Origin of the sequence: Bacillus cereus group sp. BfR-BA-01380, from assembly GCF_022663535.1 — a bacterium.
Classification (GTDB): Bacteria; Bacillota; Bacilli; order Bacillales; family Bacillaceae_G; genus Bacillus_A; species Bacillus_A cereus_BB.
The window spans coordinates 1-57,671 of sequence record NZ_JAKUFS010000007.1; the positions used below are offsets into that span (position 1 = coordinate 1).

The following is a 57,671-nucleotide window of genomic DNA, read 5'->3' on the forward strand; positions in this document are numbered from 1 at the left end:
AAATGAGCCGTGAAATTCCAAAGGAATTATTAAAATCATTAGAAGAGCTAGAACTAAATGAAAACACAACAACAGAAGATGAAATTGAAGCAGCATTGGTAGTAGCAGAGTGGTAAAAAAGAGAATGAATTTATCAATGTTAATTTAATATACATATGGCAGGGGAGCTGCAACTCTTCTGCCATAAATATACAGGAGGAAAATATGGCTAATAATACAAAACAATTAGATTATATCAATTTATTAAAAGAAAGTGAATTTTTATGGATAATTGATAAAAATTTCGAAAATCCTAACAATAACCATGATGATATGTATATAATTTCAACTGAAATTAAAAATCATTCTCTTGGATCATATCAGGGAATAGAGAATATTATGAAAAAAATAATTGAAGAGTTTTATGAAGAATTTCCTATAGAAACTAAACAAGTTGAGAATAGCTATAAAGAATTGGAGGAGAATTGGAAGAATACAGATATATCTGCAGATTCTGTTCTGTATAGTATTATTCGTCGGATAAGTCGTGAATCGAAAGCGGCTATGAGATTAATCGATAATTTGTGCGTGGAGATATCCAATTTATTTGAATCTGTATACCATAAAAAAAATAAAAAAGTAGCTATTATAGTTAATGAAGCAGAATGGTTAGATAGAGCTTCAATAAGAATATTATATAGACTATGTAAGATATCTAATAGAAATTCTCTCTCTATATTATGGGCTTTTGCGGAATTTGTAAATAATGTGGAAGAGGACAAGGTTGAATATGATGATATTAGAGCTTGTATCAGCTTAGCAAGATATAAAATATTCAGTAAAGTGCTATTGGATTTAAACCCTAAAGTGATACGGATTACTCACGATGTTACTTCTTATCAAAATGTAGATTATACCTTATTTGAAGACAATCTTTTAGGAAATGCAGCTTTAGCACTAGTCACGCAAAATTATGAAAGTGCTTATGTGGCATGTTATGCTCAACTTTTATCAGGTAAGGAAGAGGAAGTATTTAGAATATTAGGATTGGTACATGCTAACTTAGGGATGATAGAGAAATCATATAAAGCGCTACAAAAAGCAATAGTAGCCACTCATGACAAGGAGACGAAAGCACACTTAGAATATTTAAGTGCTTTATTAGCAACAAAAAGACTTTATAAATTTGATCTTGCTCACTCTCATTACAACAAAGGAATGAAATATGTAGAGAATGAAGAAAATTCACAAAGTAAATTGGAAAAAAGTTGGATTTATAATGGGTTAAGTTTTCTTAATGTAGTGGAGAATAGAAATAATACGGAAGAAGAAAAAAATACAATTTTTGTACAGGTATTAGAAAGAGAGTTAAAAGCTTTAGAAATAATAAAAAATGAAAAAGGAATAGGTCCAGCTTATTTAAGATTTAACTTGATTTCTAATATAACTTTTTTATTAGAAATCAAAAAAGATTATAAACTAGCAATGAATTTATGGCATAAAGAGTTCGGTAAATTTTTTGAAAAATACAACAATAAAGCGACTTTGAGTGCAGCTTATTATTATCGTCTTGGAATGCTAGCATGGAAAGCTAGAAATATATCTTTTGCACTAGAGAATCTTAATGTAGCAGTTGAAATTGCTAAAGGTAATAAAGATAGATTTAATTTAGAAAGAATTTATTATGGATTAGGTTGTGTATTACTAGAAGAAAGAATGTATAAAGAGTCTGCGGAAGTATTTTCGAAAGCATTGTTCTTAGCTATTGAAATGTGTGAATGGCAGAATTTAAAGGATCATATGGTTGGGTATGTTCTAGCATATGATGGAATCGAAAAGTCTGGTAAGTCGTTGGAACATATTTTATTTGAAATTAAAAATTGTTGTTCTATGGAAGAGATTTTCAAACAGCTTAATGTAGAAAATATATCATCTTTAATCTATAACATTAACAATTCAACATTAACTAAACCGAAAACTAAGTTGTCTTCATATCATCCGTCTATTGATTTAGAAGATACTCCAAATATTGATATGAATGAATATCTTATTTCATAATTTTTCGAATTATATAGGAGGTATGAAATGAATCGTACATTATTAATTTGTGGTAGCTTAAAACCCGCACCCGAACTAAATATTAAATCTGCGACTAGGGAGTTTTTGAAATTAATTCGTCGAGGTTTTGAAGAAGAGAGCAAAAATCGTGTGGACTATATTGATATTAGGGATCTAGATTTACCGTTTTATGATGGTAGAAAGCCTCTGGAATACAATCATGCTGGAGTAAATGCAATGTATAACTCCATTAATGATAATGATTATATTGTAGTTGCTGCACCAGCCTATTGGCGTAGTGTGGCTGGTGGCATAATTAATGCTATAAATCTTTATGCAGGACCATTATATGATTATCAAGATGAATTTAAGCCTTTAAAAGGAAAAACAGTATTTTTATTAATTACAGGAGCGAGTTATGAAGATGCAGTACATGGTGCTAAACAATTAAAAGAAGTATTTCATTCTTTAGGTGCTACTGTAGTAGAAAAAGAATTTATTATAGGAAATCTAAAGAAGATGAGTTATGAAGAAAAGAAAGATATATCTTCCAAAATATATAAGTTCGGTAAGGTTTTAGGGAAATTCATGAGGTGAAGGAGCAAGTAAATGAGCATCTTAAAGAGAAATAAAAGTGTCGAACATTTAATTAACTGGTTAGTAAAAGAAAAGATTGTACAGGACGATACTAAATTTGATGAGCAGTCGTTTCATGATATAAAAAAAACAATAAAAAACAATATTGATTTACCTAGTACTACTATTACACCGATAATGGAAAGATTTTTATATGCTATAACGTCAAGTAGAAATATAAAGAATGTCGTAGTACTAGGAAGTTATTATGGATATGCACAATTATGGTTAGGGGCAGGAATGTTACATAAAAGTCTTACCACTATAACAGGATTTGATATTAATTCAAACGCCTGTATGGCTGCTAGGGAAAATTTGATGTTTTTGAAAAATAAAGTTGACGTAAGGATAGAATGCAAGGATGCATTTGATGGAGTTGAATTAATTAAAGATGATAGCGTCGATTTATTATTTATAGATGTGGAGCTAAATGGTTCTAAAAGGGAATACACTAATTTGTTAAAAACATGGCAGCCTAAATTGAGCAATAATGCAATTGTATTAGCACATGATGTGTGTGTTGAAAAATTTATGTCTGATTTTGAAGAGTATAAATTCTTTTTAAATATAGATAAAAAAATTGAATTTAATATAGATTTACCGATTGATAGCTGCGGAGTTAATTTATGTAAAGTTTCTAATGTTTGATTGTATATAAAAATAATAGAAAGGGGGATAAGAATGAGTGTAGATTTAAAGGAAGAGGTAATTAATGTCGCTTTAGGAGATATTCCAATGTTTCCACCGGCGTCTGTAAGAGAATTTGGTGCGGTTTCATTATTGAAAAATTGGAAGGGGTATCAAGCTCCACAAGGTATCGAAGGTTTAAAAAAAACGATTAGTAAATGGCTTCAGCCAAGCTTGGATATACAGATTTCACCAGAACAGATTTTAATAACAGTGGGCTCTACGATGGGGTTAATGCTAAGTTATAGATTAATAGGAAAGTCAGGAATTGCTATACCAAATCCAGGTTTTCCTTTGTATAAAAAATCAATTAGTAATCTGGGAATCCGTATTTCATCCTATGAAGTAGGGAAAGGGAATTCGTGGGAAGATACATTGAAAAGTATTGAGGAGAGTTTACAACAAGGAATAAAATGTGTTGTTTGGAATAATCCTAATAATCCATTAGGTATTATTGCCCCTGCTAAAGTAGTAAAAGAATTTTGTGATCTAGTTGAAAAATATGATGCCTGGTGTATCACTGATGAAGTATACAAAGATTTTGCATACAATGAGGAAATTGTAAGTCCGTATAATTATATACCAGATAGAACATTATATATTTATAGTTTTTCAAAATCTTTTTTATTATCGGGTCTAAGGATAGGTTTTATCTTAGGGCCAATCTCTCAAATGAAAGAATTAACAGAATTACAATGGGGAACGAGTATGTCTGTTCCATGGATTAGTCAAGATATTACTAAGTTTTTTTTAGAAAATTATCCTTTGTTTCCTAGTGAGGTATCACAGGAAGTTTCGCAAAGGTTAAACAAAGGGTGTGAAGAACTATTGAGAGAAAGCATCCCTTTTTATAGACCAGCTGGTGGTATATATATATGTATTGATACTTCAAGTTTACATATTACATCAAGAGAGTTTAGGGATTTATGTTTTGAGCAAGAAAATGTATTAATTATGCCATGTGAAGAATTTGGAAGCCAAGGAAAATATTTATCTCGAATTAATGTGGGAGTATCTGATGCAGTGTTCTTTAAGGCTGTGAAAAAAATAATTAAGTGTTACAAAGTAGTTCAAAGGAGTTGACTACAATGCCTGTATTAATTATTGGTAGCGGTATGATCGGAAGCCATATTGCCAAAGAAATAAAGCGAACTGAGAAAAATGTTTATATTTTAGGCTACAATCCAGAGATATCCTATATTCAACATATAAGTGGCGTTGAAGAGGATGAAATTTTTAATAGATTCATTGGTGGTTGGGGAGATTTAGATATATATTTAGAAAAATTTAATATAGATACATTAATTATAGCAGCTGGCTCTATGATGCCGAGTTTTCAAAACAGTATAACTAAATCGATGATAAATGAATCTAACTTAGTTATGGCGATATCATCAGGTGTGCGAAAATATGTTGTGAAAAAAATAATTTATATTAGTAGTTTTGCTGTCTATGGAGGGTCTTCCCTAAATAGAGAAGATATAGAACCAGCTCCCCGTTCACCGTATGGGATGGTAAAGTTGTATAATGAACAATTATTAAAACAGCTCTCAGAAAATGGACGAGAAGTCGTAATATTGCGACCAGCTGGAGTCATTGGACCAACAGCAGAAAAAAGTGGTAATTGGATGAGTAAGCAATTTAGAAAAATATTTTTAGAGATAAATAAAGATTTTAAAGTCCCAAAGTTTTTATTAACAGAAAGGGAATATTTAGATGTTAGAGACTTAAGTCGTTTCATTGTTACATTATTAAATCGGGATATTAAGTACGATGTTATTAATATTGGGACAGGGAAATTGATTGAACCAAATGATATGCTCGATTTATTGAAGAGATTTTCAGGAAATAAATTAGAATATAATGGTGTTTTTAAAAGCGGGGCAGAATTAAAACGAAGTCCTCTATGTATTGAAAAAGCTAAGAATAAATATAATTATACACCTGTATTTGATATGAAAGATTCCTTGAATTATTTAAATGATTTTCATATTAATTATGTCGAAAAGGAATCTAATTATGTATAGAAATATAAAGGTTCAAACAATAAGTGGAATAAGTTTAGGGATTCTAGGCTTAAAATACCCTATAGGATCAGCTACAACTGGATTAAAAGTTGGAGTAGCACATTTTTTAGAGCATTTAATATCACAAAAACAATCCTCATGTCACGCTCAAACATTTGAGGCAAAAACAAGTCGGGATTCAACGTTATATTGGACAATAGTAGAAGAAGAAAATATAAGTATTATTTCTTCTATTTTAGATGTTATGAGGAACTTTTCTATAGATAGGTTCTCGATGGAAAAAGAAAAAGAGATAATAATTCGAGAAATTGCTCAAAAAAAGTTAGATGAAAGGTATGAAATATTAGAACAAGTACAGTCTAGTCTTTTTGGAGAACATGACTATGCTAATTCCATTATTGGGAATGAAGCAGAAGTCAATGATATTAGTTTGCAGGATTTGGAAGATGGTATGAGATATTATGAATGTATACCTGAACTGTATATAATCGGTCCATGGGAAAAGAAAGATTTGCAATCAAAGATAGTAAATAGTTTTTATGATGTTAATAAAGATTTAAATTCTAGTATCCATCCTCCTAAATTTTATAGTAAAGGCGAGGTGTATATTGAAGGGGGGCTTAATAACTTTCTTGGGGTGGGATGGATACTACCTGGATATAATACTTTGAATGAGCAAGAAGTTTTTATATTAAATAATATTTTGAAGAGAAGGTTGAAAGCTATTACGATAACAAAAACTTTGTTTTTTAGAATGAATATCTATGAAAAAGCAGGGTTATTAACAATAGATACGGCGGAGTACGATTTAAATCGTATTGCGTTAGCAATAGACATTATGAAAGTACCAATAACTGAACGAGAGTTACTAAAAGCAAGGATGGACCTCAATTTATTTAAAATGAGAAGTAGTGAAGATCTAAGGCTACGATTTAGTAAGTTTAATATGTTAAATTTAACAGAAAATAATATGAAACTAAAAGAAATAAGAAAGCTACAATGTAAGTTAGTTGGAAATCTAAGAATAGAAAATGGATTAGTATTGTCCAGTGAAAATAAAAATGTGAACATACACAGAAAAGAAATTGTTAATAACGATTTAGATTATCAAGAAAAAAAACATCAGAATATGGAAAAAGAGATAATTAAAAGTAAGGATAGTAGAGAAGAGGTTAATGTGACATTGTTTCAGGATTCCAATCGCTATTGTATACTCTCGACTTCACCATTGACAAGGAGATTTCATGTTTTGATTCGATATGATTGTCAGAGTAGTACACGTTTGATGACGAGTTATGATGTTAGGAATTATATGATGGATGGAATGTATATAGAGAATATACGTTATGAAGGTTTAGATACGATAATTCATTATGCCTTTTCAAATATAAAAAATGCTATAAAATTCTTATTAAATCATAATTCATTCATAAAAATTGAACAATTGAATGAAGTAGATTTAGAGAAAAAATTTTATAATAATGTGGAAAAATATATTAAATGGAAGATGTTCCGTTTAATTAACAATATAGAGGAAAAAGAGGTGGGGGTGTGTAAGGGAATTACAATTATTGCTCCTTCCAATATAAAACAAGAGGATATAAATAGAATAAAGAAAATAGTTCCGCCGCTTTTTCAAAGTGATTTTAAGTCGGAATTTTTGTTCGAATCAGGTGATAAACAATTTATAAAGGGGAAGCTCAACGGAGCGGGTCTAATAATAAAGTTGCCGAAAAAAGGAATACAATCCCTTGCATTACAAGAAGCTGCTTTTGGTTTAGGCGCACCTTTTCCTACACTTTTATCAATTCTACGTAAAAATAGAGTATCTTATCATTTTATTCAGAGTTTGTTTTTAGATGATAGGCAAACCTATATATACTGGGCAAGTCAATGTAAAGAAGATCGTAGAGTAGATTTTTATAAAAGTATTAAAGAATGGCTAGAACAAATATATAATTATGCCGATGAAGTTGAAGCATGGTTTCAGAAATATTGGATTGCTAATAATAGATCTAGATACTATTCTTTACATCAAATGTTAAGAGATACAGATCGCTGTATGTACTATACCGGAAGTTTTGAATTTAATTCTTTGAGCTTAAGAGAATATGTGTTGGAAATATTAGAAGAACCGTTTAATTACATTACATTTGAAAAAGAGGGGGCGAATGAATGAATCGCAATTTAACACTTTTATGGTTAGCACATACTACTTCTATTTTTGGGACCTCAATATATGCGTTAGCATTGACCTTAATGTCTTTAAAACTTAGTGATAGTGTTTTTGGTGCAGGTACAGTATTGTTTGCTACAACTGTTCCGTATTTTTTTCTAGGAATTTTAGGAGGAGTAATTGCAGATAGGGTTGATAGAAAGAAATTAATGGTGACTTGTGATCTTGTAAGAGGCATTATAATTTTAACTCTTCCCGTTATGGAATATTTTAATTATTTAAGCTTGGAATACGTAGTAATTGTAGGGTTTTTTATGACTATTTTTAGAGCGTTCTTTTTTCCAGCAAATCAAGCGAGTGTCCCTTTACTGATTAATGATAAAAAAGAATTGAACAAAATTAACTCCTATATGAACTTTACAAATAACTTAAGCCTTATGTTAGGACCAGCTTTGGGTGGAATGTTATTAATATTTAACTTAACACCTGCTCAATTGTTAATCATTGATGCTATGACGTACTTTGTTTCAGCATTATGTGTGGTATCAATAGAATTTCCTAATTATAAAGAGGGTAAAGATAAATTTGCAAAGCCTTCAATTTTAACGGATGCTTTTAATGGGATAAAATTTGTAACAATTAATAATCGTGATGTGGCTATTATGTTAACAGCCTTTGCTACACAACTATTAATAGGGGCTGGAATTATACAATTAGGTATTCCAAAAATATTAAAAAGTATTAATTTAGAAGATGTAGATAGTCTCTTTGGGTTCTTTATATCGACCATAACTTTTTCTTCGGCAATTGTTTCAATTGTGTTTACAAAAATAAAGGTGAAGAATCATTCCTACTGGATATTCTCTGGCTATGCTCTCAGGGGAATTGTATTTTTACTACTAGTTTTTGCTCACTCGTATTGGATGTTAATAGTTATTGCTGTATTATTTGGGATTAGCTATGTAATTAGTGGAACAACATTTACCACCCTACTACAATTAAGTACTCCAAATCATATGATGGGGAAAGTAATGGCACTAAGATCTACAATTGGTAATGTTGCAGATTCCTTTGCATATCTCATTGTAGGCGGAATTTTATCATTATTTTCATTAAAATTATCCTTTATAATGTTTGGGATTTTCTCTATTTTTTCTACTTTCTTATTTTTTGTATTGTGGAAACATTCTGTTGATAAGAAGGAGAAAAATGAGATTGTTGGTGAATCTATTATTTTGAAAGGTTAGAAAAGGAGTGATAAATATGAAAGCTTTAATAATTTCAGGTAGTTTGGCTATTCCCTCACACACATATTCTCTATTAAAAGAAACAGAAAAATACTTGAAGGAGAAAGGATGTAGTGTGGTTTTCTATGATTTGAAAACAAATAAGCTTCCGGAATGTGATCCAAAGTATCATCACAATCCAAAAGCTAACCCAGATGAAAAAGTGGTTGAATTTATAAAATTGGCTGAAGAGGCAGACTTTATTATATGGGGTACTCCTAATTATCATAATTCTTATTCAGGGGTTTTAAAAAGCGCATTAGATCATCTGAATTTTGATCAATTATCTAATAAGCCTATAGGGCTAATGTGCAATAGTGGTGGAATCCGAAACGTGCAACCATTAGACCATCTTCGAATTGTTGCTAGGGGATTTTTAGGAATTGCTATACCGATACAAGTCGCAACGCGTAATGCTGATTATCAGTTAATCAATGACGAATACCATTTAATTGATGAAGGAATTAGACAACGTTTGGAGGCATTTGTAGAACAATTAATAGATTTTAATGCTATGTTGAAGTTGAAAAGTTTATCTTAAAGAAGTTTGAATAATATTCTCTGGTTTATTTATAAAAGTATTTTCATATAAAAAATTTTATAGTATAGGATGTCACTGGAAAAGTTTACTTCATAAGAAAAAGGAGTCTATTACCTACTATATACTGAAGGTGGACTCCTTTTTGTTTTTAATATATTGATAAAAAGCGTGTTATTGTTTCAAAGTAATCACTTTTTCAGTACTTTCGAGTATAGTCTTTTTTTTGAAAAAAATGTTGATGCGAATCGTTCTGGAACTTGAAAGGTTGTAGTATCAAGGATACGAATGCGCTCAAAGTAAGCAGAAAGAGAATATATATCGATATAACTCTTCGGCAAATAAAGATAATTCTTGTTTTTGGTTCATATTCATAAAAAGCACGTCACCCTTTTTAACATAAGAGAATAGTAACGTGCTTTTAACTTCAAAAATAGTCTAAATCCTTAAGTTGATGGATGTATGGCGGTACCCCTTAATATAAATCAAAGCAAACTTGTTCGTATTCAAAATGAAAGTGTGATGACCTTATTATGAAACGGAAAAACGTACAATATTAAATAATTCGCCAATTGAAGAAGCGAAAAAAGTAAGTGGAAAATAAATGAAAGATATCTACGGGAATAAGGTTATTGTTAATCCACCAAATATTAGTCAAGAAACGATGGAGAAAGGGCAGATCATTCGGGATGAAAATGGATATGTAGTAAAACTAATACCAACAAAAAAACAGTTGGAAAGCTTTTTAGCAACATTAATACCAGCTACACGAGAGTTAATTTAAAAAAGAAGATTGGAGCAGAGAAAAAAAGAAGTGAATGATAAGGATCATTAAAATATCATAATTCATTTAATTATTCTGTTTACACTTACCCATTCCTATACACACGCCAGCCTTTTATAATTTTTTATGCCCCAAACTAGCCCCAGGTACATTCTTTTTCATTGTTAATGATAAATAAAAAAAGCCCAGAAACCTTGATTTAACAAGATTTCTAAGGCTTTTAATACTACTCTTTGCAGAGCATCGAGATTAACGAGAGTAGAACTCTACGATTAACGCTTCGTTGATTTCAGCAGCTAACTCAGCGCGCTCTGGTGTGCGAGTGAAAGTAGCTTCTAATTTGTCAGCATCGAAAGTTAAGTACTCAGGTACGAAGTTGTTAACTTCAACTGCTTCTTTAACTACAGCTAGGCTCTGAGATTTTTCGCGAAGGCTGATTGTTTGGCCTGGTTTAACGCGGTAAGATGGGATATCTACGCGAGCGCCATCTACCATGATGTGACCGTGGTTTACTAATTGACGAGCAGCGCGACGAGTGCGAGCTAAGCCCATGCGGTAAACTAGGTTGTCAAGGCGAGCTTCAAGAAGGATCATGAAGTTTTCACCGTGTTTACCCATCATTTTACCAGCTTGGTCAAATGTGCGACGGAATTGACGCTCAGTCATGCCGTACATGTGACGAAGTTTTTGTTTTTCTTGTAATTGTAAACCGTATTCTGAAAGTTTCTTACGTTGGTTAGGGCCGTGTGGACCTGGTGCGTAAGGGCGTTTTTCTAATTCTTTACCTGTGCCGCTTAGAGAGATTCCAAGACGACGAGAAAGTTTCCAAGATGGACCTGTATAACGAGCCATGAATGACTCCTCCTTTAAATGTTTTTATTTTTGTAAAATAAAAACAGACGTAATTGACATTTATGCGCATTTCATTTTCATGTATCCTCGCTCCAGCAGCAGGGAGTTACACGATACACCTCATCGTGAGGAACAAAATACAAACAATAAACTCACATTACAAGGCTGCCTTTTTATTTTACACAAAGGCTATTATATCTGTTTATTAGGAGGGAGTCAAGAATATCAAATTTCATTTTATACATTTAAATTTTGGAAAAGTGCAAGAAGGAATTTTGTGAACGCACATGGAAAGGATAGCAACAGATAGAAAACGCTTACATAAGATGAGGTATAAGGGGGATGTTTGTATGAAAAAGAAACATATCGAAACGACATTAGTTCATCACGGGTATGATGCAGCGCAGCATAAAGGAAGTTTAACGCCGCCGTTATTTCAAACATCTACGTATACATTTGAAACAGCGCAGCAAGGAGAAGCAAGCTTTGCTGGGTATGATTCAGCATATATTTATTCTAGACTTGGAAATCCGACAGTTGAGTTATTTGAGGAAAGAATGGCAGCCTTAGAAGAAGGGGAAGCGGCACTTGCGTTTGGCTCTGGTATGGCAGCTATTTCAGGAACACTTTTCGCTTTTTTAAAGGCGGGAGATCATATTGTTTGTTCGAATGGCTTATACGGTTGTACGTATGGTTTTTTAGAAGTGTTAGAAGAGAAATTTGCAATTTCGCATACATTATGCGAAATGGAAACAGAAGCGGAGATTGAAAGTAGTATTGGGCCGAATACAAAAATCATTTTTGTAGAAACACCGATTAATCCAACGATGAAATTAATTGATTTAGAACTTGTTGTCAAAGTAGCTAAGCAGCACGGACTGCTCGTTATTGTTGATAATACATTTTGTTCACCGTACTTACAAAGACCGCTTACGATAGGTTGCGATATTGTTTTGCATAGTGCGACAAAATATATTGGCGGTCATGGTGATGTTGTAGCCGGTGTTACAATTTGTAAAACAAAGGAGCTTGCCGAAAAAATTCGTCCTATTCGTAAAGATGTTGGCGGGATTATGGCACCGTTTGATGCATGGTTACTTTTACGAGGGTTAAAAACATTAGCAGTGCGGATGGATCGCCATTCTGATAATGCGGAAAAAATTGCTGCTTTTCTCCGAAATCATGAACTAGTAGAAGATGTTTGGTATCCGGAAGGACTGCTTGCAAATAAACAAATGAAACGCGGAGGCGGTGTGCTGTCGTTTACAGTAAAGGGTGGAAAAGCGGAAGCGCAAGCTGTAATGGACAACTTAAAATTAATTGCAATTGCAGTGAGTCTTGGTGATACGGAAACGTTAATTCAGCACCCAGCAACGATGACACATGCGGTGATTCCAAAGCATGTTCGTGAGCAGATGGGGATTTCTGATAATTTATTACGCTTATCTGCAGGGCTTGAGGCATGGGAAGATATTGTAGTGGATTTAGCGCAAGCGCTGCAAAAAGAAAAAACGGTTCTATCTTAAGAGAAACGCTGTCTACCAATATATCGACCGTTTTTTAGAATATATCGGCCAATATAAAGACCCCTCGACGATGTTCGACACCACAAGTGCACTAAGAAGGAGCTGGCCTTAAGTCAGCTCCTTTGCATTATATATGCTTTAATAAAGTTGCGACAAATTTCTCTAAATATGTTTGATCGATTTCATCGAAGCGCCCTTTATTTGGACTATCGATGTCTAGTACGCCGATTACTTCATCATTTTTGATAAGCGGTACAACAATTTCTGAATTAGAGGCTGCATCGCAGGCGATATGTCCAGGAAATTCGTGAACATCAGCGATAAGTTGTGTTGTTTTCGTTTCTGCTGCTGTGCCGCATACACCGCGGCCAAATGGAATACGAACACAAGCTGGCAATCCTTGAAATGGACCAAGTACAAGCTGATTTCCTTCTGTTACATAAAAGCCTACCCAGTTAATATCTTGTAAAAACACATTGAGCAAAGCAGATGCATTTGCTAAGTTAGCTACTACATTTGACTCACCTGTTAATAAAGCATCGAGTTGTTTAATTACTGTCCTGTATTGCTCTTCACGTGTACCTGTATATCCTTCTGCTGTAAACATGGAAACGCCGCCCTTTCTGTAGGTAAATGTAAATTTATCCCGCTATTCGTGGGCAGTAATACTCCCACCTCAAAATTCAGCAAAAGCATTGTCCAGCTCTAGCGGCTAGAATCTCCGGCCGTTTCGCCCCCTCGGACGAGGCAAAAAGCGCCTCTCTGTCAGGGGCGTGGGCGTCCTGCGATTCTGAACGAGCCGCTTCCGCTTTTCTTAAGAAGTTAGGCGGGAGATAAACTGCCCGTAAAAGCCCGATTGGTGAGGGCTGATAATCAGTGGGGGATGAAGAAACCCCCCACTGATTAAAGTTTCACTTTATTGCAAAATAAGCTATAATTCGCAAGACTTTGTCGATAGAAAAATAAAGGAATTTGTCTTAAAAGTCAAGAAATTTACATCGAGTTGAATTAATCGTGCTTTTACTGCTTGTTAAAAGGGAGTGATTGTGTGACACAGGCGAGACAGAAGATTATTGATGCGGCAATTTCACTGTTTTATGCGAAAGGCTATAATGGGACATCAGTGCGTGATATAGCGAAACAAGCAGATGTCAATGCTGCGAATATCTCGTATTATTTTGCCGGAAAACAAGGATTACTGGAACAGTTGGTGTCAGACTTTTTAGAGGGCTACTTACGCACTATTGAAATGACATTTGAACAGCGAAATTTTTTGTCTGCAAAAGAAGTATTATTTCAGATGGTGAGAAATATTTTACAATATCAATTCGAACGAAGAGAACTTACTCGTTTTTTCTACAGAGAGCTTTCGTTAGATAGCACGCTAATTCGCGAAATTATGACGGTCTACTTTTCAAAAGAGAGATACTATATAGAACAACTCATTAGACAAGGACAAGAAAACAAAGAATTTCAAAATGTATCATTCACGATGTTTATGACGCAGTTAAAGGGAATGATCAGTATGCCGTATTTATATCCGCAGTATATATCAGAAGTGCTGCATTCCTTTCCGTCAGAAATCTTTTTTATTGAAATGTATATGAAGGAAGTAGAGAAGTGGATGGAGCAAGCACTTTGTACAGCGCATTTACAATATCCTCTGCCGAGAGTGGCGTATGTATGAAGAAAATAAAAAAACGTAAAACAGCTTGTTACCAATATGTATGGGAATAAGCTGTTTTTATTTGCTTTTCATGAAGCAGCATCTTCTTTTTTAATCCTTATATAGTGGTATAACCATGATGTGATAATGGTGGTTTTTGCAAATAAAATACAGACTTTTCATGATTATAATTAGGGGTCAGAGGTGTATACGGGATCGACTTGGAAGTAGTAAATTCTTTCATGAATTTTTTCGAAAAACTAGGCCAAAAACATATAATTACATGGTATGATTAATACATTGCAAGTTGTTAAATACAGGGGATTTCCCTTTTTTTACATAACGCCTTCCATTTTAAAAAACGGAACGGACAAAAAAACAGATAAATAGGAGGCATTTTGAATGGATTCAATCTTAACGATCGTTGTCATCATCGTGAGTGCTATCTTGCTCTTCCTTATCGTAGAGCTTGTGATGAGAAATCGTTTATATAAAGATATCGAAGCACTAGAGCAATGGAAGAAAGAGATTAAGGATAAGCCTGTAGCGGATGAACTGAAACGGGTGAAAGAGTTACAGATGACCGGACAAACAGAAGAGCTATTTGGAAAATGGCGAGATGAATGGGATGAAATTGTTGCTAATATTCTTCCGAAAGCTGAAAAAGAATTAGAAAACGCTCAAAAATTTGCCGCGCAATTTTCCTTCCGAAAAGCAAAACATACAATTAAGGAATCCGTTAGCAGTTTAGATGAAGCGGATCATCGAATTATGAATATTTTAAATGAACTGCAAGAATTGTTGGAAAGCTATGAGAAAAACAATTCAGAAATTGAGCAGTTGCGTGATACATATCGCAATTTGAAAAAGAGTGTGCTTGCTCATCGTCATATGTTCGGCTCAGCCGAGAAGAAGATTGAAGGGCTACTTGATGCAGAGTCAAAGAATTTTCAAACGTTTGAAGAAGCAACACAAAATGGAGATTACTTAAAAGCGCGTGAAATTGTGGGGAGTTTAGAAGAAGGACTAACACATTTGGAAGTAATTGTGCATGAAGTACCAGAGCTCTTAGTAGAATGTCAAACGACATTACCAGTGCAATTAGAAGATTTATCACAAGGTCACGACGATATGAAAAAACAAGGCTATGTATTAAATCATTTGGAAATCCCAAAAGAAGTAAGAGAGATGAACAAACAACTGCAAACATGCCTTACTGATTTAGAATCTTTACACGTAGTGGAAGCACAAGAAAAAGTAGAAATCTTAAAAGAGCATCTTGATACATTATATGAACAATTAGAATTAGAAGTAAGAGCCAAACATTATATTGAACAGCAGACGGTAGCTGTGTACGAAGATTTAGAAACAATTCAAGAACAAGCGCTGGAAACGAAAGCAGAAACACAATTTGTGAAGCAAAGCTATCAATTACAGGAGAAAGATATTGAATCTCAAAAAGTGATTGAAAAACAGATGCACATCTTAATGAAGCGTTTTGAAGTGTTGCAACTTCGTATTGCAGAGCAAGATATCGCATTTTCTGTGATTCGAGAAGAGTTAGAAGAAATTTATGAGCAATGTGAAACATTAAAAGTACTTCATGCTGAGTACAAAGACATGTTGCAAACGATGCGTAAAGATGAGTTTGAAGCGCGTGAGGCGTTAAGGGAAATGCGTCATACGATGATGGAAGCAAAGCGCATGATGCAAAAGTCGAATTTACCTGGGTTGCCAAATCATATCATGGCTGACCTGCAAAATGGACAACAGGCGATACAAAGTGTGTATGAACACCTAGAATTGAAGCCGCTTGATATGGGTGCGGTGAATCGTACACTAGAAGAAGCGGTAGCTATTGTAAATGGTGTTTACGAAGCAACGCAAGAGTTAATCGAACAAGCATATTTAGTAGAGAAATTGATTCAGTATGGTAATCGTTACCGTAGTGATGATGAAATGTTGGCGAAAAGCTTAAATAACGCAGAGCAATTATTCCGTGAATATGAATATGATGCGGCTTTAGAACAAGCAGCTTCTGTATTAGAGCAAATTGAACCAGGTATTGTCCAAAAGATTGCTGAATTTGTTGACTTAGAACAAACTCCTTAATTGATTAAGGGGTTTGTTTTTTGTTCAAATAACTTTTATATGCATGATCATGTAATATTGCTATAATGAATAGCGGAATATGGAACGTTTTTTAGTTAAAAGTAGACATACTTCCGCTTTAATAACGGAAACTATGAGCGAGTTTAGCGGAAATACATGAATGTATGATATGATTATCCCGCTACGAAGATCTTTCCCGTAAAGTAAAGAAGTTTCACTTTAGGGGTTTTCGATATCGGTGAAAGGGGAATAACAATGATTTACTTTGATAATAGTGCGACGACAAAGCCGTACCCGGAAGCCTTGCAATCTTATGTGACAGTTGCAGGAAAATACTTTGGAAATCCTTCTTCTATTCATTCCCTTGGAGGAGAATCAGAGCGTTTATTAACGCAATCACGGACGATTGCAGCTCAGCTTCTTCGTGTAAAGCCTTCAGAAATTGTCTTTACGTCTGGAGGAACAGAAGGAAATAACCTTGCAATTAAGGGGATTGCGATGAGAAATCGCTCCCGTGGTAAGCATATGATTACAACAGACATTGAACACGCTTCTGTGTTTGAAGCATATAAACAATTAGAAAATCTTGGTTTTGACGTTACATATTTGCCGGTAAATGAAAATGGTGTTGTATCAGTAGAAGATGTAAAACGAGCTCTTCGAGATGATACCATTCTTGTTTCCATGATTCACGTCAATAACGAAACAGGAGCGATTCAGCCTGTTGGTGAAGTTGGTAAGTTATTAGCGAACTATCCGAAAGTACGATTTCATGTCGATCATGTGCAAGGAATTGGAAAAGTGCCGCTTGATTTGTATAAAAACCATATTGACCTTTGCACGATTTCGGGACATAAGTTCCATAGTGTAAAAGGAACAGGAATTCTATATGTTCGTGATGGTGTTAGGCTCGATTCGGTTTTATCGGGTGGTGGACAAGAGCAGCGTTACCGTTCTGGTACAGAAAACTTGCCAGGAATTGTTGCGATGATAAAAGCTTTGCGAATGACTTTAGAAAAACAGTCAGAAAATACGGAGCATCTTCGAGCGTTAAAGGAAGAACTTATTCGTATGTTTAAGGGCATGAAGGATGTTACCATTAATACACCGAAAGAACATACGGCACCGCATATTTTAAACGTATCATTTGTGGGATTAAAGCCAGAAGTTGTTGTGCATGCTTTGGAAGAACGTGGTGTGTATGTTTCAACGAAATCTGCTTGTTCTTCAAGAGTAAACGAAGTAAGCCACGTTTTACTAGCGATGGGCTTGCCGCATGCGGTAGCAGAAAGTGCGATTCGCATAAGTTTAACTGCGGAAAATACGATGGAAGAAGTAAAACAATTCGAAGGAATTATAAAAGAAACATTGCCAAAATTATATGAAGTGATGAGGTAAAGAAAGATGATGACATACGAATATATTTTAGTTCGCTACGGCGAAATGACAACAAAAGGAAAGAACCGTTCGAAGTTTGTAAGTACATTAAAAGATAATGTGAAACATAAATTAAAAAAATTTCCAAACTTAAAAATTGATGCGACGCATGACCGCATGTATATTCAGTTAAATGGTGAAGATCATGAAGCGGTTGCGGATAAATTAAAAGACGTGTTTGGTATTCATAAGTTTAACTTAGCAATGAAAGTGCCAACAGATTTAGAAGAAATTAAAAAAGGAGCCCTTGCTGCTTTTCTGCAAGTAAAGCGTGATGTAAAAACATTTAAAATTACAGTTCACCGTTCTTACAAACATTTCCCGATGCAAACGATGGAACTGCTTCCAGAAATCGGCGGGTATATTTTACAAAATACAGAGGATATTACAGTAGATGTTCATAATCCAGATGTAAATATCCGCGTTGAAATTCGAAGCGGTTATAGCTATATTATGTGTGATGAGCGCATGGGAGCTGGCGGTCTTCCAGTTGGTGTTGGTGGAAAGGTAATGCTTCTTCTTTCTGGTGGTATTGATAGCCCAGTTGCAGCTTACTTAACAATGAAGCGCGGCGTATCAGTGGAAGCTGTTCATTTTCATAGTCCACCGTTTACGAGCGAGCGTGCAAAGCAGAAAGTAATTGACTTAGCACAGGAGCTAACGAAGTATTGTAAACGAGTGACACTTCATCTTGTACCGTTTACAGAGGTTCAAAAAACAATTAATAAAGAAATTCCATCTAGCTATTCGATGACAATTATGCGCCGTATGATGATGCGCATTGCAGAGCGTATTGCAGAAGAGCGTAACGCGCTTGCTCTTTCGACAGGTGAGAGCCTTGGACAAGTAGCGAGTCAAACGTTAGATAGTATGCACACGATTAACGAAGTGACAAATTACCCAATTATCCGTCCGCTTATTGCAATGGATAAGCTAGAAATTATTAAGATTGCAAACGAAATCGGTACGTACGACATTTCAATTCGTCCGTATGAAGATTGCTGCACAGTCTTTACGCCAGCAAGTCCAACAACAAAACCGAAACGTGAAAAAGCGAATAAATTTGAGTCATACTATGATTTTACACCGCTTATTGAATCCGCTGTTGCGAATACAGAAAAAATGGTATTGCAAACAGTAGAAGTAGCAGAAGAAGAAAAATTCGAAGATTTATTTTAAAACCATAAATTACCATCAAAAGATATGTATGAAGCTATATAGTTTATCACACTCTATACTCACAAGGAGGTGATACCATATGGCAAACACAAGTAAATTAGCAGTTGCTGGTGCACAAGCTGCTTTAGATCAAATGAAATACGAAATTGCTCAAGAGTTTGGTGTACAACTTGGACCAGATGCAACATCTCGTGCTAACGGATCTGTTGGTGGTGAAATTACAAAACGTTTAGTTGCAATGGCTGAACAACAATTAGGCGGTTTCCAACGATAACAACTATATATAATGGCTTAGAGAGAGCGGGATTTCCCGCTCTTTCTTTTTGTTGTTTTATGTCAAAAATAAGAGAAAACATCTACTATTGTAGCCAACTAGTCAAAATATAAACCAATTTGTCAAAAGAAGGGGGTTTTAAATTTACAGAAAATTCTTTATTATTAAAGAGAAGATGGACATAATAAAGGGGGAAGAGTATGAATCGGGAAGAGCTATTAGCGCCGCCGATGTATAATTTAGTCGAAGAAATGGAGCGTTATGCACATGAGCCAAATAAGCTTGCGCTTATTTGGCAAGATGATCAAGGGAATAAAAGGAAAGTCACATATGGGGAATTGTTAGAAGGAGCAAATAAAATTGGAAACGCTTTTATAAAAAGCGGTCTGCAAAAAGGGGACAAGCTTCTTATTATGATGCCGCGTCTTATTGAAACATATATGACGTATATTGCCGCAATTAAAGCGGGATTTGTTGTCATTCCAAGTTCAGAAATGCTGCGTAAAAAAGATATTGAATACCGCATTGAGCATGGGGAAGTAAAAGCGATTGTGAGTTATGAACCGTATGTGGGCCAATTCGACGGAATCGAAGCAGTACATTCCCTTCGTAAATTTGTATTAAGTGAAAAATCGCTAGAAGGCTGGAATAACATAGGGGAAGCACTTAAAGCAGAGAGCGCAGTATTAGAAATGGCAGAGACAAAGTGTGATGATATGGTTTTCTTATCGTATACATCTGGAACGACAGGCAATCCAAAGGGCGTTGTACATACACATGCTTGGGCGTATGCTCATCTTCGTACGAGCGCTGCAAATTGGTTAGCAATCGAAGAGAATGATGTTGTATGGGCAACAGCAAGTCCAGGGTGGCAAAAGTGGGTGTGGAGTCCGTTTCTTGCGACGCTCGGTTCAGGTGCAACTGGATTTGTATATCACGGGAAATTTGATCCAGAAACATATTTACAATTATTAAGTGATAACAAAGTGAATGTACTGTGCTGTACGCCGACTGAATATCGTTTAATGGCGAAAGTGGAGAACTTGCAGCGATATGACTTATCTTCCTTGCATAGTGCAGTTTCGGCAGGAGAGCCATTGAACAGAGAGGTTATTGATACGTTTCAAAATTATTTTCAAGTAACGGTTCGTGATGGATATGGTCAAACAGAAAATACATTACTTGTTGGCGTATTAAAAGGAATGGAAATAAAACCTGGTTCGATGGGGAAACCAACGCCGGGCAATCAAGTTGATATTGTAGATGAGGATGGTAAGCCAGTTCTTCCGGGGGAAGTAGGAGATATTGCTGTGCATGTGAAAACACCGGCATTATTTAAACAGTACTATAAAGATCCGGAGCGTACGGCTATGCAATTTCACGGCGATTATTATATTACAGGTGATCAAGCCAAAAAGGATGAAGATGGCTACTTTTGGTTTGAAGGACGAGGCGACGATATTATTATTAGCTCCGGCTATACAATCGGGCCATTCGAGGTGGAAGATGCACTGGTCAAACATCCATATGTCAGAGAGTGTGCGGTTGTGGCAAGTCCAGATGAAATACGAGGAAATATCGTAAAAGCCTTTATCGTGTTAAAAGAAAATGTCGATGAGCAAGACAGCACGTTAATTCCGCTTCTGCAAGACCATGTAAAGGAATTAACGGCGCCTTATAAATACCCGCGTAAAATTGAGTTTGTGAAAGAATTGCCAAAAACAATTTCCGGTAAAATTCGTCGCGTAGAGCTGCGAAAACGTGAAATGGAATTAGCTTCGAAGTAATGTTGTACACTTCACTCTTCCCGATTCTATCCGAATAGAATTGGGTTTTTTTGTTTAATCAGAGGGGTGTTTTATAATAACATTGTGAGAAGATTGAAATAACAAAAATGATTATAAGGGTAAAATTTAGGAGGGAGAAAAAATGGGAGAACTTTGGCACGGCGGAAAGATTTATACGATGGAAGCAGAAGGAGCAGCCGTAGAAGCAGTTTATTTAGAAAACGATAAAATTATTGCTGCTGGAAGGAAAGAAGAACTAGAGGCACGGTATCAGCCGAAACAGTCCTTCAATTTAGAAGGGAAAACAATACTCCCTGGTTTTGTCGATAGCCATATGCATCTTATTGGACACGGAGAACGATTACTTCGCTTAGATTTATCAGCATGCACATCTTATCAGGAAGTACTAAACCTTGTTGCTGAGCGAGTGAAGGCAACGAAGCAAGGAGAATGGATTATTGGTGAGGGTTGGAATGAAAATAATTTTACAGATCGAAAAGATGTACATAAACGTGATTTAGATAATTTGTCACTTCATCATCCTATTTTATTGAAACGCATTTGCCGTCATGTAACGTTGGTGAACTCTTATATTCTTGAGAAAGCTGAGATTATGCAAGATAGAGAAGACCCGAAAGGCGGAAAAATTGGCCGCGATCAACATGGTGAATTCACAGGTTTATTGTATGAACAAGCGCAGGACTTAATCGCTCCTATTCTACCGGAAATCGATGCAGTTTATTTAACGAAGGCACTGCAAACCGCAATTCACGATTGTTGGAAATATGGATTAGTTGGCGGTCATACAGAAGATTTAAACTATTATGGCGGTTTTCAAAAAACGTACAATGCCTTTACGGAAGTAATTCGAGAATTACCGTTTAAAGCGCATCTTCTTGTCCATCATGAAGTAGCACACGAACGTGAGCAATATGAGAATACGCATTATATTGAGTTCGGAGCAATAAAGATCTTTTCAGACGGTTCCTTTGGCGGGCGGACAGCGCTACTTACTGAACCATATGCAGATGCAAAGGAAACGAACGGTGTTGCTATTTTTTCTCGTGAAGAGCTTGCGGAACTCGTCAAACAAGCACGAGAATTTCATATGCCTGTCGCCATTCATACAATTGGTGATCTATCGCTTGAATATGTGATTGATGCGCTTGAAATGCATCCGCCAAAAGAAGGACAGCGTGATCGTATTATTCACTGTCAGCTTGCGCGTGAAGAGTTAATACGGCGCATGAAGAAGCTCCCAGCGATTTTAGATATTCAACCTGTCTTTGTCTCTTCTGACTTTCCATCTGTGATTGAAAAGCTAGGGGAGCGGCGACTTCGGTATGCGTATGCATGGAAAACACTTCTTTCTGCTGGTTTACACTGCGCGGGTGGTTCGGATGCACCAATCGAGCAGGTCAATCCGCTTTTAGGTATATACAGCGCCGTAACAAGAAAGAGCTTTGTGGATGGAAACTGTTACATGCCAGAAGAAAGATTAACAGTATTCGAAGCTGTTTCGCTGTTCACAACAGGAAGCGCATATGCGATTGGAAAAGAAGAAAGACGCGGGAAAATTGCAGCGGGGTATGAGGCGGATTTTACTGTATTAGATAGAGATATATTTAACGTGCAGGAAGAGGAAATAAAAGAGATAGACGTTATGATGACGGTTGTGGATGGTGAAGTTGTATATAAGAAATAAAGGCTGGATAAGAGCAGGGAAGAAAACTGCTGGCATGCGCCCGATTGGTGGGGCTAACCTTTTGGAGAAGAACACTCCAAAAGGAAGTTTCACTTTATAAAAACGTTCTTTGTACTTTTTCCCAGAACGAATTATTTTTTAGTTTCACTGTTTTGATTTGCTTATCGCTTAAACGAACAACAGCTTTTTCGACTTGTTTAATACTCAATGCTTCGTTATCCATACCCATGACAGGATAATGTTTTTCATTATGAGTTAATTTGAATGTTAACGTACGATTGTTGCCTAAGATGAATGGAGAACCAAGGGTCCGGTACGTATTGTTATTTAAAGAAGCAAGTTCACTTACTTGGAAACATGGAATTAATGGATCTACGACAGCTCCGCTTAGTGATTTATTATATGCAGTGCTTCCTGTTGGGGTAGAAACGACTAAGCCATCCCCTCTGAATGTTTCAAAATATAAATCATCGATGTACACATCTAATACAAATGTTTTAATTACGCTAGAGCGTAGTGAGAATTCATTTAGGCAATGAAAAGATGTGTCATGATCGACAGTTACTTGAATTGTTGGATATCTTCTTACTTCAATTTCATTTTTTGTGATTTCTTGAAGGGCGCTATCCACATGGTCGATGTGGAAGTCACAGTAAAAGGAAATATCATCTGTTGCTGAAACCCCTGCGTATAAACAATCCTCACGAAATCCTGTTTTGTTAACAGCCTGTAAAAATGTACCGTCGTCGCCAACACTAACGATAGCATTTGCGTGTTTTGGATGGTCTAATATGGTAAATCCGTTTTCTTTTAAAATGTCGTATACTGGTTTCATTTTTTTGATAAGCGTTGCTTTATCATCACCGTAAAAGAAAAATAAATTGCGACGATCTTCCATTTTGTATCCCTCCATGCAGTAAATAATATGTTCAAATAGTATATTTCGATAAAAATATGAAAAACCCTTCTGTTTTTAGAAAAATCTATATTTTCAATTTTGTTTATTTTTTTCATGCCGTGTCGATAATGAATACGGAATGAAAGGATGGTACGATGAAGTGGCTTGCGATTGGAATTGGAATACTTATTTTGTTTGTCTTACTTATTTTATTATCGAAATTATCGCTAAAAATTAGTTTGTTATATACAGAAACAGAAAAACAATGTTTGTTTCAAGTGAAGATATGGATGATTCATTATACGTTTGATGTGCTAGAACGTATTGAAAAGCAGCAAAGGAAAACAGGTCAAAAAATTGACAAAGCAGGGGAGGAAGGCGGAACCGAGGATAAATTTGTGGCATTGCTTGACAGCGCAGCTGAGATTATAAAAAGGCTGCAAGAAATCCATACTATGTTTAAAGATTTTCTTCAAAAAGTGAAAATCAACAATTGGAGATGGTATTCGCAAATTGGAACAGGTGATGCAGCGAGTACTGGAGTTATTACAGGCTATGTATGGTCGGTAAAAGGAATCATTGTTGGCGTTACTGGTCAATATGTAGAAATTATTGGTGCACCGCAGCTTGAAATTACTCCAATTTTTCAAGGGAAAACGGTGGCATCCCATTGTGAATTAACGGCTTCGTTTCGTATATATCGTGCAGTTAAGACGGGGATTCAGTTGTTTATGTTTCTGAAGAAGCAAGGAGTTATTACGACAGATAATGCGATGCAGCAATAAAGTGAAACTTTAATCAGTGGGGATTTTTTTCATCCCCCACTGATTATTAGTTGAACCAATCGGGCTTTTACGGGCAGCTTTCTTCCCTGCTCTTCTCAAGCCTTTACTGCCCGTTAATAGCGGGATAAATATAGGGGGGATTATATGGAACATCCAATTCAAGGATTAATGACAACAGCGATGCAGCATTTAAATCATATGATTGATGTAAATACAATCATCGGTGATCCCATTCAGTCACCTGATGGAAGTGTTATCTTAACGGTTTCTAAAGTAAGCTTTGGCTTTGCGGCAGGTGGTAGTGAATTTGGGAAACTTCAAAATAATAATCATCATCCATTTGGCGGCGGTAGCGGCGGCGGTGTTTCCATTAATCCGGTTGCTTTTCTCATTGTAAATAGTGAAGGTGTGAAAGTGCTTCATTTAGATAAACAGACACATATACTTGATAAAATAATGGAATTGGCACCGCAGGCAGTTGATAAAGTGAAAGAAATGATGAACAAACAAAAGGATGAACAGCCGGAGTATGAAATATAAGAAAAAGAAGCTAATCGAGCGATTAGCTTCTTTTTTCTAAAAACAGAGCGATTCAGTTGCATTCTGTTTACTGAACATCTATCATTTACACTGTACATACTTTGTTTTTTAGAAAAGGGAGGATTTTCAAATGGCAAACGTAACGTTTAAAGGAAACCCAATCACTTTAGTTGGCACAGAAGTTAAAGTAGGCGACCAAGCACCAAACTTCCAAGTGTTAGCAAATGATTTATCTCCGGTAACTTTAGAAACATATAAAGGCGCAGTGAAATTGATTAGTGTTGTACCATCTATTGATACTGGTGTATGTGATGCGCAAACTCGTCGTTTCAACGAAGATGCAGCTAGCATTGAAAATGCAAAAGTATTAACAATTAGCGTTGATTTACCATTTGCTCAAAAGCGCTGGTGTGCAGCTAACGGTTTAGAAAACGTTGTAACGCTTTCTGATCACCGCGATCTTTCTTTTGGTGAGGCATACGGTGTTGTAATGAAAGAACTTCGTTTACTTGCACGTGCAGTATTCGTAGTAGATAGCAACGACAAAGTTGTTTACGTAGAATACGTAAGCGAAGGAACAAGCCATCCAAATTACGAAGCAGCATTAGAAGCAGCAAAAGCTGCAAAGTAATATAGGCAACAAAAAGCGACCTCTTAATAAAGAGGTCGTTTTTTTATGATAGTAAGTATCGATGTATAAATCCATTTTGATTTTTTAACATGAGTCACTGCTATGCAGAACAAAAAGTGATCGACACTCGTTTTCTCTCCCTTTGTTTTCATATTGCATGTGGCAGGAAAGGGGTCTAACCGTTTCTGTGCATGGCCAGATGCTCTCGTCCATCTAAAAAAAGTGGTTTTTACGTCTGTTTTTTAAAAAAAATTGAGAATATGGTATGATATAAGTTATGTGTATTTTAGTTTGAAGGAGGAATTTTCGTGAGTTCAACAGTAGAAACATTATTTTCTATTTTTGATTCTTCTGCCGTAATTTTACGTAAAGAATTAGATATAACGTATTTAGAAGCACTTGTAGAAACAGGTGATAATTTATTTGAAGGAACAATTTTACAAGAAGGCTTAGAACAACCAACAATTGAACGGTTAGAGCGTGAATATAGCAAGTTTAATGAAGAAAACTATAAAGGCGAAGAAATTCGCAAAGCGTTCCAACTTGCCATCTTAAAAGGGATGAAAGACGGCGTACAAGCAAATCATGAAATGACGCCTGATGCAGTTGGGATGTTTATGAGTTATTTATTCCATAAATTTATGAAGGATCAAAAGGAAATAATTGTACTAGATCCTGCAGTCGGAACGGGCAATTTATTGACGACAATCTTGAATGGTTGCCCAGAAGGTACAACGATGAGTGGCTTTGGAGTAGATGTGGATGACTTGCTTGTTAAACTTGCATTAGTCAATGCAAATTTACAAAAACAATCGGTCGAGTTTTTTAATCAAGATGGACTAGCTTCTCTTTATATTGATCCAGTTGATGCAGTTGTGTGTGATTTACCAGTCGGTTATTATCCAAACGAAATCGGTGCAAGTGAATATACGTTAAAAGCAGACGCAGGGATGTCTTATGCACATCATTTGTTTGTTGAACAAAGTGTAAAACATATAAAAGAAGGCGGCTATTTATTTTTCTTAGTACCAAACTTCATTTTTGAAAGCGATCAAGCACCAAAGCTTCATGCGTTTATTAAAGAAACATGTTTTGTGCAAGGATTACTACAGTTACCTGTATCCATGTTTAAGAATGAAAAAAATGCAAAAAGTATATTTGTTCTCCAAAAGAAGGGGCAAAACGTAAAAATGCCAAAACAAGCGCTATTGGTAGAATTACCGAAATTCTCTAATATGCAAGCGATGGAGAATATTATGCAGCAAATTAATGGTTGGTTTATTGCAGAGCAGTAAAACGGATTACTGTGTAACAGATTTGTGTAGATATATAATACAGTTTTTTGTTTTGGAAAAGATTAAGTAATATATACAAGATGAAAAATAAAAAAAGATAAATCTGTAATATAAAAAAAAATGTTGTGTTACAATTTTTTCACTTGAAATATATGTCGTACGATGTTTAAATAAAAATCGTGAGTATTAAATTTTATCAGTGAAACAGTTTTGTTAGCTGACAAAAATTGAAGACATAAAATTGAGCGGTTTGTGGAAGTATTCCACACGGCTAACAAAAGAAAAAGGGGCGAAAGACTAGATGTCAAAAATCATCGCGATTAATGCTGGAAGTTCTTCTTTGAAGTTCCAATTATTTGAAATGCCAAGTGAAACAGTATTAACAAAAGGTTTAGTAGAGCGTATCGGCTTAGAAGATAGCATATTTACAATTACTGTGAACGGTGAGAAACAAACAGAAGTAACAGATATCGCAGACCATGGAGTTGCGGTTAATATGCTTTTAAACAAATTAACTGAAACTGGTATTATTAAATCTCTTGATGAGATTAGCGGGACTGGTCACCGCATTGTACACGGCGGTGAAAAATTTGATGATTCTGCTTTAATTACTGACGAAGTATTAGCAGAGATCGATGCTTTAAGTGAATTAGCGCCACTTCATAATCCAGCGCACGTTATTGGGATTAAAGCGTTCCAAGCGGTACTTCCGAACGTACCATCAGTTGCAGTATTCGATACAGCATTCCATCAAACAATGCCGGAAGAATCTTTCTTATACAGCTTACCATATGAATACTACGAGAAATATGGCGTTCGTAAATACGGTTTCCACGGTACTTCTCATAAGTATGTAACAGAGCGCGCAGCTGAATTATTAGGCCGTCCACTTGAAAGCTTACGTTTACTTTCTTGTCACTTAGGTAACGGTGCAAGTATCGCAGCTGTTGAGGGCGGAAAATCTATCGATACTTCTATGGGCTTCACTCCACTTGCTGGTGTAACAATGGGTACACGTTCTGGTAACCTTGATCCTGCGTTAATTCCATATATCATGAAGAAAACAGGACAAACTGTAGATGAAGTTCTTAACGTATTAAATAAGAAAAGTGGTATGTTAGGTCTTTCTGGATTCTCAAGTGACTTACGTGACATTGAAAAGGCTGAAGAAGAAGGAAACCACCGTGCAGAAGTAGCAATGGATGTATTTGTAGGCCGTATTCACAAATATATCGGTTCTTATGCAGCTCGTATGAAAGGTGTAGACGCAATCATCTTTACAGCTGGTATTGGTGAGAACAGTGCACTAATTCGTGAGCGTGTATTAGAAGGTCTTGAGTTTATGGGCGTATACTTCGATCCAAAACGCAACGATATTCGCGGTGAAGAAGCATTCATTAACTTCCCACATTCTCCAGTAAAAGTAATCGTAATTCCAACAGACGAAGAAGTTATGATTGCTCGTGACGTAGTACGTATTGGAAATATTGGTTAATATATAAAAAAGACGGGATGATTCCCGTCTTTTTTTATGTTGTTTTTTGGGAAAGAAGCTCAGTTAATCCGTTTGGGTATAATGTTTTTTTCCCTTGTAAAAACGTTTCAATTGGGATCCATACAGCATAAGATAGGTTATCTCCTTCTGTTTATAAAGTTCTTTGTTTGAAAAGCAGACAGAATATAATTGGACTATTTCATGGCCAATTGTGTTGTCTATTTGAAAGATGTTTTCTAAACAGCCTACGTATGTAATGATTTCTACAGTGACGCCAAGTTCTTCTTCAAATTCTCGGATAACAGTTTGCGCCGCGTATTCTCCAAATTCAATCGTTCCTCCAAGCGGTCGGTAATAACATCCCTCACCACTTTCATGTTTTTCGTTATATTCTTCAACAAGGATACAATCATTGTATGTAATAATACCTAAGGCTTTCGCACGTGGATACATAATATATCTCCCTTTTTTATCCCGCTATTTGTGGGCAGTAATACTCCCACCTCAAAATTCGGCGAAAGCATTGTCCAGTTCCAGTGGCTAGAATGTTCGGTGGCTTCGCTTCTTCCTGCGAGGTAAAAAACACCTCTACGTCAGAAGCTCCATCCCCCTCACATTCTGGACGAGCCACTTCCACATTTCTTTGTTGTCCAGCTCTAGCGGCTAGAATCTCCGGCCGTTTCGCCCCCTCGGACGAGGCAAAAAGCGCCTCTCTGTCAGGGGCGTGGGCGTCCTGCGATTCTGAACGAGCCGCTTCCGCTTTTCTTAAGAAGTTAGGTGGGAGATAAACTGCCCGTAAAAGCCCGATTGGTGAGGGCTGATAATCAGTGGGGGATGAAGAAAACCCCCACTGATTAAAGTTTCACTTTATCCCGATTTATTTGAAAATAACATATCTTTCAGAAAAAAGCAGGGCGTACAGCCTCTCGCAGCAAATATGTTACAATATAGAAAAAATCCAAGGGGTTGTTTGTATGCTGTCAAAGGGTGAGGAACGAATTTTACATGATCTAAAAAGCTGGGAGCAGCAACTAGCGCAACATGAATCAACGGATTTTCAGCAAATATTTGATAAATGGTTAAATCGTACATTTTCGAAGTTGCCAGATAAGAAACGAAATGAATTTTTTTCAAAAGTAGATGGATGGCTCTTTCATTTACATGCGTTCATTCAAAGTTCGCAGTCACAGCTCGATGCACGGGGGCGGATTTTGGGAACGGCACGTTTATTCGATGATTCCATTGAACATATTGAAGAAATGAAAGGATTATCTATTCATCAATTAACATACATAGCAGAACAGCAAACAGCTCGTCATCGTTTATATTCTTTCGTGCAAGGAGGAGCAACAGGAATTGGCGGCTTTTTATTATTAAGCGCAGATTTTCCTGTATTGATTGGTTTAAATGTGAAAGCTGTGCAGCTTATCGCCACATCATTTGGCCATGATGTGAATAAACCGTATGAAATGATGTTAGCGTTAAAAGTGTTTCATGCGGCTATATTGCCAGCGCATTTGCAGCAGTATGCTTGGTATAACTTACTGCAAGAGTTAGAACAAGAAGAACCAGCTCCATTCTTTTATGAGGGAGAAGAGGAAGTAGTAAATCCAGCATCTGTACAAGTACTACTAAAACAAATTTTGAAAACGTTCATTATTTATTCACTGCGCCGCAAGTTGTTTCAAGGCGTACCAGTACTTGGGATTGCGGTTGGATCAACGGTGAATTATCGGTTAACGCGGAGTGTAACAGAATTTGCGAATCGATTTTATCAAATGCGTTATTTACGCCAAAAGTAAAAAGCGAAAGGCAGTTGCCTTTCGCTTCTAATTTGTTGCATGTTGTTTTGATAATGGAATTGCCACTGTTTTCTTTTCCTCTGCTGGATAATAGATTAAATCTAGTGCTTTCGCTTGCACAGCAAGGGAAAGAATCGTAAAGGCAATCTCAGTCCATGTTAAATAGTATAATGAAAGTGCAATGACAATTACGTCAAAAACGAAGAAAATTTGCCCAACTGTAAAGCGCGTTTTTTTGCTTAATACAATTGTTAAAATATCATCTCCGCCTGTTGCACCGCCGAATCGTAAAATAAAACCAAGTCCAACTCCAGCTAAAGCTCCGCCTAGTACTGCAGCTACAAATAAATGATTAGATAAATCGACCGTAAACGGAGAATAATTTTCCATTAAAGAATAAAACACTCCGAATGAAATCGAACCGATAAATGAATAGCCGACCATTTTTTTACCTAAAAATGCAGCGCATAGTAAAATGACTGGAATATCCATTAAAACAGTTGAAATGGATGGTGAAATATCAAAAAAGTTTTGTATAAACAGTGCGATTCCGACAAAGCCACCTTCAGTTAAGTGGTTTTGAAAATGAATGTGATATAGCGCGGTAGCTAAAATAAATGAACCAAGTAAAACCATAAAAATTTCTTTAATAATTCGTCGACTTTGGATGTTCTCCATCGTTATTCCTTCTCTCCGTAGTTAGTAGTTTTCTGTTTTTCGTAAACTAACTACGCCTATATAGCAGCAGTTAGTTTACATACGTCTAACTACGCTATATATCACTGAAGAAATAACGAATAATCCTCTCGTCCATCAATTCTCCCTACTTTCGTTTTAGTTTAGGCCTAAAGTAGACTAAACAAAACTTAGAGTAGGATTTTTTTATTTAGCAATCCTATTCTCTTCTAGGTTTTGTTTAGTAAGTGTCATACAACCTAAACAGAACGCTATGTGTAAGAAGAGTCTTTTCGTTGCCAAATTATCCTTCGGGCAATCATAATTTCCCCACTTTCGTATTTTTTTCGCTAGACAAAATATCTAAGCAAAAAAATACGCTACGTGTAAGATTCGTCTTTTCGATGCCACATGCTCCTTCGAGCGATCATGATATCTAAATCCTTTCTGTAAAAGATTTTATACTATTATATCATACTCTTAAAAAATGTATGTTGTTGGAACTTGAAAATGGGCAAAGAAAAACCTACATACTTCGTAAATATGAGGGTTTAAGGTGAAATTTAGTTAAAGTTTGAGGGGAAATGGTGTAATAAACTAATATTTTCTGTCGAAAGTTTTTTTGTTATGAAAAATGAATTTTTGTTCGCGCTCTCCCTTTTATTTAACCCTTGTACGTGGCAGGAAAAGGCCCTGACCGCTTCTATGCATGGCCAGATGCTCTTACCCGCTTAAAAAGAAAGGGGTTTTTATGTTTGTTTTTCAACCTGTATTTCTCCAGAAATGTACTTTAATTAATTACATAATATTCGTTTTAAGGTGAATATTCTCTATAATTCGAGTCATATTAGCGATGACTGGAGAGATTCGTATGAAGATGATAGATATACAAGCAAGTATAGAGAAAAAAAGGGAGGAACTAATTGAACTTGTAAGAATGCACGGGTTTAACCATGAAAAGGTAGTTGTGTGTAGCCAAGAGTTAGATGAGTTAGTCTATCGTTTGATGGAAAACATTACTTACCAAGAAAGTATGCTTTCTATTTCTGCAAAGAAAAATACGAATAATAGTATACATTCACCGTAGCTAAAAGAATATTTCATCATGATGCTAATATATTTAGTGTATGGGAAAGCATTCTTTTTTATTTATTCACATTCGAAAACGTTTACATTTCCTCGTGATAGAAAAAAGAAGATAGTCGTCCATAATAACTTAATTGGTCAAAAATTTCCATCAGTAGGGCTCCACTGATGGAAGTTTCAACATATAAGTCGAAGCTATGCAGAATAACACATGACCTGCATTCGCTCATCTAAAAAGAAAGAGGTTTTTAATTTGTATTTATATAGCTTATTTTCTTTACTGATGCGCCTTCCCTTCAGAAACATTTTGAGTGAGACGATACCAAAGCCAAAGGTCGTTAATGATGGAAGCAAGATCGGCAATTTCTGTATTCAATTTACAGGAAAGCTCAAAGTTTTCTTCATTATTTAATTTATGTTGTTTCGTGTTAATAGTATGTTCAAGTTCTTGAATCCGATCAGGTATTTTCCCGCGAATTTGTTCCCACTTTAATAAAATGGCATGCTGCATAGCTGTAGGAATCTCTTCCCATTCTTCTTGTAAATCAGGTATTTCAATTCCTAGATGCTCATTATATGTGAAATATCGTTTCATGCCTCTTCCCTCCATTTTCTGTTTCTATTGTATCGAAAAAGAGAACGAACTTCGATGAAATTGTTTGAAAAATATTTGCAAATATCCCTTGCGCCATTTTTTAAAAGATGATAAATTATGAATTAATATTAATAATAATGAATAAATATTCTTTTTAGGGGGATATAAAATGGAGAACAAAAAAGTTGTATTAGCATATTCCGGAGGCCTTGATACTTCCGTTGCAATTAAGTGGTTACAAGAAAAAGGATACGATATTATTGCACTTTGTTTAGATTTAGGAGAAGGAAAAGATTTAGAATTTGTGAAAGAAAAGGCATTATCCGTTGGAGCTATTAAATCGTATATGATTGACGTGCAAGAAGAATTTGCGAATGAATATGCATTAAAAGCACTGCAAGCTCACACGTTATACGAAGGGAAATATCCACTTGTATCTGCATTATCTCGTCCATTAATTGCGAAGAAATTGGTAGAAATCGCAGAGGCGGAAGGAGCAAGTGCAGTTGCACATGGATGTACTGGAAAAGGAAACGACCAAGTACGTTTTGAAGTTTCTATTCAAGCGTTAAATCCGTATTTAGAAGTGATTGCACCGGTACGTGAATGGAAATGGTCACGTGAAGAGGAAATTGCGTATGCAAAAGAAAATGATGTACCAATTCCGATTAACTTAGACAGTCCGTTTTCAATTGATCAAAATTTATGGGGACGAAGCAATGAGTGTGGAATTTTAGAAGATCCATGGGCAGCGCCACCAGAAGAAGCATATGAAATGACACTAGCACTGGAGAATACACCAAACAAACCAGAATTTGTAGAAATTGGGTTTGAAGCAGGGGTGCCAACAACATTAAATGGTGTATCTTATTCTTTGTCAGAGTTAATTAAATCGTTAAATTCTCTTGCTGGTAAGCATGGGGTTGGTCGCATTGACCATGTAGAAAATCGTCTTGTCGGTATTAAGTCGCGTGAAGTGTATGAATGCCCAGCAGCGATGACGTTAATTACTGCACATAAGGAATTAGAAGATTTAACGCTTGTAAAAGAAGTAGCGCATTTTAAACCGATGATTGAACAAAAATTAACAGAGTTAATTTATAACGGCTTATGGTTCTCACCTTTAAAAGATGCTCTTGTTGCCTTTTTACAAGAAACGCAAAAACATGTAACAGGTACAGTACGTGTGAAACTATTTAAAGGACATGCAATTGTAGAAGGGCGTAAATCAAAGTATTCTTTATACGATGAAAAATTAGCGACGTATACAGTAGAAGATGAATTTAATCACGATGCAGCTGTTGGTTTCATTTCATTATTTGGTTTACCGACAAAAGTATACAGCCAAGTGAATCAGAAGAAGGTGGAGGCATGAGTAAACTTTGGGGAGGACGTTTTACTGAGCAGGCTGAACAGTGGGTCGAGGAGTTTGGAGCTTCCATCTCCTTTGACCAACAGTTAGCGGTAGAAGATATAGAAGGAAGTATTGCGCATGTTACGATGCTCGTGAAATGCGGCATCGTAACAGCGGAAGAAGGAGAAAAAATTAAAAACGGCCTTCAGTATTTACTGGAAAAAGCAAAGAAGCAGGAGCTTACGTTTTCTGTTGAAGCAGAAGATATTCATTTAAATATTGAAAAGATGTTAATTCAGCATATTGGGGAAGTTGGCGGTAAGCTGCATACAGGAAGAAGTCGTAATGATCAAGTAGCAACCGACATGCATTTGTATTTGCGAAATGAAGTACAGTATATTATCGAGGCAGTGAAGCAAGTGCAGACTGTACTTACAGTGCAAGCAGAGAAACATATTGAAACAATTATGCCAGGATATACGCATTTACAGCGCGCACAGCCAATTTCTTTTGCGCATCATCTTCTTGCATACTTTTGGATGTTAGAGCGAGATGCAAATCGTTTTACAGATTCACTAGGTCGTATTAACATTTCTCCGCTCGGAGCTGGTGCACTTGCTGGGACAACATTCCCGATTGATCGTGAATATAGTGCCCAGTTGCTCGGGTTTGATGGGATATATGAGAATAGTTTAGACGCAGTAAGCGACCGCGATTTCATTCTTGAATTTTTAAGTAATGCTTCTATATTAATGATGCATTTATCGCGTTTTTGTGAAGAACTGATTTTATGGAGCAGTCAAGAATTTCAGTTTATTGAAATGAGCGATAGTTATGCAACGGGCAGCAGCATTATGCCGCAAAAGAAAAATCCGGATATGGCTGAACTCATTCGCGGTAAAACAGGGAGAGTATATGGTAACTTATTTAGCCTATTAACCGTAATGAAAGGATTGCCGCTTGCTTATAATAAAGATTTGCAAGAGGATAAAGAAGGTATGTTTGATACAGTTAATACAGTAAAAGGGTGTTTACATGTAATGGCCGGTATGCTTGAGACGATGACGGTGAAAAAAGATATTATGTCGAAAGCTGTTACGCAAGACTTTTCAAATGCGACCGAGATCGCAGATTATTTAGCGAGTAAAGGTTTACCGTTTCGTCAGGCACATGAAATTGTAGGGAAGCTTGTTCTTCTTTGCATTAATAAAGGTGTATATTTACTAGATTTACCGTTAGCAACCTATCAAGAGATGAGCCCATTATTTGAGGAGGATTTATATGAAGTACTTTCGCCATACGCGGCAGTAAAAAGAAGAAACAGTGCAGGCGGTACAGGATTCGAACAAATTGGGCAAGCACTTCAAAAGGCGAAAGAGCGAGTAGAAACCCCCGTGAACATGTAATATTTCACGGGGGTTTTCATAATGGTTACCTATATTTAATTAATGTACTTTCTAATGCTTTCGTTCTTTGCAGGGATGTTGTTTGCCTTTTACGGGTTGTGGCAGTTCCAAACATAATATTTTTAGAATCTAGACTATGTGTTCGATACGAGTTTGTATCTGGATTTTTTCCTTGTAGTTTTCGATGAGAGTAGAATAAAATATGTCCGAGTTCATGCGCAAGTGTATTTTCTAATGAAGATTTTGTGAGAATAATATGATTAAAACGGCTTTTTGTCATAAGGGAAGAGAACGATCGTCCCGTTGTATTATTTGAGAGGTGTCTTGCATTTGTATAAAAGATTGAAATGCTATTTGGATTTGGAAAGAGATATTTTCTTTCGCTAAATAATTGTTTTATATTTTTACTTTGTTTTTTCCGAAATGAAGTATCATTCGTTCGAATAGAAAAATCTTTCAGCATTGTGATGCTAGTAATAACAAATTCTATCTTCCATATTTTTGTTGCTAATTCAACTTGCTTCTTAATTTCTTTTTCTGATACATTACAGCCGGAAAGAGTAAAGATGCATAAGTTTATAAACGGAGTAGTGCGTTTGCTTTTAACTGTGGTTTCGCTGTTTGTTTTCTTTTCATTATTCAAAAAAAATCACACCTTTATGCTTGGACATATATATATAGTGTATGCATAAAGGAAAAGGTTGCTTGTATCATATAAGCAACCTACCGTCTATATTTTTATTCGTATTTGTGCTTTCCTTCTGTAATACGAATATATTCGATGTCCATTAAGTCGCGAAATAGTGCGCCATGACTTAATTCTACACCGTGTTTTTCTTTAAAGTGGGCACAAATTGTTTCTACCATGTCGATTTCTTGCCTATTTAAATCAAGTATAATACGTTCAGAACTTTCCATGTTATCTCTCCCATTTCTTTTTTCTTATCATAACCGCAGAGGAGAATTTTATCCCGCTATTTGCGGGCAGTAATACTCCCGCCTCAAAATTCAGCGGAAGCATTGTCCAGTTCCAGTGGCTAGAATGTTCGGTGGCTTCGCTTCTTCCTGCGAGGTAAAAAGCACCTCTACGTCAGAAGCTCCATCCCCCTCACATTCTGGACGAGCCGCTTCCGCTTTTCTTAAGAAGTTTAGGCGGGAGATAAACTGCCCGTAAAAGTCCGATTGGTGAGGGCTGATAATCAGTGGGGGATGAAGAAAACCCCCATTGATTAAAGTTTCACTTTATTTAACAGGAATGAAAAAACACCAAGCCTATTACATAGAGGCTTGGTGCGAATTTATTAAAGTTATTAAATTTCACCTTGTTCTTCTTCGCCGCGAACAACAAGGACATCGCAGTTCGCATAGCGAATAATATGTTCAGAGACGCTACCGATTAAGAAACGTTCTACTGCATTTAAACCAGTTGCACCGCAAATAATTAAATCAACTTTGTGCTTCGGTGCAATATCTTTTGAGATTTTTGATTTTGGATTTCCAAACTCTAATACAGTTTCTACTTTTGTAACACCTGCTTCTAGTGCAACCTTTTTGTAGTCTTCTAATAAATCTTCTGCAAATAAATTTGCGCGTTCTGCGATGGCACGGCTATATGCTTCTACCGCAGAGTAAGCCTTAACGTCAACGATATGAGTGATTGTTAATGTAGCATCGTTACGTTTTGCTACTTGAATTGCTTTTTTAAATGCTTTTTCAGCTTCCTTAGAGCCGTCGACTGCAATTAAAATATTTGTATATGTATTATTCATGAACAATTCCTCCCCATTTTATAAGCGTTATAACTCTTTACATCTTTATTATAAAGGAAATTATGGAAAATTGTTTGACAGAAACGTTACAGAATTTTGAAAACTCTGTAACGTTTCTGTCAAACATTTTAGTTGTAATTAAATGAAGAAGTTGTTACATATGAATTATAGCAAGAAAAAAGGAGGCTTATGTTTGTGAGACATGCGCTCATTACAGCCGGTACAAAAGGTTTAGGGAAGAGGGTAACAGAGAGTTTATTACATAAAGGTTATTCGATAACAGTAACATATCGCAGTGATGTACAAGCGATGGAAATGTTAAAGCGGCAATATAAACATCTTGCACATCGCATGCAATTTGTGCAAGCAGATGTAACGAAACAAGAAGATTTACATACAGTAGTAACAAAAGTGATGGATCGTTTTGGCCGCATTGATTTTCTCATTAATAATGCAGGTCCTTACGTATTCGAGCGTAAAAAGTTAGTTGAATATAATGATGATGAATGGAATGAAATGATTCATGGGAATTTAACGGCCGTATTTCATTTATTAAAGCTTGTTGTTCCTATTATGCGTCAGCAAAAATTTGGTCGTATTGTGAATTATGGATTTCAAGGAGCGGATAGCGCGCCAGGATGGGTATATCGCTCTGCTTTTGCGGCTGCAAAAGTCGGACTAGTCTCACTTACGAAAACAATTGCTTATGAAGAAGCTGAATATGGGATTACATCAAATATGATATGTCCTGGTGATATTATTGGTGATATGAAAGAAGCAACAATTGCTAAGGCACGTACATTATCCGATCATCGTACACCGATTGGTCGTTCTGGTACAGGGGAAGATATCGCTCGTACAATTTCATTTTTATGTGAGGAAGATTCAGATATGATTACGGGAACCATTATAGAAGTAACCGGAGCAATTGATGTCATTCATCGATATCGTCAAAATTAGACAAATTCTATCGGATAACTCGTAGTCTTTTTGTCAAAAAATGAAAAATTATGATAAAATATAAGAGAATAGAAAGCGCTTTATAAAAGTATAAATGCTAGAATTATTTAGGGGTAATTTTTATCATTTCAAGGGGGGATTTTTAATGCGTATCGGTGTACCGACAGAAATTAAAAACAATGAAAATCGTGTAGCAATGACACCAGCGGGTGTTGTTCATTTAGTTCACAACGGTCATGAAGTTTTTGTTCAAAAAGGTGCTGGTTTAGGGTCTGGATTTACAGATGAAGCGTATGTTGAAGCAGGCGCAACAATTGTAGAAACAGCACAAGAAGCTTGGAATCAAGAGATGGTTATGAAAGTAAAAGAGCCAGTTCCAAGTGAATACGGTTATTTCCGCGAAGGCTTAATTTTATTCACATACTTACACTTAGCTCCAGAACCAGAATTAACAAAAGCATTAATTGACAACAAAGTAGTTGGTATCGCTTATGAAACAGTTCAATTAGACAATCGTTCTTTACCACTGCTTGCACCTATGAGTGAAGTAGCAGGTCGCATGTCTGCACAAATTGGTGCACAATTCCTTGAAAAAACAAAGGGCGGTAAAGGTATTTTACTTGCAGGCGTTCCAGGAGTAAAACGCGGCAAAGTAACAATTATCGGCGGTGGTCAAGCTGGTACAAACGCAGCGAAAATTGCCGTTGGTCTAGGCGCGGAAGTAACAATTATCGACCTAAGCCCAGATCGTCTTCGTCAATTAGATGATATCTTCGGCAACCAAGTAACAACATTAATGTCTAACCCATATAACATCACAGAAGCTGTAAAAGAATCTGACCTTGTTATCGGTGCAGTATTAATTCCAGGTGCAAAAGCGCCAAAACTTGTAACAGAAGAAATGATTCAATCTATGGAACCAGGTTCTGTTGTAGTTGACATCGCAATTGACCAAGGTGGTATTTTTGAAACAACTGACCGCATTACAACACATGACAACCCAACTTATGAAAAACATGGCGTTGTTCATTACGCAGTTGCAAACATGCCTGGTGCGGTTCCGCGTACATCAACACTTGCGTTAACAAACGTAACAGTACCATACGCAGTACAAATCGCAAACAAAGGCTACAAAAAAGCTTGCTTAGATAACACTGCCTTATTAAAAGGTATTAATACATTAGATGGCTACGTAACATTTGAAGCAGTTGCAGAAGCACATGGTTTACAATATGCAGATGCAAAAGAGCTTCTTGAAAAAGCACCTGCTTTATCGTAAGAAGGACTGTAAAGCGACTATCCGTTGGATAGTCGCTTTTATTATGGTTTCATACGTGCTCGTGCAGTTTCACGTTGCCTATTTACAGGAATAGATTCCCCTGCCTTTGCTAACCAAAAACGCGGCATATGAACGTATACACTTTCGTATCGGTCTTTTTCCATAACATATGTTTCATGGAAAATACCAACTGGTTCAGTTTTGGAAGCTTTTAGGTTGATAAATTACCACAAGTTAACTTTGAAAATCTATATTTTGACTTTAATTTTTTGAATTTTTTATCTAATGAAACAAAAAAGTTTGATATAATAGAACTAGAAAAAATTGTAATAATATGTTTAATTGATGAGGAAGAGGAATAAAATGGGGAGAAAGAGTAATAGAAAGAGTAGTAGAAAGAAGAGGAACCATTATATACATCGAAAAAAAGAAATAAACAGTTCATTACAGAAGAAGCCTAGGTTTAAATTTATAAATTTCCTTAGGGATGCAGCTGGCATTGTCTATTTAGTGACTTGGATAGCCATTTTTGTTAGTTTAGATGATTCAGACATATCTTCAGGTTCTTTTAAAGGATTTCTATTTATTATTGCCTTATTGATAGCGATAGCTTTGTATATCTTATTGTTTAAAGAACTGTGGCCAGATAGAGGGAATAATACGAGTCAAAAAAGAAAAAAAGGTTCTTCTTATGATTCAAGTGGATTTATAAATGATAGTCATAGTCATAGTGATACCGATTGTAGTAGTTCAAGTGATGGTGGAGGAGATTGTGGCGGTGGTGGAGATTAAAGATGAGAGATATTTACCTTAAAGGCTTTCAAGTTTGTATGACTGTAATTGGATAGTTTTAGGGTAAATAATAATATCTAGAGGACGGGAATAAAGATGGAAAAGATAAATTTATTGGAATTAACTAAAGCGATTACAGAGCAACATAAAAATTTTGTTGTATCGAATGTCAATAATCATTGTTTGCGGATTGCGGTGTTTACAGGGGAATATGAATGGCACTATCATTCCAATTCAGATGAGTTATTTATAGTACTTGAGGGAGAGCTGCTTATTGATTTTCAAGATAAGGAGACAGCTATTTTAAAATCAAATGATTCGATCTTAATTCCAGCTGGTACAATTCATAGAACGAGAGCATTAAAGCGCACGGTAAATCTTTGCTTTGAAAATTTAGAGGCCGATACAGTTATTGTGGAATAGATATAAAGAGTTAAGTATGAGACGAATTTTTCTAATCTTACAAGAAAATATATAGGCCTCACCTTTCGAATACTCAATATGTAACTAAGTAGTATAAATACAAGTTAAAAAAACGATATAAAAACACCCTTTCTTTTAAGGGGGGGACGAGAGCATCTGGCTGTGCATAGAAGCGGTCAGTTCCTTTTTCTGCCACATGCAAGGTTTAAAACAAAAGGAGAAAGCGAGTACAGGTCATGTTGTATTCTGCATAGCAGTGACTTGTATGTCGGAAAATTTTTAAAATGGATTCGTATAAAGCGAAACTTCCATCAGTGGGGGTTTTCTTCATCCCCCACTGATGGTTAGCCCGCCCAATCGGGCTCTTACGGGCAGTTATCCCCCCGCCTATCTTCTTTGCTTTCTCTTAATCTTGAGGTGGGGGTCTTACTGCCCGTTAGTGCGGGATAAATACTAATTTAGAGAGAATTTTAGGGAAATTATTAATTAAGAAAAAACTTTTGTGGTATAATATGGAGTTTATGTTACTGATTTTAATAAATAATATTCATAATTAAGGATGACATATAAGATGAGAGAAAAGAGAATGGGAAGGACGTTTTTTAAATTCGTATTTATTGTAGCATGCACGGCTATGGTAAGTGCGTGTGGAAAGAATGGGGTAGACGGGACATGGGAATTGTCTCAAAGTAAACAAAATCAATGTCCGGTATATTATAAGTTTGAAACGGTTACAAAAACGGAAAAGAAAAAGGAAGTTATTTATCATTTAGTAGAGATGTATACAAATGTGCAGAAAGAACAAGACAAATATAAAGGGACGTACAAACAAGAGGATAAAGGAAATTCATATATTCTTGATTATGGAAATTCCTTCACTTCAAAACAGCGGATGAAAAGAGATGGAGACAAGTTAGAGTTGTTTTTCAGTGATGTAGATAAACGATGTACGTATAAGAAGGGTACATAAAAATAAAAGAAAAGGTAGTTTAGCGTTAGTGAGATTGAGAGCACATCAAATATTGATGTGCTTATTATTTTTGAACATTTTTTATAAAGTTTGTATACATTTTACATTTTCAAACGTTAATTACATAGAAAGGAGCGAGTGATGAATTATGATACATACGAAGTACTGTTACTAGAAAAATCAAAAGCAGTATATCAATACTTACGAAAGCTTGGCGTTGAAACAAAAGAAGCTGAAGACATTGTGCAAGACACGCTGTATAAGGCGTTGCTTCTTATGGAAGATATTCCGTTAGATCGATTGACTCCGTGGCTGTTTCGCGTTGCTATTAATCAGCATCGCGATATATATCGAAAAACAAAACGCTTAAACCCAATTGCGCTGGAATCCGCTGTGCTCATTGGTCAAAAATCACTGGAAGATGTCATGCTAACGAAAGAACTACAAGGGGAAGTACAAGAAATTTTAGAAACGATGAACCAAGATTACAAACATATTTTATTACTAAAGTACGAATACGAGCTCTCCTATAAAGAAATTGCAAATTTATTAGGAATGAAAGAGGATACGGTCAAAACAAATTTATACAGAGCACGAAATCAATTTAAAGAATTGTATAGGAGGAAAGCAGATGAGTCGTAAAGATTTTGATTTAAATATGGATGATAAGCAAATGAAGGCTTTGATGAAAAAAGCGAAGCGGAAGCATTTGTTACGAAACTGGATTATATCCATTTGTACCACGATTATCGTTCTTGCTGGGACTTTTAGTATTATTGTTTATTTTACACAAGAAAATTTCAAAAAAATGGACCGAGAAGTGTATGCATTACATGGTATTCAGGGCCCTAATATGAGGTTTTATGCGCATACGAAATTAAGTATGGGAGTAACGGGTGGAACTATGATGTATAGCTCATACAAGAATATAGCTGGTCAACCAGTTAAATGGATTGATGAAATATATGAGTATTCTATATGGGGAGTTAGTCGGGTGAATCATAATGGTAATACACATTTAGAGGAAGAGGTTTCAAATAAGAAAGATGACTTTGAACCAATGCCAGACTATAACATACAAACAATGCAAAGAGAAATGCGTTTTTATTTACCGTTTATGAAATATGTAAACTATGTAAATGATTTAGAGAACATAGGAGAAATGAAAAATAAAGTGGCTGAAGTTGCTTTGTCCTTCGATAAAGTGTATACAGCGGAGCAAGTTGTCGAGATGTTACCGAAAGATATACGACCAGCTTGGTTTTGGGTAGATACATACGATGAAAAAAAAGGAGATTCTTACGTAGGATTAGTTGATCCTGAAAGCGGTGGAGTTTTAAATGCTGAGATGTCTTTCCATGTATTTGGATTTGAAGGTAGTCATGCTAAGAAGATGGAAGATGTTCAGAATGATATAAAGAGAAATAGTGAAGGATTTCTTAGCTCAATGAGACTTTTAACAGATGATAAAAGTGTAATTGGATTTAGAGACCATTATCGTAAGAATTATCAAGAAGTAAAAAACATTCCTCCAAAAGACCTACCCATTTACGGTATAGTCGTAACAGGGACAACAGAATCACTCAAACAACTGCAAGGAGCGCCTTATGTGAAAGCGGCTGTTCGAGGAGTGATGGTTGATAAGCAATAGATGAGAGGGAGTTATGATGAAAGGAATATACGTAACCATTTATATGATCCTATTCTTAATTGGAGTGTCTTACTATGTAGAGCAGTATTATGATGGAGCTATGAGTGAATTTGTGAGTGGATTTTGTATGTCGGTAGCTGTTTTTATGAACGTCATATCAATCATTCTCGTACGACTTCAATTAAAAATAAGGGAAAGAAAAGAAGGTACCTTTTAAAGCACCTTCTTTTTTACATGATATTTATTTTACAAACTGCAATTCTTTCGGGAACTTCGTTAAAATTTCTACGCCATCTTTCGTTACGTAAACATCATCTTCAATACGAACGCCGCCTACGTTTGGTACGTAAATACCTGGCTCGATTGTGAAGACCATTCCTTCTCGTAATGGAGAGTTGTTACCTTCTTTTACGTCTGGATATTCGTGAACGCTAATGCCAAGTCCGTGGCCAAGGCGGTGCGGGAAGAAGTCGCCGTAGCCAGCATCTGCGATAACAGAACGAGCAGCACGGTCGATTTCACTAAATGTTGCGCCTGGTTTACATGATTCAACAGCGTTTAATTGACCTTTTAATACAGTTTCATAAATGCGTTTTTGTTCGTCTGAAATTTCGCCAAATGCAACTGTACGTGTAATATCAGAGCAATAACCTTCGATAATAACACCTAAGTCAAATAGAACGAAATCGCCGCGCTGCATTTTATTTGCACCTGGAACGCCGTGCGGAAGTGCAGAGTTTGCACCTGTTAGTACCATTGTGTCAAAGGACATTTTATGTATGCCTTTTTTCTTTAATTCATGCTCAATTGTTGCAAGTACTTCAAGTTCACTGCGATTCTCTTGAATGGCATTTACCCCAATTTCAACTGCATAATCAGCCATCGCAGCAGCTTCGCGTAAAATTGCAAGCTCTTTTTCGTCTTTAATTAAGCGAAGTTCGCGTACTTTTTCTTCAGCAGATCTGAAAGTTGCTTTTGGGAATAATTGTGATAAGTGCTCGTAACGTTCTACGTTTAAATGTTCTTTTTCAATTGCTACTGCACCTGCATCGATGCCGCGTGCTTCAATTGCTTTTGCAATCATATCCCATGGGTTGTCTGTATCTGTATATCCAATAATTTCATGAGTCCAGCCAGCGCTTCTTGCGTGTCCTTCTTCCATTTTTGGACAAATTAACATCGGTTCTTTTTCTTGGAATACAAATAGGCCAAGTAGTCTTTCGTGCGGTTCACAGTGGAAGTTCGTCATATAGAAGACGCTCGGTGTAGAAGTTAAGAATGCAGCTTCTGTATTTTGTTCTTGCAGCCATTGCATTAATTTTTCTAATCTAGTATTCATAGATTTGCACCTCCGAAATTTTCATTACATGTATAACTTTACATCGAGTGAAAGTGTTATGACAAGCAAATCGATATTTGAAAAGACAGGAAATTGTGAAATCGTGTAGAATAAAAGGTGTGAATGTGAATAAGGGAGGAATGTAGCAATGAAAGTATCTTATCACGGGCATTCAGTTGTAAAGATTGAAACAAATGGAAAGGTTATTTTAATTGATCCATTTATTACAGGAAATCCGAAAACAGATTTAAACGTAGAAGATGTAACAGTAGATACGATTATTCTTTCTCATGGTCATGGCGATCATGTTGGAGATACAATAGAACTAGCGAAGAAACATAACGCAGTTGTTGTGGCACCATTTGAACTAGCAACATTTTTAGGGTGGCAAGGCGTGAATACACATCCGATGCATATCGGTGGTTCGCATGTGTTTGATTTTGGTAAAGTGAAATTTACACAAGCATTCCATGGGTCTAGCTATATTGATGAAGAAAATCAGACAATTACATATACAGGAATGCCAGCCGGAATTTTATTTACCGCAGAAGAAAAAACAATTTATCATGCGGGAGATACCGCTTTATTTTCTGATATGAAGTTAATCGGTTCTCTTAATAACATCGATTTAGCATTTTTACCAATTGGGGATAATTTTACAATGGGATCAGAAGATGCTGCGTTAGCAGCAGAATGGATCGGAGCAAAAGTTGTTGTGCCGATGCACTATAATACGTTTCCAGTCATCCAGCAAGATCCGCACCTTTTTGTCCAAAAACTAACAAGTAGTACAGGTAAGGTGTTAGAAGTTGGGGAAAGTATTACGCTATAAGAAAGAAACCCTTCATTTGAAAAGACAAGTGAAGGGTTTTTTATGTGTGTAATACAGGCTTGAAAGTATATGCTTGTTTTGGTGTTTCTTTTGTCTTTGGTAATGTTTGTTCTGGTTCCTCATTTAATTTCATTGCAACCTTTTTTCCATCGACCAAAGCTAAAAATACAGCACCTACAACTTCTAAGAATCTTCTCATTTTCATTCGCTCCTTTGTTTGATTTCTTGTCTTTATTGTATCTTGGAAATGATGGACAAACTATCGAATGAGATGACAATAGCATTACACTCTTGTAAGAATGTGAATAATGGAGTGTAAGAATCATTTTGTTATAAAAAAAATAGTACAGATATAGGAACATGCAGTGTAACAGTTTTGGAAATATAGTATACTAAAAATACAACACATGAAGAATTTAGGGAAAAGAAAGTATGGTGAAATTATTTGGCTACGAAACACAACCGAATTTTGGAGTATATCAACAGTTTGCCAATTGGGCATAAAATTTCTGTGCGCCAAATCGCAAAAGAGCTTGGCGTGAGTGAAGGAACGGCGTATCGTGCGATTAAAGATGCGGAAAATAAAGGCTATGTAAGTACAATTGAACGGGTCGGGACAATTCGTATTGAACAAAAAAAGAAAGAAAATATCGAAAAGCTAACATTTGCGGAAGTTGTTAACATAGTTGATGGTCAAGTACTTGGCGGAAGAGAAGGTTTACATAAAACGTTAAATAAATTTGTAATTGGGGCAATGAAACTAGAAGCGATGATGCGCTATACAGAAGCCGGAAATTTACTTATTATCGGAAACCGTACACAAGCACATCAATTAGCACTTGAAGAGGGAGCAGCTGTACTCATTACAGGTGGATTTGATACAGAAGAGCATGTGAAGAAATTAGCAGATGAGTTAAAGTTGCCGATTATTTCCAGTAGCTATGATACATTTACAGTAGCCACGCTTATTAACCGTGCCATTTATGATCAGCTTATTAAAAAAGAAATTGTTCTTGCTGAAGATATTTTAACACCAATTGAAGAAACGCTATGTTTACAGCCAAATGATACAGTAGAAAAATGGCATAAGTATAATGAAGAAACGATGCATGGTCGTTATCCGATTGTAGATGAAGCAAATAAAGTGTTAGGTATTGTAACGTCTAAAGATATGATTGGTGTAGCAAGAGACACACCAATTGAAAAAGTAATGACAAAACAGCCGATTACTGTAAACGGAAAAATGTCTGTTGCAGCAGCGGCGCGTATGATGGTATGGGAAGGGATTGAACTTCTTCCTGTTGTTGACGATAGCAATACATTGCAAGGGATTATTAGTCGCCAAGATGTGCTGCAAGCACTCCAAATGATTCAGCGTCAGCCGCAAGTCGGAGAAACGATTGACGATATTGTAACGAATCAATTTATGAATCAGAAAGAAGCAAAACAAGATCATGCGTATCATTTTTCTGTCACTCCGCAAATGACAAATTCGATTGGAACTTTGTCGTACGGCGTATTTACAACAATTGTGACAGAAGCGACCAATCGTGTACTGCGCGCGCTGAAAAAAGGTGACATCATTGTTGAAAACTTAACCATTTACTTTGTAAAACCGGTTCAAATTGACAACATTGTATCCGTCCATCCGAAAGTATTAGAAATTGGACGTAAATTTGGTAAGGTTGAAGTAGAAGTACGTTACGAAGGTAATGTTGTTGGAAAAGCATTACTTATGGTGCAATTGATCGATCGTTAAGAGGGAAAAGCTGTCTGAAAGGGCAGCTTTTCTTGTATAAATAAATAGGTTCGTCACCAAAAGACGGGGGTGACATATAGATAGATGTACACTCCACTCCGAGTGGACGCTTTCCGCGGGCGAGAGCGAGCCTCCTCGGCAAGCCTGCGGGGTCTCACTTTCCTCGCTATTCCCGCAGGAGTCGCCACTCTCCGTTCCGTGTATTAAAAATGATTCATTTTCAAAAAATCACCCCTAAGTTACGGTATTGATTATGTTATTTGCAAGTATCTTTTTTGGAGGCATTGCCCTTTTTTACTTTCTAATGATGATTCCGATTCAATATTCCTATATATCCGGTTTGAAAGAAAGAATGAAAAGAACAGGTTTTACGCAAAATGAGTTATATGAAAAGATGTCATTTGAAGAAGAACAAGCACATTTCAATTTGCAGGGAAGTTTGTTTAATTTACCGTCTGCCCTTGTTGCGAATTATATATAAATTGCGTCATCGTTAATCACAAAAGAAAAGCGTTCATCCTTTCAGCGAATATTGATGAAAGAATGAACGTTTTTTATTGGACTGCAATGCCAAATTTACGCAAAGCAAGTGCTTGAAAAGTTTGCCTATCAATCGTTTGTTTAGATTTCTGTTTTCCTTTTGTTACGGTATACGTTTTGTCTGTCAGTGTAATGTGACCATCGTCTGTTCGTTTTGCAAGAAGTGGAGATTTATTAAAGGGTGATTGTTCATGGTGGGTAATGATTTGTTGTGCGTTCTGTAAAGCTGTTTCATCAATTGGCGATGTGAAGAAGTCATAGCCAATTTCTAAAGTGCCATTTTGATATTTTTCAAATGCATATTCTCCGAAAGTTGTTTCTTTCTTTTGAATGCGGTATTCCCCTGTTGAAGAATGTACTAGTTTCCCTGTAAACGGAAGAGGTTGCAGAGCATGATGGGAACCGAAACCAACATCGATTAGGTATGGCTGACTATTATGCTGAAGAATCGTTGCAAAGTGTGTTCCAATTAGTCGGATTTCTCCATCATTAAATACAGTGCCGCATATCATATGGACTTGAAATCCTAGCTCTTTTAAAGCGTAGTAAAATAAAGGATTCAGTTCATAGCAAACACCGCCGCGCCGGTTGTCTATAATCTTTCTTTTTAAATCTTCAAAGGTAAGATCAATGTTTTCCTTCTGGATAATGCTCATATTTTCAAATGGTATATGCTTCGCAAATTGAGATTGCAACGTACAAATATCTTCAAAAGTTACCTCTTGTTTTTCATATTGAATCCGGTTGAAAAAATCGTTTAGAAAGGTATTCATTTCATCTCACTCCAATTATTTTTGTAACTGTTCTGCCTCTTCAATCGCAAGCGGTAAGAAATGTTTATATTGGCGAATGCCGTTATAAATACTAGCTCCGCCAACGATTGCAAATAAAACGCCAACGATAATACGAGCTGTTGAAATTTCTAGGAAAAATTGATTTACACCAAATAAGGCAACGAATAATCCGAGGGCAATGGCTGATTTTCCTGCAAGCCATCCTTTCTCCATCGAACGATTTGTACGAAAATATTTTGTTTTGTAGAAGAGATACAACATAAATGTAACGATAATACAAAAGACTAATACTGGCATGACCACAATCCCCCATCTATTTGTATGTTCTTTCTTTATTGTAATTCAATTCTCCCCCTGTATGAAGTGTTTTGAGCTATAATAGGAATAAATTGGCCAAAAAGGAGATTTTATATATGCATGAGAAAATTTTAGGAGCAATTAAGCAATTTGATACAATTATTATCCATCGTCATGTTCGTCCAGATCCAGATGCATTAGGTTCGCAGTGCGGTCTTGGTACGATGCTGCAAGAGTCGTTCCCAGAGAAAAAGATTTATATGGTAGGATACAACGAACCGTCTTTAGCGTACTTACACGTAATGGATGAAATTGATGATGCTACGTATGAAGAGGCACTTGTAATCGTTTGTGATACAGCAAATCAAGAGCGTGTTTGCGATCAACGTTATACAAAAGGAAAGAAGTTAATTAAAATTGATCATCATCCGAATGAAGATCCATACGGCGATATTGTTTGGGTAGATACAACATCTAGTTCTACAAGTGAATTAATTTATGAATTTTACTTATACGGTAAGGATAAAGGATTAACGTTATCAACAGAAGCGGCACGTCTTATTTTAGCGGGTATAGTTGGTGATACAGGACGGTTCTTATTCCCAAGTACATCTGCTAAAACACTTCGTTATGCATCTGAACTTGTGGGAATGGGAGTTGAATTCCCCGCGTTATATGATGAAATGTATAAAACAAATGAGCGTATTGCTCGTTTAAATGGTTACATTTTACAAAACTTTACGATGACAGCAGAAGGTGCAGCGTGCGTTAAGTTACCAAAAGAAGTACTAGAACAATTTGGTGTGCTTCCGTCTCAAGCTTCAGGAGTTGTTGGGGCGCTTGGAAATATTGAAGGATTAAAAGCGTGGGTACTATTTTTAGAGGAAGAAGATGTAATTCGTGTTCGTCTTCGTTCAAAAGGTCCGGTTATTAATACATTAGCGATGCGATATAACGGCGGAGGGCATCCGATGGCGTCCGGGGCAAAAGCTTTTTCTTGGGAAGAAACAGACCGCATTTTTGCAGACTTACGTGAATTGTGTAAATAAGAAGAAAGGTAGAGGGAGCTCTACCTTTCTTGTTTTATTTTGACGCTAATTGCAAGTGTTGTGTCAAACGAAACTGTTTCGATTTCGAATCGATAGACACGGTCGTAATATTTATATACTTTATTTTCAATGGCCTTTTTCAGTAGCTCTTTATTATTGGCGACGCTTCGAATATTTTGGGTGAGTAAGTGACGGAGATCATCGCGAATTGATGTCGTTAAAGTTTCAACGGTAAGAGAATTTAAATTATATTTCTCGTAATCGACAATTTCAATTTCAATTTCTTGAATGGTTAACATATTTTTATTTTCTTCATTTTCTTTCTTTTGATCTTCCGTGAGTACACGTAAATCTTCGGTTAGTTTTTTTATTTGTGCTTCTTGTGTTTCGAGTGTTTTAGTTTGTTCTTCTTGAAACACGCCGTATATGTATAAAAAAATAATCCAACTTAAAATACCACCAACAGCCGCACCGCCTAAAAATAATTTCCAGCGATTAGAGAGCGAGCTTGGGACTTTCATATGTGCTCCTGTGTAATCCATTTAATAATCGTGAATCCAGTTTGCATGCCGCCTGTGGCAAAGAAAATAAGGAGAATTTGTTTCGCAATATCTTTTGTATCTCCTCCAAAAAAGCTGCGTTCAAAGCTATAAAATGTATCAAAAGTTCCGCCAATGGCAGCGACAAGAGCCCAAATTCGTAAGTTCTCTGCAAATTGCGTAATCATTGTGAGCGGTGGTTTCCCTACTAAAAAAGCACCGATTCCACCAATTAATGAGCCGCCAATCATAACACCAAGAGCAAGAAAATAGCTTGTAATGAGAAGAGAGAAAAAGCTTTGGTTCACTTCCATCATCATTCTCCTTTCTTTTTTATGTATATGGACAAAGAAGGGGAAGTATGTTTTGATTTCACGTATAATAGGAAGTAGTCAAATAGATAAAGAGAGGGTATAAAAGTGAAGTTTGTGCATTTACAATGTCAAACCGTTTATAGTTTATTGAAAAGTGCTTGTAAAATAGATGAGCTTGTTCATCAAGCGAAAGAATTTGGGTTTCCGGCATTAGCAATTACAGATGAAAATGTGATGTATGGTGTGATTCCGTTTTATAAAGCTTGTAAAAAAGCCGGGATTCAGCCGATTATCGGTTTAACAGCTTCCATATGGAATGAAGAGGAGGATCAGTCGTATCCGCTTGTTTTACTGGCTGAAAACGAAACTGGGTATCGGAATTTACTTAAAATTTCTAGCAGTATTATGACAAAGTCAAAAGACGGTATTCCAAAGAAATGGCTTGCGCATTATGCAGAGGGATTAATTGCGATTTCTCCAGGGAAAGATGGGGAAATTGAAAAGCTTTTATTGCAAGGAAAACATGAGGCCGCTGCGGAAGTAGCAAATATGTATAAACATATATTTTCCAGCTTTTATATAAGCGTGCAACACCATGCCATTCAAGAGGAATTGTTGCTTCAAGAAGAGCTTCTACCATTTGCGAAGCAGCTTGAGATTCCACTTGTGGCGACAAATGATATTCGTTATGTAAAACAAAGCGATGCAATTGTGCAGGAGTGTTTATTATCTGTTCGTAGTGGAACGAAAATGACCGATTCGGAAAGGCCGCGTTTGCAGACTGATCAATATTATATGAAATCAGCTTCTGAAATGGAGGCGTTATTTGCTTCTATGCCAGAAGCGATTCAAAATACATTCCGTATTGCTGAGCGTTGTCACGTAGAAATTCCGTTTCATACAAATCAATTGCCAAAGTTCCCAGTACCAACAAATGAGTCATCTGATCAATTTTTGCGCCGCCTTTGTGAAGAAGGTTTGAAGAAGCGATATGTGGCGGTGACAGATGTGCATAATTTGCGTTTAAATCATGAACTGCATACCATTTCTCGCATGGGATTTAGTGATTATTTTCTTATTGTATGGGACTTTATGAAATACGCTCACGAGCATCGTATTTTAACAGGACCAGGCCGTGGTTCGGCAGCTGGGTCACTTGTATCTTATGTGCTCGAAATTACGGACATCGACCCGATTCAATACAATTTACTATTTGAACGTTTCTTAAATCCGGAGCGCGTTACACTTCCTGATATCGATATTGATTTTCCAGATATTCGCCGCGATGAAATGATTCGTTATGTGAAAAATAAGTACGGAGAACTGCGCGTAGCTCAAATTGTAACGTTTGGAACACTTGCAGCAAAAGCGGCAATTCGTGATATTGCAAGAGTAATGGGACTACCGCCAAATGAAATTGATATTTTTTCAAAACATATTCCGTCTAAAGTTGGGATTACATTAGAAGAAGCTTACGCAGAATCGCCATCGCTGCAAAGTTATCTGCAAAGTAACCTGATTTTTCAAAGGGTATTTGATATTGCAAAGCGTGTAGAAGGTTTGCCGCGTCATACGTCTATTCATGCAGCCGGAGTGATTATGAGTGAAGAGCCGCTTACAAAAAGTGTTGCCATTCAAGGCGGCCATGATGATGTATACGTCACGCAATACCCAGCAGAAGTATTAGAAGAACTGGGTCTGTTAAAAATGGACTTTCTTGGTCTGCGGAATTTAACATTGCTTGAAAATATTCGCATGTTTATTGCGAAGACAACGGGGACAAGTTTAGATATACGGAAATTGCCTCTTCAAGATGCAAATACATTTTCATTGCTTGGACGAGGAGATACGACAGGAATCTTTCAGCTCGAATCAAGCGGAATGCGGAATGTTTTGCGTTCGTTAAAACCGAATGAATTTGAAGATATTGTTGCAGTTAACGCATTATATCGTCCAGGACCGATGGAGCAAATTCCCGTTTTTATTGATTCCAAACATGGGAAACGTGCCATTCATTATTTACATCCCGATTTGAAACCAATTTTAGAAAATACGTATGGCGTTATCGTTTATCAAGAACAAATTATGCAAATTGCCTCTCGTTTAGCAGGATTTTCTCTTGGCGAGGCTGACTTATTACGCCGCGCCGTAAGTAAGAAAAATCGTGATATTTTAGACGAAGAGCGCATGCACTTCGTGAAAGGGTGCTTACAAAATGGATATGATGAAGAAACTGCCCAGCAAATTTATGATTTAATTGTTCGATTTGCCAATTATGGATTCAACAGAAGTCATGCAGTTGCTTATAGTATGATTGGATATCAGCTTGCTTATTTAAAAGCGAATTATCCGCTTCAGTTTATGACAGCATTATTATCAAGTGCAATTGGAAATGAAGAGAAGATTGTGCAATATGTCAGGGAAACGAAGCGGAAAGGGTTCCGTGTTTTACCTCCGTCTCTTCATAAGAGCAGTTATGAGTTTCGGGTGGAGGAAAATGCGATTCGGTATAGTTTACTTGCGATTCGCAATGTAGGGATGGCGACAGTAAATGCTTTAATTGAAGAAAGAAATAAAAAGCCATTTCAAGATTTATTTGAGTTTTGTTTGCGCATGCCGGCGAAATTTGTGACAGAGCGTAATTTAGAAACAATGATTTGGGCCGGTTGTTTTGATGATTTTAACGTTTCGCGTGCAGCCTTATGTAACAGTATTAAAGGTGCATTAGAATATGCGAGCTTGGCCCGGGAAATTGGTGAGGAGCTTGTGCCGAAGTCAGAATATGCACAAGAGGCGGAGCTATCTTTTATCCAGCAATTAAATAAGGAAAAAGAAGCGTTAGGCTTTTATTTATCAAGTTATCCAACCGCACAGTATGCAAAGCTTGTTAAGGAATTGGAAATCCCAACACTTGTAGAGGCGATGAAGCAGCAAAGAAAAGTGCAACGGGCCATTGTATATTTGACAAGTATAAAAGTAATTCGGACGAAAAAATTACAAAAAATGGCGTTTATCACGTTTTGTGATCAAAACCATGAAATGGAAGGAGTTGTATTTCCGGAAACGTATATCCATTTTAAAGAGCGATTACAAGAAGGCGAAATTGTATTAATAGAGGGGACAATTGAACAGCGAAACAATAAGCTGCAATGGATTGCAAATGGATTGTATTCGTTAGAGAAAATGGATACTTACGAGGAAATGAAAGACGCTTCTATTTACGTGAAAATACCATCGCAGTATGAAAAAAGGCTGTTAAACAATGTCACAAAAATATTGTTTAACTATTCAGGTTTTGCGAAAGTACTAATTTATTATGAAAAAGAGCATAAGATGGTACAATTACCTCGTAGCTTATCCATTCATCCAAGTGAGGAATGTTTACAAGCGCTTTACGAGATAGTCGGAAAAGAAAATGTCGTTGTAAAAATATAATGGACAATTTCCTACCATTTCGATTATAGTAGTAATATCGTTCGTGGTCAGACCACCTTGGAGAATGAATAACGTTATGCAGCAAGAAAATTTGAGGAGAGTGGATCGTTTGTCAACACTTCGTGAAGAAGCACTTCACATGCATAGAGTGCATCAAGGAAAATTAGAAACAGTATCAAAAGTAAAGGTAGAAAATGCAAAAGATTTAAGTCTTGCGTATTCTCCAGGGGTTGCAGAACCATGTAAAGTTATTTATGACGATAAGAGCAAGGTATACGAATATACAATGAAGGGCAATATGGTAGCAGTTGTAACAGATGGAACGGCTGTATTAGGTCTTGGAAATATTGGACCGGAAGCATCACTTCCTGTTATGGAAGGTAAAGCTGTATTATTTAAGAGCTTTGCTGGTGTAGATGCATTTCCAATTGCTTTAAATACAAATGATGTAGATAAAATTGTTGAAACTGTAAAATTAATGGAGCCAACTTTTGGCGGCGTAAACCTAGAAGATATTGCAGCACCAAACTGCTTTATTATTGAAGAGCGTTTGAAAAAAGAAACAAATATTCCTGTATTCCACGATGACCAGCACGGAACAGCAATTGTAACAGTAGCGGGTCTTGTGAATGCATTAAAACTAGTTGGAAAGAAAATGTCTGATATTAAAGTTGTTGCAAACGGTGCTGGGGCAGCGGGCATTGCAATTATTAAACTTTTATATCGCTACGGTGTACGCGACATTATTATGTGCGATACGAAAGGTGCGATTTTTGAAGGACGCCCTGTCGGTATGAATCCTGTGAAAAATGAAGTTGCAAAATATACGAATAAAAATCGTGTAGAAGGTTCATTGGCAGAAGTGATTCAAGATGCAGATGTATTCATCGGTGTATCTGCAGAAGGCGCATTAACAGAAGAAATGGTTCGTTCTATGAACGAAGATGCAATTATCTTTGCGATGGCGAATCCAAATCCAGAAATTATGCCAGGCATGGCAAAAGCAGCTGGAGCGGCAGTTGTAGGTACGGGACGCTCGGATTTCCCGAACCAAGTAAACAACGTGTTAGCTTTTCCAGGTATTTTCCGCGGTGCTCTTGATGTACATGCAACGCAAATTAACGAAGAAATGAAAGTGGCAGCAGTACAAGCTATTGCTGAACTTGTATCAGAAGAAGAGTTAAGTGCTGATTATATTATTCCAGCTCCATTCGATGTACGCGTAGCACCACAAGTAGCAGCGTATGTTGCCAAAGCTGCGATGGAAACAGGTGTTGCTCGCCGTCAAGTTGATCCACAGGAAGTAGCTGAAAGAACGAGAAATTTAGCGATTATCGGCAAAGAATAAGCGAGGAATGTTCATTGACATCATCACAAACAAAAGTATATCTAGAAATAGTGAAAAAAATCCGTTTGATCATACAAGAGGATGGACTGAAGGCGGGCGATCGCCTTCCATCTGAACGTGAGCTAAGTGCTCGTTTAAATGTCGGACGTTCATCTGTTCGTGAAGCGCTCAGATCATTAGAACTAGTAGGGCTCATTGAAACGAGGCGCGGTGAAGGGACGTTCATTCGAAACTTTTATGAAAACGGTTTGGTGCAATTGATTGCACCGTTCGTATTACAAGATGAAAAGACGCGGCGGGATTTGTTACAAACGAAAGAATTGCTTGAGAAAGATGCGATTCGAGTTTTGTGTCAAACGCAGGCAGAAAACAGCTTAGAGGCATTTCATCATATTTTTTCTGATGAACAATCATCTATCGTAGTATTTCATCAAACCTTTTTAAAGACGCTTGTAGAACAAGTCGATAATTATTTAATGTATCGTGTTTGGATGATTGTACATGACTACGCTTCAACGATTTCTTGTGATGTTCATTTAAACGCGCGAGAGTTACATGAAAAGCTATATATAGCATTACAGAATAGACAAGAACAAACAGCATTAGAACTTTATGATGCAATAATGGAAAATATACAGTTTCATTTGTAAGTTTACCTTGCTTACACATGTATGAATAAGCAAGATAAACGTTTACTTTATACAAAATTTGTCGAAATAACCATGACACGTTCTGACACAAATTCTGCAAGATAACGTTTAAAGTTAAACGTAAAGAGACGGGTTATAAGGCAAATTGAGAAAATAAGGCTAACACCAATTGATTTAGGTGTTAGCCCCATTTTCTTACTCGTTAACCTTAGCTCTTTTATCACCTAAAGGAGGGTCAAACTTTGCTACGAGATTTATTCCTAAAGAAGAAAAAGTATGCTGCAATTCCTTCAGAGCAGGTACGAAAAGATGTACCGGACGGTGTCATGACAAAATGTCCGAAATGCAAAAAAATCATGTATACGAAAGAACTTCTGAAAAATTTAAAAGTATGTGTCAACTGTGGCTATCATCACCCGATGAATGCATGGGAGCGTCTTGAAAGTTTGTTAGATGAAAATTCATTTCGTGAATATGACAAAGAAATGATTTCGGCAAACCCGCTTCAATTCCCAGGCTACGAGGAGAAACTTGAGAGTGATCGTAAAAAAACCGGATTAAATGAAGCGGTTGTGACAGGAGAAGGAACAATCGAGGATATGCTTGTTGTTGTTGCGGTTATGGATTCAAGGTTTCGAATGGGAAGCATGGGCTCTGTTGTAGGTGAAAAAATTGCGCGTGCTGTAGAAAAAGCATATGAAATGAAAGCGCCGTTTCTTATTTTTACTGCATCAGGCGGAGCTCGTATGCAAGAGGGTATTTTAAGCTTAATGCAAATGGCGAAGACAAGTATAGCTTTGAAAAAACATAGCAATGCAGGTGGTTTATTCATTTCAATTATGACACACCCAACGACAGGTGGGGTTTCCGCGAGTTTTGCTTCACTTGGTGATTACAATTTAGCAGAACCTGGTGCATTAATTGGGTTTGCTGGTCGTCGTGTAATTGAACAGACGGTTCGTGAGAAATTGCCGGAGGATTTCCAAACGGCAGAGTTTTTATTAGAACACGGACAATTAGATGCAGTTGTGCATCGCAATGATATGAGAGACACGCTCCGTAAGATTTTAGAAGTTCATCAAGGGGAGGAAGTGGTGTCATGGCAGAATTAGAATTTGAAAAACCAGTTGTTGAGCTAAGAAATAAAATTAGCGAGTTAAAAGAGTATACGAAAAACAGCCAGATGGACTTCAGTGAAGAGATTCGTATCTTGGAAGGTAAATTGGAGCATTTAGAAGAAGAAATATACGGTAACCTGAAAGTATGGGACCGTGTTCAAATTGCTCGTCATGCCGAAAGACCGACAACATTGGATTACATCCAGCACTTATTTACTGATTTTTTTGAATGTCATGGAGATCGCCTATTTGGTGATGATGCAGCAATTGTCGGCGGGATTGCGAAATATAACGGGATGCCTGTTACAGTAATTGGTCATCAACGCGGGAAAGATACGAAAGAAAATATTCGCCGTAATTTCGGAATGCCTCATCCAGAAGGGTATCGCAAAGCGTTGCGTCTTATGAAGCAAGCTGAAAAATTCAATCGTCCAATCATCTGTTTTGTTGATACAAAAGGTGCATATCCAGGAAAGGCAGCTGAAGAGCGTGGACAAAGTGAAGCAATTGCGCGCAATTTATTTGAAATGGCTGGACTCACT

At 36.5% G+C, this 57,671-nt stretch carries 58 protein-coding genes and 1 pseudogene (1 of these 59 running past the window's edge); 43 read left to right on the forward strand and 16 right to left on the reverse strand.

Annotated features, from left to right (window positions below):
• Positions 1 to 204: 204 nt before the first annotated feature.
• The 9 genes from MR076_RS08380 to MR076_RS08420 all read left to right on the forward strand — a co-directional run bounded on the left by MR076_RS08380 (position 205) and on the right by MR076_RS08420 (position 10,171).
• Positions 205 to 2,037, forward strand: coding sequence for a hypothetical protein (locus tag MR076_RS08380; protein WP_242219596.1), 1,833 nt, complete (start codon positions 205 to 207; stop codon positions 2,035 to 2,037).
• Between the two features lie 27 nt (positions 2,038 to 2,064).
• Positions 2,065 to 2,634 (forward strand): NAD(P)H-dependent oxidoreductase, encoded by a 570-nt coding sequence (locus tag MR076_RS08385; protein WP_242219598.1) that lies wholly within the window; start codon positions 2,065 to 2,067, stop codon positions 2,632 to 2,634.
• Between the two features lie 12 nt (positions 2,635 to 2,646).
• The gene (locus MR076_RS08390) at positions 2,647 to 3,321 is read left to right on the forward strand and encodes an O-methyltransferase (RefSeq protein ID WP_242219600.1); all 675 of its coding nucleotides are present in this window, start codon (positions 2,647 to 2,649) and stop codon (positions 3,319 to 3,321) included.
• 33 nt (positions 3,322 to 3,354) lie between these two features.
• Positions 3,355 to 4,443, forward strand: coding sequence for a pyridoxal phosphate-dependent aminotransferase (locus tag MR076_RS08395; RefSeq protein WP_242219602.1), 1,089 nt, complete (start codon positions 3,355 to 3,357; stop codon positions 4,441 to 4,443).
• 5 nt (positions 4,444 to 4,448) lie between these two features.
• Complete coding sequence (locus MR076_RS08400; RefSeq protein WP_242219604.1) at positions 4,449 to 5,387, forward strand: NAD-dependent epimerase/dehydratase family protein; 939 nt, start codon at positions 4,449 to 4,451, stop codon at positions 5,385 to 5,387.
• A complete protein-coding gene (locus MR076_RS08405; RefSeq protein WP_242219605.1) occupies positions 5,380 to 7,566 on the forward strand; it encodes an insulinase family protein in 2,187 nt (728 codons plus the stop codon). The genes MR076_RS08400 and MR076_RS08405 overlap by 8 nt, the downstream gene beginning before the upstream one ends.
• Positions 7,563 to 8,810 (forward strand): MFS transporter, encoded by a 1,248-nt coding sequence (locus MR076_RS08410; RefSeq protein WP_242219608.1) that lies wholly within the window; start codon positions 7,563 to 7,565, stop codon positions 8,808 to 8,810. Before MR076_RS08405 ends, MR076_RS08410 begins: the two co-directional genes overlap by 4 nt.
• Before the next feature lie 16 nt (positions 8,811 to 8,826).
• Entirely contained in the window at positions 8,827 to 9,390 is a 564-nt protein-coding gene (locus MR076_RS08415; RefSeq protein ID WP_242219610.1) for an NADPH-dependent FMN reductase, read from the forward strand.
• Positions 9,391 to 9,991: 601 nt separating this feature from the next.
• Positions 9,992 to 10,171 carry a hypothetical protein gene (locus tag MR076_RS08420; RefSeq protein WP_242219998.1) on the forward strand — a complete coding sequence of 60 codons (180 nt, stop codon included), beginning with the start codon at positions 9,992 to 9,994 and terminating at the stop codon, positions 10,169 to 10,171.
• 249 nt (positions 10,172 to 10,420) lie between these two features.
• Here the strand turns inward: MR076_RS08420 and rpsD are convergent, their stop codons facing one another.
• Positions 10,421 to 11,023 carry a 30S ribosomal protein S4 gene (gene rpsD, locus MR076_RS08425; protein WP_242219612.1) on the reverse strand — a complete coding sequence of 201 codons (603 nt, stop codon included), beginning with the start codon at positions 11,021 to 11,023 and terminating at the stop codon, positions 10,421 to 10,423.
• A gap of 350 nt (positions 11,024 to 11,373) precedes the next feature.
• Here rpsD and megL point away from each other — a divergent pair, with 350 nt between their 5' ends.
• Entirely contained in the window at positions 11,374 to 12,549 is a 1,176-nt protein-coding gene (gene megL, locus MR076_RS08430; protein ID WP_242219614.1) for a methionine gamma-lyase, read from the forward strand.
• 127 nt (positions 12,550 to 12,676) lie between these two features.
• On the opposite strand, the gene MR076_RS08435 is transcribed toward megL, so the two are convergent.
• Entirely contained in the window at positions 12,677 to 13,156 is a 480-nt protein-coding gene (locus MR076_RS08435) for a GAF domain-containing protein (protein ID WP_242219616.1), read from the reverse strand.
• Between the two features lie 441 nt (positions 13,157 to 13,597).
• Between MR076_RS08435 and refZ the strand changes: the two genes are divergently transcribed.
• The 7 genes from refZ (at position 13,598) to MR076_RS08470 (ending at position 22,709) form a co-directional block, all read left to right on the forward strand.
• On the forward strand, positions 13,598 to 14,236 hold the full coding sequence (refZ, locus tag MR076_RS08440) for a forespore capture DNA-binding protein RefZ (RefSeq protein ID WP_242219619.1): 639 nt from the start codon (positions 13,598 to 13,600) through the stop codon (positions 14,234 to 14,236).
• 381 nt (positions 14,237 to 14,617) lie between these two features.
• Entirely contained in the window at positions 14,618 to 16,327 is a 1,710-nt protein-coding gene (gene ezrA / locus MR076_RS08445; protein ID WP_242219621.1) for a septation ring formation regulator EzrA, read from the forward strand.
• Positions 16,328 to 16,582: 255 nt separating this feature from the next.
• Positions 16,583 to 17,725, forward strand: coding sequence for a cysteine desulfurase family protein (locus tag MR076_RS08450; protein WP_242219623.1), 1,143 nt, complete (start codon positions 16,583 to 16,585; stop codon positions 17,723 to 17,725).
• A 6-nt stretch (positions 17,726 to 17,731) separates the two neighbouring features.
• Complete coding sequence (gene thiI / locus MR076_RS08455) at positions 17,732 to 18,943, forward strand: tRNA uracil 4-sulfurtransferase ThiI (RefSeq protein WP_242219625.1); 1,212 nt, start codon at positions 17,732 to 17,734, stop codon at positions 18,941 to 18,943.
• Positions 18,944 to 19,022: 79 nt separating this feature from the next.
• Positions 19,023 to 19,217, forward strand: a complete 195-nt coding sequence (locus tag MR076_RS08460; RefSeq protein WP_242219627.1) for an alpha/beta-type small acid-soluble spore protein — start codon at positions 19,023 to 19,025, stop codon at positions 19,215 to 19,217.
• A gap of 200 nt (positions 19,218 to 19,417) precedes the next feature.
• The gene (gene mbcS, locus MR076_RS08465; protein WP_242219629.1) at positions 19,418 to 21,004 is read left to right on the forward strand and encodes an acyl-CoA synthetase MbcS; all 1,587 of its coding nucleotides are present in this window, start codon (positions 19,418 to 19,420) and stop codon (positions 21,002 to 21,004) included.
• Positions 21,005 to 21,146: 142 nt separating this feature from the next.
• Positions 21,147 to 22,709, forward strand: coding sequence for an amidohydrolase (locus MR076_RS08470; protein ID WP_242219631.1), 1,563 nt, complete (start codon positions 21,147 to 21,149; stop codon positions 22,707 to 22,709).
• A 94-nt stretch (positions 22,710 to 22,803) separates the two neighbouring features.
• Here the strand turns inward: MR076_RS08470 and MR076_RS08475 are convergent, their stop codons facing one another.
• On the reverse strand, positions 22,804 to 23,607 hold the full coding sequence (locus tag MR076_RS08475) for an NAD kinase (RefSeq protein ID WP_242219633.1): 804 nt from the start codon (positions 23,605 to 23,607) through the stop codon (positions 22,804 to 22,806).
• A gap of 155 nt (positions 23,608 to 23,762) precedes the next feature.
• Between MR076_RS08475 and MR076_RS08480 the strand changes: the two genes are divergently transcribed.
• From MR076_RS08480 to MR076_RS08500, 5 genes are all read left to right on the forward strand, one after another.
• A complete protein-coding gene (locus MR076_RS08480) occupies positions 23,763 to 24,392 on the forward strand; it encodes a DUF2953 domain-containing protein (protein WP_242219635.1) in 630 nt (209 codons plus the stop codon).
• Between the two features lie 144 nt (positions 24,393 to 24,536).
• Positions 24,537 to 24,932 carry a GerW family sporulation protein gene (gene ytfJ / locus MR076_RS08485; protein ID WP_242219638.1) on the forward strand — a complete coding sequence of 132 codons (396 nt, stop codon included), beginning with the start codon at positions 24,537 to 24,539 and terminating at the stop codon, positions 24,930 to 24,932.
• A 130-nt stretch (positions 24,933 to 25,062) separates the two neighbouring features.
• Complete coding sequence (gene tpx / locus MR076_RS08490; RefSeq protein ID WP_035435695.1) at positions 25,063 to 25,563, forward strand: thiol peroxidase; 501 nt, start codon at positions 25,063 to 25,065, stop codon at positions 25,561 to 25,563.
• A 308-nt stretch (positions 25,564 to 25,871) separates the two neighbouring features.
• A complete protein-coding gene (locus MR076_RS08495) occupies positions 25,872 to 26,858 on the forward strand; it encodes a class I SAM-dependent methyltransferase (RefSeq protein ID WP_242219640.1) in 987 nt (328 codons plus the stop codon).
• A 301-nt stretch (positions 26,859 to 27,159) separates the two neighbouring features.
• Complete coding sequence (locus tag MR076_RS08500; protein WP_242219642.1) at positions 27,160 to 28,353, forward strand: acetate kinase; 1,194 nt, start codon at positions 27,160 to 27,162, stop codon at positions 28,351 to 28,353.
• A 34-nt stretch (positions 28,354 to 28,387) separates the two neighbouring features.
• Here the strand turns inward: MR076_RS08500 and MR076_RS08505 are convergent.
• Positions 28,388 to 28,806, reverse strand: a pseudogene (locus MR076_RS08505) (NUDIX hydrolase).
• A 521-nt stretch (positions 28,807 to 29,327) separates the two neighbouring features.
• Between MR076_RS08505 and MR076_RS08510 the strand changes: the two are divergent.
• Positions 29,328 to 30,155 (forward strand): EcsC family protein, encoded by an 828-nt coding sequence (locus tag MR076_RS08510; RefSeq protein WP_242219644.1) that lies wholly within the window; start codon positions 29,328 to 29,330, stop codon positions 30,153 to 30,155.
• A gap of 27 nt (positions 30,156 to 30,182) precedes the next feature.
• Here the strand turns inward: MR076_RS08510 and MR076_RS08515 are convergent, their stop codons facing one another.
• Complete coding sequence (locus tag MR076_RS08515; RefSeq protein WP_242219646.1) at positions 30,183 to 30,833, reverse strand: YitT family protein; 651 nt, start codon at positions 30,831 to 30,833, stop codon at positions 30,183 to 30,185.
• An 868-nt stretch (positions 30,834 to 31,701) separates the two neighbouring features.
• Here MR076_RS08515 and MR076_RS08520 point away from each other — a divergent pair.
• Positions 31,702 to 31,917, forward strand: a complete 216-nt coding sequence (locus MR076_RS08520) for an aspartyl-phosphate phosphatase Spo0E family protein (RefSeq protein WP_035435683.1) — start codon at positions 31,702 to 31,704, stop codon at positions 31,915 to 31,917.
• A 276-nt stretch (positions 31,918 to 32,193) separates the two neighbouring features.
• On the opposite strand, the gene MR076_RS08525 is transcribed toward MR076_RS08520, so the two are convergent.
• On the reverse strand, positions 32,194 to 32,511 hold the full coding sequence (locus MR076_RS08525) for a radical SAM protein (protein WP_242219648.1): 318 nt from the start codon (positions 32,509 to 32,511) through the stop codon (positions 32,194 to 32,196).
• A gap of 169 nt (positions 32,512 to 32,680) precedes the next feature.
• On the opposite strand from MR076_RS08525, the gene MR076_RS08530 reads away from it, so the two are divergent.
• On the forward strand, positions 32,681 to 33,886 hold the full coding sequence (locus MR076_RS08530; RefSeq protein WP_035435679.1) for an argininosuccinate synthase: 1,206 nt from the start codon (positions 32,681 to 32,683) through the stop codon (positions 33,884 to 33,886).
• The gene (gene argH / locus MR076_RS08535) at positions 33,883 to 35,271 is read left to right on the forward strand and encodes an argininosuccinate lyase (protein WP_242219649.1); all 1,389 of its coding nucleotides are present in this window, start codon (positions 33,883 to 33,885) and stop codon (positions 35,269 to 35,271) included. Before MR076_RS08530 ends, argH begins: the two co-directional genes overlap by 4 nt.
• 25 nt (positions 35,272 to 35,296) lie before the next feature.
• Here the strand turns inward: argH and MR076_RS08540 are convergent, their stop codons facing one another.
• From MR076_RS08540 to MR076_RS08550, 3 genes are all read right to left on the reverse strand, one after another.
• The gene (locus tag MR076_RS08540; RefSeq protein ID WP_035435675.1) at positions 35,297 to 35,914 is read right to left on the reverse strand and encodes a hypothetical protein; all 618 of its coding nucleotides are present in this window, start codon (positions 35,912 to 35,914) and stop codon (positions 35,297 to 35,299) included.
• A 95-nt stretch (positions 35,915 to 36,009) separates the two neighbouring features.
• Entirely contained in the window at positions 36,010 to 36,189 is a 180-nt protein-coding gene (locus MR076_RS08545; protein ID WP_242219651.1) for a ProA domain protein, read from the reverse strand.
• A 392-nt stretch (positions 36,190 to 36,581) separates the two neighbouring features.
• Positions 36,582 to 37,040, reverse strand: coding sequence for a universal stress protein (locus MR076_RS08550; protein ID WP_242219653.1), 459 nt, complete (start codon positions 37,038 to 37,040; stop codon positions 36,582 to 36,584).
• A 189-nt stretch (positions 37,041 to 37,229) separates the two neighbouring features.
• Between MR076_RS08550 and MR076_RS08555 the strand changes: the two genes are divergently transcribed.
• Together MR076_RS08555 and ald are read left to right on the forward strand one after the other, a co-directional pair.
• The gene (locus MR076_RS08555; RefSeq protein ID WP_242219654.1) at positions 37,230 to 38,000 is read left to right on the forward strand and encodes an SDR family oxidoreductase; all 771 of its coding nucleotides are present in this window, start codon (positions 37,230 to 37,232) and stop codon (positions 37,998 to 38,000) included.
• A 145-nt stretch (positions 38,001 to 38,145) separates the two neighbouring features.
• Positions 38,146 to 39,279 (forward strand): alanine dehydrogenase, encoded by a 1,134-nt coding sequence (gene ald / locus MR076_RS08560; RefSeq protein ID WP_242219657.1) that lies wholly within the window; start codon positions 38,146 to 38,148, stop codon positions 39,277 to 39,279.
• A 41-nt stretch (positions 39,280 to 39,320) separates the two neighbouring features.
• Here ald and MR076_RS08565 read toward each other — a convergent pair whose 3' ends face one another.
• Entirely contained in the window at positions 39,321 to 39,500 is a 180-nt protein-coding gene (locus MR076_RS08565; RefSeq protein WP_313897317.1) for a monooxygenase family protein, read from the reverse strand.
• Positions 39,501 to 39,642: 142 nt separating this feature from the next.
• Here MR076_RS08565 and MR076_RS08570 point away from each other — a divergent pair, with 142 nt between their 5' ends.
• From MR076_RS08570 to MR076_RS08595, 6 genes are all read left to right on the forward strand, one after another.
• The gene (locus MR076_RS08570; protein ID WP_242219659.1) at positions 39,643 to 40,071 is read left to right on the forward strand and encodes a hypothetical protein; all 429 of its coding nucleotides are present in this window, start codon (positions 39,643 to 39,645) and stop codon (positions 40,069 to 40,071) included.
• A 96-nt stretch (positions 40,072 to 40,167) separates the two neighbouring features.
• On the forward strand, positions 40,168 to 40,494 hold the full coding sequence (locus MR076_RS08575; RefSeq protein ID WP_242219661.1) for a cupin domain-containing protein: 327 nt from the start codon (positions 40,168 to 40,170) through the stop codon (positions 40,492 to 40,494).
• A gap of 571 nt (positions 40,495 to 41,065) precedes the next feature.
• Positions 41,066 to 41,464: a hypothetical protein gene (locus tag MR076_RS08580; RefSeq protein WP_242219663.1), complete on the forward strand. Its 399-nt coding sequence runs from the start codon at positions 41,066 to 41,068 to the stop codon at positions 41,462 to 41,464.
• A 141-nt stretch (positions 41,465 to 41,605) separates the two neighbouring features.
• Positions 41,606 to 42,106 carry an RNA polymerase sigma factor gene (locus tag MR076_RS08585; RefSeq protein WP_242219665.1) on the forward strand — a complete coding sequence of 167 codons (501 nt, stop codon included), beginning with the start codon at positions 41,606 to 41,608 and terminating at the stop codon, positions 42,104 to 42,106.
• On the forward strand, positions 42,096 to 43,115 hold the full coding sequence (locus tag MR076_RS08590) for an anti-sigma factor (RefSeq protein ID WP_242219667.1): 1,020 nt from the start codon (positions 42,096 to 42,098) through the stop codon (positions 43,113 to 43,115). The genes MR076_RS08585 and MR076_RS08590 overlap by 11 nt, the downstream gene beginning before the upstream one ends.
• Before the next feature lie 13 nt (positions 43,116 to 43,128).
• Positions 43,129 to 43,332: a hypothetical protein gene (locus MR076_RS08595; RefSeq protein WP_242219669.1), complete on the forward strand. Its 204-nt coding sequence runs from the start codon at positions 43,129 to 43,131 to the stop codon at positions 43,330 to 43,332.
• Between the two features lie 24 nt (positions 43,333 to 43,356).
• On the opposite strand, the gene pepQ is transcribed toward MR076_RS08595, so the two are convergent.
• The gene (pepQ, locus tag MR076_RS08600) at positions 43,357 to 44,454 is read right to left on the reverse strand and encodes a Xaa-Pro dipeptidase (RefSeq protein ID WP_242219671.1); all 1,098 of its coding nucleotides are present in this window, start codon (positions 44,452 to 44,454) and stop codon (positions 43,357 to 43,359) included.
• 148 nt (positions 44,455 to 44,602) lie between these two features.
• Between pepQ and MR076_RS08605 the strand changes: the two genes are divergently transcribed.
• Positions 44,603 to 45,286 carry a metal-dependent hydrolase gene (locus MR076_RS08605; RefSeq protein WP_242219673.1) on the forward strand — a complete coding sequence of 228 codons (684 nt, stop codon included), beginning with the start codon at positions 44,603 to 44,605 and terminating at the stop codon, positions 45,284 to 45,286.
• Between the two features lie 40 nt (positions 45,287 to 45,326).
• Here the strand turns inward: MR076_RS08605 and MR076_RS08610 are convergent, their stop codons facing one another.
• Entirely contained in the window at positions 45,327 to 45,485 is a 159-nt protein-coding gene (locus tag MR076_RS08610) for a hypothetical protein (protein ID WP_242219675.1), read from the reverse strand.
• Between the two features lie 246 nt (positions 45,486 to 45,731).
• Here MR076_RS08610 and MR076_RS08615 point away from each other — a divergent pair, with 246 nt between their 5' ends.
• Entirely contained in the window at positions 45,732 to 47,045 is a 1,314-nt protein-coding gene (locus tag MR076_RS08615; RefSeq protein ID WP_242219677.1) for a DRTGG domain-containing protein, read from the forward strand.
• Between the two features lie 253 nt (positions 47,046 to 47,298).
• Entirely contained in the window at positions 47,299 to 47,526 is a 228-nt protein-coding gene (locus MR076_RS08620) for a DUF3949 domain-containing protein (RefSeq protein WP_242219679.1), read from the forward strand.
• Between the two features lie 73 nt (positions 47,527 to 47,599).
• Here the strand turns inward: MR076_RS08620 and MR076_RS08625 are convergent, their stop codons facing one another.
• Together MR076_RS08625 and MR076_RS08630 are read right to left on the reverse strand one after the other, a co-directional pair.
• Positions 47,600 to 48,358, reverse strand: coding sequence for an arylamine N-acetyltransferase family protein (locus tag MR076_RS08625; RefSeq protein WP_242219681.1), 759 nt, complete (start codon positions 48,356 to 48,358; stop codon positions 47,600 to 47,602).
• A 15-nt stretch (positions 48,359 to 48,373) separates the two neighbouring features.
• The gene (locus MR076_RS08630; RefSeq protein WP_242219683.1) at positions 48,374 to 48,676 is read right to left on the reverse strand and encodes a YtpI family protein; all 303 of its coding nucleotides are present in this window, start codon (positions 48,674 to 48,676) and stop codon (positions 48,374 to 48,376) included.
• Positions 48,677 to 48,792: 116 nt separating this feature from the next.
• Here MR076_RS08630 and MR076_RS08635 point away from each other — a divergent pair, with 116 nt between their 5' ends.
• Positions 48,793 to 49,725, forward strand: a complete 933-nt coding sequence (locus MR076_RS08635; RefSeq protein WP_242219685.1) for a DHH family phosphoesterase — start codon at positions 48,793 to 48,795, stop codon at positions 49,723 to 49,725.
• A 20-nt stretch (positions 49,726 to 49,745) separates the two neighbouring features.
• On the opposite strand, the gene ytrI is transcribed toward MR076_RS08635, so the two are convergent.
• Together ytrI and ytrH are read right to left on the reverse strand one after the other, a co-directional pair.
• Complete coding sequence (gene ytrI / locus MR076_RS08640; protein WP_242219687.1) at positions 49,746 to 50,246, reverse strand: sporulation membrane protein YtrI; 501 nt, start codon at positions 50,244 to 50,246, stop codon at positions 49,746 to 49,748.
• Positions 50,243 to 50,584, reverse strand: coding sequence for a sporulation membrane protein YtrH (ytrH, locus tag MR076_RS08645; RefSeq protein ID WP_242219688.1), 342 nt, complete (start codon positions 50,582 to 50,584; stop codon positions 50,243 to 50,245). Before ytrH ends, ytrI begins: the two co-directional genes overlap by 4 nt.
• A 99-nt stretch (positions 50,585 to 50,683) precedes the next feature.
• Here ytrH and dnaE point away from each other — a divergent pair, with 99 nt between their 5' ends.
• The 5 genes from dnaE to accA all read left to right on the forward strand — a co-directional run.
• The gene (dnaE, locus tag MR076_RS08650) at positions 50,684 to 54,013 is read left to right on the forward strand and encodes a DNA polymerase III subunit alpha (protein ID WP_242219690.1); all 3,330 of its coding nucleotides are present in this window, start codon (positions 50,684 to 50,686) and stop codon (positions 54,011 to 54,013) included.
• Positions 54,014 to 54,089: 76 nt separating this feature from the next.
• Positions 54,090 to 55,361: an NADP-dependent malic enzyme gene (gene ystJ / locus MR076_RS08655; RefSeq protein WP_242219988.1), complete on the forward strand. Its 1,272-nt coding sequence runs from the start codon at positions 54,090 to 54,092 to the stop codon at positions 55,359 to 55,361.
• Between the two features lie 14 nt (positions 55,362 to 55,375).
• Positions 55,376 to 56,011, forward strand: coding sequence for a FadR/GntR family transcriptional regulator (locus tag MR076_RS08660; RefSeq protein WP_242219693.1), 636 nt, complete (start codon positions 55,376 to 55,378; stop codon positions 56,009 to 56,011).
• A 242-nt stretch (positions 56,012 to 56,253) separates the two neighbouring features.
• On the forward strand, positions 56,254 to 57,123 hold the full coding sequence (accD, locus tag MR076_RS08665) for an acetyl-CoA carboxylase, carboxyltransferase subunit beta (RefSeq protein WP_090916378.1): 870 nt from the start codon (positions 56,254 to 56,256) through the stop codon (positions 57,121 to 57,123).
• Positions 57,111 to 57,671, forward strand: the 5' portion of a protein-coding gene (gene accA / locus MR076_RS08670; protein ID WP_242219695.1) for an acetyl-CoA carboxylase carboxyl transferase subunit alpha. Its footprint extends 414 nt past the window's final position; the window shows 561 of its 975 coding nt (coding positions 1-561); it begins with the start codon at positions 57,111 to 57,113; its stop codon lies off the right edge, out of view. Before accD ends, accA begins: the two co-directional genes overlap by 13 nt.

Coding starts and splice junctions, on each gene's coding strand:
- MR076_RS08380 (WP_242219596.1), top strand. CDS start 205: ATGGCTAATAATACAAAACAATTAGATTATATCAATTTATTAAAAGAA.
- MR076_RS08385 (WP_242219598.1), top strand. CDS start 2,065: ATGAATCGTACATTATTAATTTGTGGTAGCTTAAAACCCGCACCCGAA.
- MR076_RS08390 (WP_242219600.1), top strand. CDS start 2,647: ATGAGCATCTTAAAGAGAAATAAAAGTGTCGAACATTTAATTAACTGG.
- MR076_RS08395 (WP_242219602.1), top strand. CDS start 3,355: ATGAGTGTAGATTTAAAGGAAGAGGTAATTAATGTCGCTTTAGGAGAT.
- MR076_RS08400 (WP_242219604.1), top strand. CDS start 4,449: ATGCCTGTATTAATTATTGGTAGCGGTATGATCGGAAGCCATATTGCC.
- MR076_RS08405 (WP_242219605.1), top strand. CDS start 5,380: ATGTATAGAAATATAAAGGTTCAAACAATAAGTGGAATAAGTTTAGGG.
- MR076_RS08410 (WP_242219608.1), top strand. CDS start 7,563: ATGAATCGCAATTTAACACTTTTATGGTTAGCACATACTACTTCTATT.
- MR076_RS08415 (WP_242219610.1), top strand. CDS start 8,827: ATGAAAGCTTTAATAATTTCAGGTAGTTTGGCTATTCCCTCACACACA.
- MR076_RS08420 (WP_242219998.1), top strand. CDS start 9,992: ATGAAAGATATCTACGGGAATAAGGTTATTGTTAATCCACCAAATATT.
- rpsD (WP_242219612.1), bottom strand. CDS start 11,023: ATGGCTCGTTATACAGGTCCATCTTGGAAACTTTCTCGTCGTCTTGGA.
- megL (WP_242219614.1), top strand. CDS start 11,374: ATGAAAAAGAAACATATCGAAACGACATTAGTTCATCACGGGTATGAT.
- MR076_RS08435 (WP_242219616.1), bottom strand. CDS start 13,156: ATGTTTACAGCAGAAGGATATACAGGTACACGTGAAGAGCAATACAGG.
- ezrA (WP_242219621.1), top strand. CDS start 14,618: ATGGATTCAATCTTAACGATCGTTGTCATCATCGTGAGTGCTATCTTG.
- MR076_RS08450 (WP_242219623.1), top strand. CDS start 16,583: ATGATTTACTTTGATAATAGTGCGACGACAAAGCCGTACCCGGAAGCC.
- thiI (WP_242219625.1), top strand. CDS start 17,732: ATGATGACATACGAATATATTTTAGTTCGCTACGGCGAAATGACAACA.
- MR076_RS08460 (WP_242219627.1), top strand. CDS start 19,023: ATGGCAAACACAAGTAAATTAGCAGTTGCTGGTGCACAAGCTGCTTTA.
- mbcS (WP_242219629.1), top strand. CDS start 19,418: ATGAATCGGGAAGAGCTATTAGCGCCGCCGATGTATAATTTAGTCGAA.
- MR076_RS08470 (WP_242219631.1), top strand. CDS start 21,147: ATGGGAGAACTTTGGCACGGCGGAAAGATTTATACGATGGAAGCAGAA.
- MR076_RS08475 (WP_242219633.1), bottom strand. CDS start 23,607: ATGGAAGATCGTCGCAATTTATTTTTCTTTTACGGTGATGATAAAGCA.
- MR076_RS08480 (WP_242219635.1), top strand. CDS start 23,763: ATGAAGTGGCTTGCGATTGGAATTGGAATACTTATTTTGTTTGTCTTA.
- ytfJ (WP_242219638.1), top strand. CDS start 24,537: ATGGAACATCCAATTCAAGGATTAATGACAACAGCGATGCAGCATTTA.
- tpx (WP_035435695.1), top strand. CDS start 25,063: ATGGCAAACGTAACGTTTAAAGGAAACCCAATCACTTTAGTTGGCACA.
- MR076_RS08500 (WP_242219642.1), top strand. CDS start 27,160: ATGTCAAAAATCATCGCGATTAATGCTGGAAGTTCTTCTTTGAAGTTC.
- MR076_RS08510 (WP_242219644.1), top strand. CDS start 29,328: ATGCTGTCAAAGGGTGAGGAACGAATTTTACATGATCTAAAAAGCTGG.
- MR076_RS08515 (WP_242219646.1), bottom strand. CDS start 30,833: ATGGAGAACATCCAAAGTCGACGAATTATTAAAGAAATTTTTATGGTT.
- MR076_RS08520 (WP_035435683.1), top strand. CDS start 31,702: ATGAAGATGATAGATATACAAGCAAGTATAGAGAAAAAAAGGGAGGAA.
- MR076_RS08525 (WP_242219648.1), bottom strand. CDS start 32,511: ATGAAACGATATTTCACATATAATGAGCATCTAGGAATTGAAATACCT.
- MR076_RS08530 (WP_035435679.1), top strand. CDS start 32,681: ATGGAGAACAAAAAAGTTGTATTAGCATATTCCGGAGGCCTTGATACT.
- argH (WP_242219649.1), top strand. CDS start 33,883: ATGAGTAAACTTTGGGGAGGACGTTTTACTGAGCAGGCTGAACAGTGG.
- MR076_RS08545 (WP_242219651.1), bottom strand. CDS start 36,189: ATGGAAAGTTCTGAACGTATTATACTTGATTTAAATAGGCAAGAAATC.
- MR076_RS08550 (WP_242219653.1), bottom strand. CDS start 37,040: ATGAATAATACATATACAAATATTTTAATTGCAGTCGACGGCTCTAAG.
- MR076_RS08555 (WP_242219654.1), top strand. CDS start 37,230: ATGTTTGTGAGACATGCGCTCATTACAGCCGGTACAAAAGGTTTAGGG.
- ald (WP_242219657.1), top strand. CDS start 38,146: ATGCGTATCGGTGTACCGACAGAAATTAAAAACAATGAAAATCGTGTA.
- MR076_RS08570 (WP_242219659.1), top strand. CDS start 39,643: ATGGGGAGAAAGAGTAATAGAAAGAGTAGTAGAAAGAAGAGGAACCAT.
- MR076_RS08575 (WP_242219661.1), top strand. CDS start 40,168: ATGGAAAAGATAAATTTATTGGAATTAACTAAAGCGATTACAGAGCAA.
- MR076_RS08580 (WP_242219663.1), top strand. CDS start 41,066: ATGAGAGAAAAGAGAATGGGAAGGACGTTTTTTAAATTCGTATTTATT.
- MR076_RS08585 (WP_242219665.1), top strand. CDS start 41,606: ATGAATTATGATACATACGAAGTACTGTTACTAGAAAAATCAAAAGCA.
- MR076_RS08590 (WP_242219667.1), top strand. CDS start 42,096: ATGAGTCGTAAAGATTTTGATTTAAATATGGATGATAAGCAAATGAAG.
- MR076_RS08595 (WP_242219669.1), top strand. CDS start 43,129: ATGATGAAAGGAATATACGTAACCATTTATATGATCCTATTCTTAATT.
- pepQ (WP_242219671.1), bottom strand. CDS start 44,454: ATGAATACTAGATTAGAAAAATTAATGCAATGGCTGCAAGAACAAAAT.
- MR076_RS08605 (WP_242219673.1), top strand. CDS start 44,603: ATGAAAGTATCTTATCACGGGCATTCAGTTGTAAAGATTGAAACAAAT.
- MR076_RS08610 (WP_242219675.1), bottom strand. CDS start 45,485: ATGAGAAGATTCTTAGAAGTTGTAGGTGCTGTATTTTTAGCTTTGGTC.
- MR076_RS08620 (WP_242219679.1), top strand. CDS start 47,299: ATGTTATTTGCAAGTATCTTTTTTGGAGGCATTGCCCTTTTTTACTTT.
- MR076_RS08625 (WP_242219681.1), bottom strand. CDS start 48,358: ATGAATACCTTTCTAAACGATTTTTTCAACCGGATTCAATATGAAAAA.
- MR076_RS08630 (WP_242219683.1), bottom strand. CDS start 48,676: ATGCCAGTATTAGTCTTTTGTATTATCGTTACATTTATGTTGTATCTC.
- MR076_RS08635 (WP_242219685.1), top strand. CDS start 48,793: ATGCATGAGAAAATTTTAGGAGCAATTAAGCAATTTGATACAATTATT.
- ytrI (WP_242219687.1), bottom strand. CDS start 50,246: ATGAAAGTCCCAAGCTCGCTCTCTAATCGCTGGAAATTATTTTTAGGC.
- ytrH (WP_242219688.1), bottom strand. CDS start 50,584: ATGATGATGGAAGTGAACCAAAGCTTTTTCTCTCTTCTCATTACAAGC.
- ystJ (WP_242219988.1), top strand. CDS start 54,090: ATGCAGCAAGAAAATTTGAGGAGAGTGGATCGTTTGTCAACACTTCGT.